This window comes from Acetobacteraceae bacterium (genome assembly GCA_004843345.1).
In the GTDB taxonomy this organism is placed as follows: Bacteria; Pseudomonadota; Alphaproteobacteria; order Acetobacterales; family Acetobacteraceae.
Genome location: CP039460.1, coordinates 1327672 through 1380000 on the forward strand (window position 1 = coordinate 1327672; position 52329 = coordinate 1380000).

A 52329-nucleotide genomic window follows, 5' to 3' on the forward strand; every position below is an offset into this window, starting at 1 on the left:
CAGGCGGATTTGTTGACGGGGCAACTCTCGCTGCAGGGGCTTCAGTTTATGCCACTGGCGGTGGGGTTATTGAGGCGACAGATAGCAATCACAATGTTTCTGGGGCACAGATTCAGGCGGGTGGTTCTGGCTTGGCTGAAAATGGCGGAACGCTTGCTGGTCTTACAATGTCTGGTTCGCCTGAGCAGGACGCTGGGGTTAATGGTCTTAAGCATGATGCAACGCCTGCAATGGCAACCGCTCAAAATGGCGGGATTATTGATGGCGTGACGATGGCAGGTGCTGGAACGCTTGTTGATGGCAGCGGTGGTCTTGTCAGTGGATTGGATGCTTCAGCCTATTTTAGTAATCCAGGTGCGTTGTATGGAAATATCCATGGTGTTCCTGTTGTAACGGTTTCTGGCGGTTCGCTTGTAGATGCGACAATTAACGGTGCTGCTGGGACAGGTGCTGGCGCAACGTTGAACGTGCTTGCTGGTGGGCAGGTGGAAAATGTTGCCATTGGAACGAGTGCTGTGGCGAATGTTGGGGGCGGTGGTTTTGCTAATCATGCGACGGCTTTGGGTGGCGGTACGGTTGAAGCCACCGGCAGTGGTGTCGTTGACGGGGGGACAGCAGAAAAAGGTGGTACGCTTGTTGCTGTCAGTGGGGGGACGCTGGTAGGCGGTATGGTTCAGGATGGCGGCCAGATGCTGGTTTCCAACGGCGGTGTGCTGGAGGCTTCTGGTGGCGGTGCCGTGATTGATAGTGCAGGTGTTGGCGGTGGCGGAACATTGCTTGCAACTGATGGCGGTGTTGTTAAAGATATTAATCTTTCTGGAATCGGATCAGAAGTTGCTGGCGCAGGGATTGGCGATCTTAAGGGCGGTGTTGTTCTTCCAGGAGAAGGTGGTAGCAATATTGTCGTTAGCGTTGAGAGTCAGGGTGTCCTGTCTAATGTCTCCGTAGGAATGGCGGCAACTGCGAATGTTGGGGCTGGCGGTACAATTCAAGGCGGTGTAGTGGAGGGGCAGTATTCCTCCAATGCTCTGGGTGCTTTCGGCGCAACTGTCGCCTTTATTTCCGGTGCAAGTGCCGTTGTAAATGTCAATGATGGCGGTGTCGCTAATCATGAGACGGTCTCTGTTTTTGGAACGATGAATGCCAATAATGGCGCAAATCTTTCAAACGATACAGCAGTCGGCGGAACTGTAAATGTCAATGCGGGTGCTGTGGTGAGCAATGTGCAAGTCTCTGCAATGATAGATACAGGTGGGATTTTGGGCTTTGGCGCAAAAACCTATGACGGTGTCGTTAATGTAAGTGGTGCTGGCGCTGTTGTAGATACAGGTCTTGCAGGAGCGAGTGGTACGCTTCAGGCAGTGAGTGGCGGTAAAATTACCGATGCAATAGCGGCGGCTAACGGAACAGTTTTTGCCAATGCTGGCGGTGATATTCAAAATGCGATTGCCCAAGCAGGTGGTTCGGTGCAGGCTTCTGGTGCTGCGGCTGTTGTCAATAATGCGACAGCAGAAAAAGGTGGTACGGTTATTGCAACGGGTCTTGGAATGGTTAACGGCGGAACACTGCTTGATGGTGGTACGTTGCTGGCTTCCTCTGGCGGTATTCTTGATGCGGGCGATTCAAACCATAATCTCATTGGCGGTACGGCTAGTAACGGCGGAACTATCCTTGCAAGCAATGGTGGTACGGTTCTCAATGGTGCGATCGTGGGTAGTGGTTCGGAATATGCTGGTGGAAGTGTAATTAGCATTCCTCTTGCTACAGGAGCCCCCGTCTATGCGACCGTAGGTAACGGCGGTGTTTTTTCGAATTTTTCTGCGGGTGCTGGCGGAACGGTTGACGTTGGAAACGGAGGGCGTATTGAAGGAATTCAGGCGCAAGGTCTTGCTAGTGATTTACAAATCTCCGGCGTGGCTGGGATTTACTCAGGTGGTTCAGTTATTATTAATGTTGATGGTGGCGGTACGATTGATGGCGGTGAGGTCGGCATTTACGGAACGGTAAATGAGACGGGTGATAAGGCTGCAGTTAATAATGTTACCCTTGGTGGAAGCTATTTAGCAGATGCTGATCTGCCGCTGGTCAGTCGTGCATGGGGTGGATATGTTGGCGCAACCATGAATGTCGCCGCAGCAGGTGCCACAGCGTCAAACATTACGGTCGATGGAGGCGCTTTGGCGCAGGCCTCGGCTGCGGGTGCAACCATTCTTGGTGGTACAGCTGTGGGTACAGCTGGTGGAAACGGTGGACATGCAGCTGGTGGTGTTATCGCCGCACAGGCAAATGGCGCAGTGGTTGAAGGGGCGACCGCATTAAGCGGCGGTATTATCGTTGCGGGAACATCTGGCGCAACTGCTGGCGGAACAGCCTATGCAGGTGGTACAATTACGTTGGGGGCAAACGGTGGTCTTGCAGCGCTAATCCATCCTTATAATGGTGAGGGTGCTGTTATTTCTAATGCAACCTTATTCTCAGGTGCGACTTTGTACAGTTCTGGTGCTGAGGGTCTTTTGGGAATTGGACAGCGGCTTGCTGGAAGCGGTCTGGTTGCTGGCGCAACTTATAGCAATATTACCTTTAATGACAGTCAGGCACTCGTTGCCCGTCAGGGGTCAATGTTTGGCGCAACAGCAAATGCAGGTGCGAATGCGGCCTTTGTTGGAAGCGGGATTTATGTCTCTGGTGCAACGGCGCTTGGAGGCATTACCAATGATGGTAATGGTTCCGCTGGCACTTATCAAGGGGCTTCGATTGACGCTATCAATGGCGGTACGGTTCTTGCTGGAACAGCCATGTCTGGTGGAGCGCTTGTTGCGGGTGGTGTTAAAAAACTTGGCGACAATCCAATTGCCGCTTTGATAAGTGATCCGGGTGACGGCATTTCGTTGGTTAAAGACGGCCATATTATGGGCGGCGGTTTCGGAATGGTTGGCGGTAACTCTAACCTTGTAGTGAAAAAGAATGGTTCCAGCTTAAATGTTGACGGTGCAGGGATTTTCTCTGATGCGGTTGTTGATGCCCACGGTATGATGGATGTGAACGGCAGTGGTACATTCAATGGCGGTACGGTGGCTGGTTTTGCCCTTGGTGAAAGTGGTGGTACGATTGAGAATGCCCTCTTTAGTGGTGCTGCTGATGGTGGTCAGGGTGGCGTGAATGCTTATTTGGATACAGGAGCTGTTGCAAATAACAATACGATAGAGAGTGGCGCTGTCATGTCCCTCGGCGGCGGTGTTGGGATGAATAATACGGTGCAGGCTGGTGGTGTTATGGCTGTTGGTGGGGGGAATTCCTACTATATTAGTCAAGGTGGGGATGATAAACCCGTTATTCAGTCAGGGGCAGATATTCATTACGGTACGGCTATCAGTACCCTTGTTGGAGATAACGGTACGAATGTTGTTCAACCTGGTGGTGTAGATTCTCATGCAACGGTGGCGGCAGGGGGAACTATGCAAGTTCAATCTGGTGCTGTAGCCTATGCGGCGACGGTGATGAATGGTATGGATACTTATGCTGGTGGCACAATGCTGACAGATTCTTTAGGTGATGATGGGGTACAAATTTCTGCAGGTGCGAATTTTTCAGATGGTACATTAGTGGATGGGGCTGGGGATGGTAAAACTCCCGTTGTTATGGGAGGGCTTATTAGGGTTGAGCCAGGAGCGACTGTTACTGATCTTTATATGGGGCATTACGGTCAGATTGAGGTTGTTGGTGTTCAATCCAATGCAGGAGAGAGTGTTACGTATGCACATAATACCATTACTTTAATGTCAGATGGTGTTGGTGTTTGGAGCGCTACCTTGGCAGGAGCCTATAATCCAAGTTCTTTTCAAGTTTGGGATGATAATGGTACGGCAACGATCGTTTATGATACCTGCTTCCTTCGTGGTACACTGATTTCTACCCCACGGGGCAAAATTGCAGTTCAGGATTTAAAAGAAGGTGAAACCATTTGGGCGATGGTTGATGGCAAGCAGATTGAGCGTGAAATCACCTCTGTCCGCCATGAAACCAATAAGCTTGATAAAACCTTGCCTGTTGATCTGGCTGGCTGGGCGGTTTGTGTCAAAGCAGGCGCTTTCGGCGATAATCTTCCAGAACGTGATTTGCGTGTGACTGCAGAGCATAGCTTCCTCTTTGAGGGGCGCTTTGTGCCAGTCCGCATGCTGGTCAATGGCAGAACCATTTTCTACGATACGTCCTTGCCGTCCTTTGAATATTTCCATCTGGAAACAGAGCCTCATTCCGTCATTATCGCTGAAGGCGTCTTGACGGAAAGCTGGCTCAATACCGAGGATCGCCGTCAGGTTTTCAATGTCGCAAGCGATGTGGCCCGTTTGGATCGCATTCCAAGCCGTTCTTGGGAAAAAGATGCCGCTGCGCCACAGGATGTCTCTGCAGGTTTTGTCGGCAGAATTTGGAAACAGATCGAGGAACGTGCTGTTTCTGAAAATGTCCCTGCGGTTGCTGGCGCAGAGCAGAAATTCACCAAAAATCCTGCGCTTTCCTTGCGTTTGGACGATGGCAAATTGCTCAAAGCCACCAAAAAACGCGGCAATCAGTATTTCTTCCAAATTCCAGCAGGCAGAAAGGCTGAGGCGTTGGTTTCCAAAGTCTTCCGTCCTTCTGAATCTGTCGGGCCTTGGATGGATGACCGCCGTCAACTTGGTGTGCTGGTCGGTAAAATGACTGTGGGTCTTGGGGAGGGCTTCCGTTCTGTTGAGGCGCATCATCAGGTCGCCAACGCTCAGGGATGGGACGTTGTTGAAAACAGCCCATGCCGTTGGACAAAAGGCAATGCTGTCCTGCCAATGCTTGGCAATGAAGAGGAACTCCGCTTTGGATATTCTCTCCTTGTTGAAGTTCTCGCAGGCGGGCCTTATCCAGAACAGGAATCCGCAGAAGATTTGTCTGTTTCTTTCCAGAAAGAGGCCTAATCGCTTAACAAAGGGCAGGTTTGATTTTTTAAGCCTGCCCTTTTGATATAAAGGACGGGATAAAAAGAAACGGAATGCCTGATCAATTTGTAGCCTGCAATGCCGCCTTGTACCCGGAGCGCACCGCTTTGGATTTCCAAGGCGGTTCGTTGACATTTTTGGCCTTGGAACGAGTCATTCAAAAAATTGCTTCGGTTCTGATACCGCTTAAAACGCAAGCGCCCCGCCTTGTTGCGATTGATTTTGAGAATTATCTTCACCATTGGATGATTTTTTTAGCGCTTTCCCGTCTTTCTCTAACCTGTTGCACGCTGCCGCCAGAGGCCGCAGGCGAAACGAAAGAGGCGCTTGAAGCCTTAGCCCCCGATGTGATTATCGGCGGAAAAGCCATTGAAAGCGCTTCTCAAAATTTTGAATATTTGACCCTTGGCCCTGAATGGTTTCAGCAAATTTTTGTTGCCGAACCGCCAGCAGCCATAAATACGCTTTCTCAGCCTGATTTCGAAATCTCCGAAACCAGCCCTTTTTATGTCGCTTTGGCAGGGGCTTCGGTGGGTGGATTTCAGCCTGTGATTTTGACACGCTCTAAGGTGCGTGAGGGGGGCTCACGCCTGCTTTGGATGGATGCAGTGATGTCCGAAACGCCTGTCCGTCCGATTTTTGTCTCTACCGTTCACCCTTCTATGCTGACAGGGTTTTTGTCGGTTTGTTCCGCTCTGTCGAGCGGGGCGCTGGTGCGCTTTCACAATCCAGCCAATCCTGCGGCTGCCTTTGCAGGGAAAGGGCCTTTCCTTGCGATTTTAACCCCTTCGCATTTAGCGATTGTGCTCGATTCCATAGGGCCTGTGCGTTATGCCCTTCCTGATATTTCTCTCGTTTTGGGAGGCGGGCGAGCCAGTAACCGGCTTTTAGAGCGTTGTTATAAATCTTTTACACAAAATGTACGTTTGGTTTATGCAACAGATGAAACGGGGCCTATTACGATGGTCTCTGGAAGCCAGCGTATTGCGCCCGAACATGCAGGGCCTGTGATGCCTTGGGCCGATGTTAAAATTCTTGATGAGGACGGCGAGCCTGTTCCAATGGGTGAGATGGGAGAGATTTGGGTTCGTGTGGACGATGGGATTTCGGGCTATCAAACCGTTAATTCTGTCAGGGGCGCTTATTTTGGCGCTAACGCCCGCTATTTCCAAAATGGCTGGTTTTTTACAGGGGATCGGGGAAAACTCTTTTTTAAAAACGGCATTCGGGAAATTTGGCTCGAAGGGCGTGCCGATGATTTGGTAACGCTCGGGGGTGGTAAATATGATTTAGCCAAAATCGATGCCGTGTTGGCGGAAGACCCCAATGTGCAAGATGCTGGCAGTTTCATTTATACGGACGGCGAGGGCAGAGAGCGCCTTTCCTGTGCTGTTGTGCCCAAAGAAGGCTGTGAATTGGATTTTAAATCTTTAAGCAAACGCTTTCATGATCTTTATCCGGGTTTGCCGCCCTTGCCGCTTTTTCGGACGACTCGCCTGCCACGGGATAATTTTGGCATGGTGGAACGCCATTTGCTTGCCGCTGGCATCAAAGGGAGAATTCCCGAAAAATTAGGCGGAGAGGCTTAAATCTCCCTCTTTTCAAGTGCCATTGAAAGGGGAGATTTTTCTCTCTGGACAAGGAAAATTAAATCAGAAAGAATGGTCTTCTTTAACCTTTTATTTTTAGAGGGGTTTTTCTCCTTCATGTTAGGTCGGAAGAAAACTGATTTATATGCCACATTCTCATCATGTAAAGCACCGGGCCGTCTCAGAAGATTCTTTGAATCAGTCGAGTGTTCAAAATGGTGGATTCGTTAAAAATTTAAATGAAATTTCCGACCATGAAGCTGTCGGGAATTTTGCGGCGGCAAAGAGTATTCAGATGTCTTTTGCCAATATCACCGTGACGGCGAATGGAAACGCCGTTCAAGTGGACGGCAAGGCTTTTGGCGGAAACGGCAAAACCGGTAGCGGCACAGCAAAAAATACGTTTGGCTCAAAATCGACTGTGTTTTATGGCACGTCAAATTACACAGGTTTTTATGGAAAAGAGCGTGGACAAAATTATTCCAATTTAATTGCTTTCAGCAATGCCGCCGTCATTGTTGGACGTTCTGGGTATTCTGATACGATTGTGAGCGGAGGCGTTGCCATTGGGGGAAAGGATGCCGCAGGCAATTCTGTTGAGGCCTCCATCGATGTGATTAACGGCGCAACAATACATGACGGAACGGCGGCTTCGGGCGGTGTTTTGTTAGCAGGTGGATTTTCCAATAGCAATCATGGTGTGACGACAGGGCGGTCTCTGCTTCAGGATGCGCATATTCTCAGCAGTGGGGTTGCAATTGCTGGCGGTAATAAAGACCTGGTTTTGAAAAAAAATGGCACTTCGGGGATCGCCATTGGAACAGGGGTGATTTCTGATGCGGTGGTTGATGCTGGCGGTGTTGTTGATGCCAATGGCAGTGGCACGGTCGCTGGGGGCACAATCGCTGGCTATGCCATCGCCGAAAGTGGCGGAACAATTTCAGGGGCGCTCTTTCAGGGGGCTGCTGATGGCGGTGTGAATGGGGCAAATGGCTATATTGATGCCAATGGCCTTGCGGTAGGAAATACAATTCAAGGGGGGGCTGTTCTCTCTGTTGCCGGTGGGGTTGCCTCGGAAAATATTGTTAATAATGGCGGTACGGTTGAGGTCGGCGCAAATTATGCTAATCAGGTAGCGCAGGCGAACGCCATGGGGTCAAATTCAAACGGCACATGGACCGTGCTTTCAGGGTCATCAAACTTTGGCAGTGGCACTTCGATTGATGGTGTGGTGAATAACGGCGGAACGCAAATTGTCGCCTCAGGCGGTGTGGATTCCGATACAACCGTGATGGCTGGCGGTGTCGTGAGTGTCAATGAATCTGGTGTGGATTATGGCGCTACTCTTTCCGAGGGGGGCACGATGGTTGTCAGCGATGGCGCAACCGCTTCGGAGACGAATATTTTGCAAGGTGCAACGATGCTTGTTCAGGCTGGCGGTTCTGTAGATGGGGCTGTGGTTGGGGCTGGTATGAATGACTGGGCTGGGGGCGTAACCCTCACGGACGCTTCGCCAAATGATGGCGTGATTGTTTCTCAAGGCGCAACTTTTGCAAATGGAACGTTGGCAGATGGCGTTGGTGAAGGGACGTCTCCGACACAAATGGGCGGTTTGCTAAGGGTTGAAAAAGGGGCAACCGTTACCGATCTTCAGATGGGCAATTATGGCGAGCTTGAAGTGATGGGGGTGGATTATGGTGCAGGTGAAAGCGTTACCTATCATAATAATACCGTTACCCTGATGTCTGATGGCAAAAGCGTTTGGAGTGCCACTTTGGCTGGAAGCTATAATTCAGGCTCTTTCCAAATCTGGGACGATAATGGCACGGCTGTCATTGTGTATGACACTTGTTTTCTTCGTGGCACACGGATTGCAACGCCACAAGGTGAGATTGAAGTGCAAGACCTTAAAGCAGGCGACGAGCTTTGGGCGTTTGTTGATGGCAAAGAGGTCGCACGCAAAATCACTTTCATTCAGCATAAAGAAAGCAACTTAAGGCAGAATCTTCCAGTGGATTTGGCAGGCTGGGCTGTTTGTGTGAAAGCAGGCGCTTTTGGCGCACATCTTCCAGAACAGGATTTATGGGTAACCGCAGAGCATAGTTTCTTGTTTGAAGGGCGTTTTGTGCCCGTTCGCATGTTGGTGAATGGCAGGACAATTTATTACGATACGTCTTTGGCAGCATTTGATTTCTTCCATGTAGAGACAGAACCGCATTCGATTATCAAAGCAGAAGGGGTTCTTACGGAAAGCTGGCTCAATACAGAGGAACGCCGTGAGGCGGTTAATCTGCCCAATGATGTCATCCGCCTTGAGCGTATTCCCAGTCACTCATGGGAAAAAGATGCAGCAGCCCCTTTGGACGTGTCCCTGTGTTTTGTGCGTAGTCTTTGGAATAAATTTGAGGCGGCAGCGCTGGCTCAGAAGGTTTCTCTTTTTGAGGAGCAGGTGCAGCAATTTAGCAAGGATCCGGCGCTCCGCATTCGTTTAGGCAATGGCAAGTTGATTAAACCTGCGAATAAGCGTCGCAATCAATATTTTTTTCAAATTCCAGCAGGGCAAACGGCACAAAGTCTTGTTTCAAAAATTTTCCGTCCTTCGGAATCTGTTGGGCCGTGGATAGATGACCGCCGTCAGCTTGGTGTGCTGGTTGGGAAAGTGCTGGTCGGCATTAACACAGAGTTTCATGCGATTGATGCCCATCATTACCATGTTGCAAATGCCCCAGGCTGGGACGTGGTTGAGAATACCCCCTGCCGTTGGACAAAGGGGGAGGCAACGCTGCCTTCGTTTGGAAAACAGGAAGTGCTTCAGTTCGGATATTCTCTGATTATCGAAATTCTTGCTGGAGGGCCTTATCCAGATCAGAAGCTGGCAGAAGAGATTCCAGAAAAGCTTTTAAAAAAAGAGGCTTGAGAAGGTTTCAAAAGGGCGTCAGTTTGGGTATTCAGATTGACGCCCTTTCTTTATGGTAGGGTATCAAAAATTATTGTTGATTTTAGCAAGGGTAAGATGCTTTTCTTCATAAGAAGCCATGCTTTGAGATGTGAGATAAAACTGGCCTGATTTTCAGACATTAGATTATCGAAAAGGGACGGAATGAGCGGTTCAAGTCAAACGGAAATTGCCATTATTGGGGCAGGGCTGCTTTTTCCTGCAAAAATTGAATCGTTAGAAGACCTTTGGAATTTTTTAATGAGATCAGGGGACGCTTCTGTCGAAGTGCCTGCGGATCGCTGGTCGTTTAAGCGTTTCTATTCTCCAGCACCCCAAGCCGCAGGTAAAACCTGTATGACACGGGGGCATTTTATCATTCGGGATGTGAATGCGTTTGACTGTGCAATTTTCGGTCTTTCTCCCCGTGAGGCCAGTTTGCTCGATCCGTTGCAGCGCAATGTTTTGTTTGCCGCTTGGCGTGCGGTTGAGGATGCAAAACTTGCCCCAAGTCAGATTAAGGGTACAAAAACAGGTGTCTATATTGGCGCTTTCTTAGATGATTTTCTTGTCTATGCCGGCAGGTCAGAGATGCGGGCGCAAATTCAAGACCATTTTGCGGCTGTTTCCAGTACAGCAGGCATGGTTTCCGCACGGTTAGGGCATGTTTTCAATCTGTATGGCCCTGCTATGAGTGTGGATACGGCATGTTCCTCCTCGATGACAGCGATTGTGCAGGCCTGTGAGGCCTTGGCGCAGGGCAGTTGCGAAATGGCATTTGCTGGCGGCTCAAGCTATATGATGATTCCAGAGCCCGCCATTACGATGGCGAAGGCAGGGTTTCTTGCAAAAGATGGGCGCTCTAAAAGTTTTTCGGACAAGGCAGACGGCTATGGAAGAGGCGAAGGGGCTGGTATTCTCCTTTTAAAGCCGTTGAAAAAAGCGCTTGAAGATGGTGATCCTGTGCGTGCTGTGATTTGCGCAGGCGCACTCAATCAAGACGGACGAACCGCTGCTGTGCCTGTTCCTTCTCAAAAGGCGCAGGCTCTTTTGATGGCCTCTCTTTTAGAAAAATCAGGGTTGCATCCGAACGAGATTTCAGCGGTTGAGGCGCATGGTGCAGGCACGCCTGTTGGCGACCCGATTGAAGCGGCCGCTGTCTCCAAAGCCATTGCGCAAAAACGCTCTCAAGAGCTTTCCCCATTGTTGATTGGATCAATTAAGGCAAATATTGGTCATTTAGAGGCGAGTGCCGGTGTGGCAGGGGTGATGCGTGCGATGCTTTCTTTGGAGCATAAGCGCCTTCCGCCTTGGCCCTGTGAAGGCAAGCCAGCGGATTTCTTAAAAGAATATCATTTGCATCTCCCTGAAAAGGGCGTGAAGCTGCCGAAAGTCAAAGCAGGTAAATCTCATTATATTTTAGCAAATTCTTTTGGATATGGCGGTGCAAATGCGGCGGTTGTTTTGCGTTCCTTTGCGCAGAAAGAGCGTCCTTCCAGTAAAAGAGCCACTTCTATTTTTCAGGAAAACATTCCCTTTGTTTTGAGTGCAGCCACATTGCCTGCTTTGAAAAAACAAGCAAAAGATTATGCTGATTTTATCGAAGGGCAGAAGGCGGAAGATGAGCCTGTTTTCTGGCGTGATGTCTGTCAAAATGTGTTGCGGCAGCGTGATTTGCTGACTTACCGTTTGGTTCTTTTGAAAGAAGATCGGACATTTTTAGAAATAGCGGCGCTTTTGCGCCGTTTTGCCGAAGCAGATGGGGAATTGCCTTCTTTAGAAGGGGGTTATTATGGCGAAGTTCCTGATAGCACTGTTTTAGAAACAAGTTGTTTGTATTTTGGCGCTTCCCCTGTGCCAGCCTTGAGGGAAGGTGCTGTTGTCTTATTGGATTTACCTTCTGGAATTGCGTGTAAAGCAACTTCTTTGCTGAAAGAAAAACAGAAGCGGGATAGGAACAGCGATGCTAAGGCAGAAATTTTCGAAGATTTGCGTCAGGCTGGAAATTTTAAAGCGCTCAAGCCTTTTTCAAGCGCTATTTTGCAAATAGCAGCGGCAGAATTTTTACACTCTTTACAGTTAAAACTGACAGGGATTGCAGCAGAGGCGCAAGGAGGCTCTAAAGTAGCTTCTCTTATTGCAGCTTATTTTAATGATAAGGTGACAGCTTCCGCACTTTTGGACGCTTTTGAGGGCACGGAAGTGCCAGCGTTGCCTGCTTTGCCGAAACGCAGTTCTGCTTCGTTGGTTGTCATGTTAGGAAGTGGTGGCGGTCAGCCCGATTTTCTGGCTTTAAAGCGAAAAATTCCACTTGATAAAGCTTTGCAGGAGGTTGGGGCACGCCTCCTTTCCGAAGGGGCTGGGATTATTCCACTTGAAAAAGGCGGGCGTAACTTAACCCTTCCTGTCTATCCTTTAGGACTTGAAATTATGGCACCGCCAGAGCGGATTGGTGCTAAAAAAGATCGTGTGGATTTAACCGTTCATCCCGTTCTTGGAACAAGCCGGGAAGGCACAGAACGAAGCTGGAAAGCTGATTTGACAACAGGTTTTCTGCCATGGCTTCCAGATCATGCTGTTCAGCGTCAAAATGGGCAGGCTGCCGATTGGCTTTTCCCTTGTGCCGCCTTTGTTGAGGCAGGATTGGCAGCGCATAAGGAAATGACAGGCGAGGCAGCATGTATTTTAGAAGATTTGCATCTTCAATCGCCCTTATTTCCTGCTCGGGATTTAACGAGCCAAGCTTTTTGGCAATTTAGAAAAGACACAAAAAAGCTTTCTTTTGCGAGCTGGTTGCCTGCAAGTATTGGGGACGAAAATCCATGGCTGCCGCATGGGGATGTTTCTATTTTGGAAGCGGCTCCTTGGGGGGAAGAAGAATTTTTTGCCTATCAGGAGGCAATGGCTTCTCCAGAGATGGAAGCGGTGGAGATTTCAGATTTTTATCAAAAATTCCGCCGTTTGGGCGTGTATTACGGGCCTTCTTTCAGATCGGTTGTGGCATTAAGTCGTTCTGGCCGAAAGATTGGCGAAAGTGCCTTTGGAAAGGTTGCGCTTCCCGCTGTTTTACAGGAAAAAGGGGATTCCCGTTATTTGCTTCATCCTGTTTTGCTTGATGGGGCTTTCCAGATGGGGCTGGCTTTGTTGCCAGAGGAATTAGAAGCGGCTTATGCGCCTTGTGCAATCGAACGTTTTGTTTGGTATGGCAGGGAAAATGCTAAAAGACTGACGCATCTTGTTGCTAAAGTAACTTTGACAGCTTTGACAGAAGAAACGCTTTCGCTAGACGGTACTTTTTATAATGAAGAAGGCCTTCTTTTAGGAGAAATGCGTGGCCTTGAATGCCGTGCCCTTAAAAAGAGAAAGCCTCTTTCTTTACTCGGAATAAAGTGGGAACTCGCACCGCCTTTAGCCTTGTTGGCAGAAGAACAGCCCCTTTATATTTTTGGAAATGCGGAGGGTGTTTCCCGAGCGGCCCTTAAGGCGCTTGAGACAAATGGGCGAAAGCTTACGCATTTTAAGACACTTTCGGAGATAGAGGCTTGTTTACAAGAGAAAAGTCCTTCTGCGTTCCGATTGCTTTATTTGCCTCAAAAACAGGCAGGTAAAAATCGAATTGAAGAAGCCGTAGCACTCTTACGAGCTTTTCAAGCGCTTTTAAAAACAGTGGCCTCTTTTCCGCATTTTTCTCTGACGCTGGTTGGGGAAGGGATCTTTCCAGAGATTGAAACAGATTTTATAGATGAAAAAAGTTTAGATCTGATCCCGTTATTGGGCTTTTTGCGTTCGGCACGCATAGAATATCCAACTTTTCAGTTTAAAACTGTTTTTTTTGAAGGAGATGTTGGGGAGATTTCCAAATCTTTAGCGGCAGAGATGTCTTTGGAGGATTTTTCAGAAACAGAAGTCTTCTTGAATGGAGAAGGGCGCTTTGTCCCTCGGATAGAAGAGATGAAATCTTCTTTTAAGACGATGCTAAGAGAAGAAATCTCTCTTCAAAAGCTTTTAGATCCCAAAGCCTCGAATGTTGCGCTTCGTCTTATTCGGGATGAAGACGGCAAGCAATTTACGCAAGGGCTTGGCTGGGAAAAAGTGCTTTTACCACCGCTGTCTGAAGGGGAAATACAGGTTAAAACCATTGCCGCAGGGTTGAATTTTAAAGACTTCCTGAATGTGATGAGGCTTGTGCCGGAATTTGTGCTGCGAAATACGCATACCGCAGGTATTTTAGGGATGGAGGCACTGGTTGAAGTCGAGGCATGTTCTGCGTCAGATTCTTTTTTTAAAAAAGGAGATCTTTGCCTTTCGTTTATGCCAGGGGCTTTTGAATCCCGGCGTGTTCTCCCAGCAGACACAAAGTTACTTTTCCCTCTTCCAGCTTCGTTTCGAGAATTATTTCCAATTTCAGAATTTAAAGCGTTGGCGGGCTTCTCGATTGCGGCTTTGACTGCATGGGGCTGCTTGGTGCGTCTTGCGCATTTAGAGGCAGGTGAAACGGTTCTTATTCATTCAGCCGCAGGTGGTGTCGGGCAGATGGCGCTTCAAATTGCACAGTTAAGAGGCGTTAAAATTTTTGCAACCGCTGGAAGTCCAGAGAGGCGCACTTGGCTGGCATCGCAAAAAAATGTGGAAGCTGTTTTCGATAGCCGAAGCTTGGCCTTTTACGATGAGATTTTAGCAAAAACAGGTGGAAGAGGCGTTGATGTCGTTTTAAATGCTTTAACAGGAGAGGCCTTGACCGCAAGTTTAAAGCTCCTTGCGCCGTTTGGGAGGTTTGTTGAAATCGGTAAACGGGATATTGTTGAAGGCAATGCGCTTAATTTGACGCCGTTTAATGAGAATTTAGCGTTTTTCTCTTATGATCTTGACCGCATGATGAAATCCCATCCTGAAATTGCAGGAGAGGATTTGAAAAAATTATACGGGCTGCTTTTGGAGAATAAATTAGTACCTCCAAAATCGGAATTTTTTCCCCTAGAAAAAGTACAGAGTGCTTTTCGGCATTTTTCTCATCCTGCCCATGCAGGACGGATCATTTTAGATTTCTCTAAAGAGGAAAACGTTTCAGAAAACCCTGCAAAAATACGGGAAAATTTCAAAAATACGTTTTTTGAGAATGCGGAGGCCGTTCATCTAGTGACAGGGGGAAGTGGCGGATTTGGGATTGAGACGCTTCATTGGCTCTTGGAAAATGGTGCAAGGCATTTACATGTTGTCTCTCGGAAAAGACCTGAAAACAGGCCAGAATGGAAGTCTCTCATTGTAAAATCAAAAAAATTAGGCGCTGAGATTGTCTGTCATGCGATGGATATTTCACAGCCTGAAAAACTTGTTCCAGTTTTAAAAAAAATAACGCAGAAACGTCCGCTGGGCGGTATTTTTCATGCGGCGGGTGTAACAGAGGATGCGCCACTAACTGATCTTTCAGCAGAGCAAATATCAGCCGTTTTGATTCCTAAAATGGGAGGGGCGATCGCACTGTGGCAGGCCTGTAAGAAACTCTCTCTAAGGCCGAAATATTTCATGCTTTACTCGTCCTTTGTCGGATGTTCTGGGAATTCAGGGCAGGCAGCTTATGCGGCATCCAATGTTTTTTTAGATCTTTTTGCCGCTTTTTTACGTCAGAAAGGGATAAACGCATTTTCTGTGGGATGGGGGGCGATTGCCGAAGGCGGAATGACACAAAATGGCAATGCATTAGCCCTTTTCCGTCAATCAGGTATTGGGGTAATCTCTGCAAAACAGGCACTTGATTTAATGGCGGTACTTGCGCATACGCAGAAAAAATGGGGGGCTGTGGTCTCCATTGATTGGCAGGCTTTTTTCAGAACGTTGCCTGCTATTGGTCGAGAGGCTCGTTTTTCGTTGTTGAACGAAAGGGAAAATATTGAAATAGGGCAGGCATTATTGTCCCTTCCAAAGTCAGAACGGAAATCTTTTGCTTTAAAAGTAATTTTAGAAGAGGTTTCAGCCATTTTGCAGCTTGAAGCAGGTGGAATTACGCCGAGAACGCCTTTGGATTCATTGGGATTAGATTCTTTGGCAGGAATGGAGCTTCAAGTGGCTGTGCAGAAACGTTTGGGGGTTGAGTTGCCTGTTTCTATTTTGGCGACGGCGAGAACACCGGATGCGCTTGCTGGGCGGATCGTGGAACGAACTTCCACGCTTTCACAAAATGATGCGTTTGGTGCGGAGGGGTAATGCAAGGTTCGGTTTCAAAGGGCGATTTAGAGATCTCTTCGATCCCTGTCATGACGCGTCCTTATGGTGAAAATGGTGAATTGCGCACAGCGTTGGATTGGCGAACGGGCTGGCTGGATCAGATTTTAGGAATGCGGGCGCATTTGTATCCGGAAAATGCTGGTTTTTATTTTTTAGATAAAAAAGGAGATGTGGAAGGCGAGCTTTCTGTTCAAGCGCTTGAGGCGCAGGCACGGAAAGTGGCGGGTATGATTGCCGCTTATATTCCACCTCGAAGTCCTGTTGTTCTTTTGGGTGGCAATTATTCTGAATTTCTTATTGGATTTTTTGGGATTATTTATGCCGGATGTATTCCTGTTTCAGGGGTTTCTCCCTCTCTGTCAGGGGCCGTTGAGCGGTTGCGGCATGTTTTATCAGACTCCAAGGCTGCAGCTGTTTTTGGGACAAAAGAGGATTTAGAAGCGTTCTCTTCTCTCTGTGCTGATTTTAATGTGCGTTGGCTTCCGGCAGAGCAGGCTGAAAAGGCTTTGCCTTATTTTCAGCCGATACGGGAAAGTCATGAAGATACGGCCTTTATTCAATATACTTCTGGGACAGAAGGAAAACCGAGAGGGGTTCCTGTCAGTCAAAGGGGGATTTTGACGAATTTGCACCGTCAGGCAGAGCAGGCAGCTTATATCCATCCAGGCCCCGGTTTGAGCTGGCTTCCTTTTACCCATGATATGGGGCTGATTACGACTTTATTTTTAAGTCTTGCTTCGGGGGAGCGTGTTTATATTCAAAGGTCAGAGGATTTTATTCAAAATCCTGCTAGCTGGCTGGAGGCTATTAGCCGATATCAGATTTGTTTTTCAATAGGCCCTGTTTTTGCTTATGATTTGGCGGTCGCTGCTTTGGCAGGAAAGTCAGATCATTTGGATTTATCTTCGTGGCGTGTCGCTTGCGTAGGGTCTGGCCCTCTTCATGCGGCTTCTTTGCAAAAATTCGCAAATACGTTTGAGGAAAATGGTTTTTCTGCGCTGAATTTTCGCCCAGGATATGGGATGGCAGAAACAACGTTGATTATTACTTCGGAAACAGGCTTGAAGATAAGAGGGTTTCTGCGCTCTGCAATGGCGGAAGGCCATGCTGTTCTCTCCACTTTAGAGAATAAAAAAGAAGATACACGTTTTCTCGTGAGTTGTGGTGCTGTTTTGCCAGACCATGAGATTCGGGTACGCAGTCCTGTAACCGATGAATGGCTGCAATCTGGTGAAGTTGGTGACATTTGGGTTACAGGGGCATGTGTTGCGAAATCCTATATTGGGTCTTTTGAGCGTGAGGGTACAGAATTAAGCCAGCGGCCTGTTCTTTTTTATGAGGATGAGGCTGGAAAAACATGGTTTCGTACAGGGGATGCTGGTTTTCTTTTCGGGGAGGAGCTTTTTGTCCTTGGTCGTGTTGTGGAAGCGGTGATACAAGAAGGCAAATTTTTTGATCCGTACGATTTGGCAGAAGAAGTGCGCTCAGCGATGCGTGATTTTCAGCCAGAAGAAAAAAAGAATAGCCGAATAGAAGCCATTGTGATTTATCCCGAAGGGGGGCATCTTTATGCCTTAGTGGAAGCTGATCCACAGTTAAAAAGGCCTAAAGAGGCGGCTTTGGCAGGGGCACGGCGCTTGTTTGAAATTTGTGGAACGCGTTCTGTTAAAGTTTTTTTTGTTGCGAAGGGTGGCCTTTCCCGAACACCAAATGGAAAATTGAGATTTAAGGCCAGTGCAGAAAATTTCAGGTCAAATCATTTGAGAACCTGGGGAGAGTACATGTTTGGCGCTAAAGATTTAAAAGTTGCAGAATATAAGGAGGTGGAATGGCTGATTCCGTGATGCTTTCAGGCAGTGAAGTAGAACCAAAAGTAGACACAGCGCCGTCTGTGGAAAAGGGGCAAGAAAGCAAAGAGGCCGTTTCTTCAGAAGCGTCTGCTGCAAAAAATCCCGTTATGGAGCTTCCAATGCCAGAGCCTCCATCTCCGATGGAGGAAAAGAAGCAGCCTTCCGCGCAACAGGCCGCACCAGCACAGTTAGTCATGGAGGGACCAAAAGGGATACGCTTTGATTTCAATGATGGCTGCCGTGTGGATGTGCCTTCTGGTAAAAAATGGCGTGTTCAGTTCCGTGATACGGGGACAGATACTGTTTTGTTCGATCAGTGGCTTGATCAAGGGGGACGGGTTCAGAGCGCAAAACACTATTATCTGCCTTTTCAAATTACCGTTTGGGAAGAAAGTGAGGCAGAGCCCGTTTTTCAACATAAATGTGATCTATATGGCAAAAAAGTTGTCGTTCATATGGAGCTGGGCGGTTTAGGGGATCATTTAGCTTGGGTCGGTCAGGCAATGGCTTTTGGACGGCAACATAAGGCAGAGCTGGTTTGCGTTGTTCGGGCTGATTTGGCCGAAATTTTAGCGCCTGCAAATCCGGATATTACTTTTGTGACTGCGGACAAAGTGCCCACAGATAGCTATGCTTCTTATAAAGTTCTCGTCTTTTTTGATGATGTGAGCCGGAATTGGCAGCCTTTGGATTATCGTCAGGCAGGTCTTGGACGGATGGGGGCTTATATGTTGGGCTTAACGCCTGAAAACCGTCGTCCAGATATTGATATTGAAGATAAACCTCCGATTGAAGACCCTTATGTTGTGATTGCCGTTCAGGGATCTGGTTTAGGGAAGATGTGGAATAATCCTTACGGATGGCGGCAGGTTGTCCAATTTTTAAAATCTTTGGGCTATCGTGTTATTTGTATTGATCAGGCTCGTGTAACGGGCGTTAACACGGTTTGGACACATATTCCTCATGGGGTAGAGGATGAGACTGGAAACCGTCCTTTGAAAGAGCGTGCAAGATGGCTTAAACATGCTGATTTTTTCATTGGTCTTTCCTCAGGGTTGTCTTGGCTCGCTTGGGCGGCTCAAACGAAAGTTGTGATGGTTGGCGGATTTACAGAAGATTACAACGAGTTTGAGACACCGTGGCGGATTATTAACCGAAATGTATGTCATGGCTGTGCAAATGATTTAGCGATTAGACTGGATTTGAAAGATTATTTTTTCTGCCCACGTCATAAAAATACAGACCGCGCTTTTGAATGCAGCCGTTTAATCTCTGGAAATCAGGTGATTCAAGCCTGTAGCGATCTGATTTTAGATTTACCTCAGGAAAAGAGAGACCGGTTAAAGCTTTTTTCTGAAATGCCAGAGCGGCCAAAGAAAGTCGTTAAGGCGCATAAAGCGAAAGAGAAGGGCGCTTCTACAAAGAAAGTACCTAAAAAGTCAGGAGAGAAAAAAAGCGTGGCAAAACCCACAGCTAAGGCTTCTAAAAAGGGCACTCCGAAATCTTCGAAAAAGAAAGGGCAGCCACAATGACTTCTTCTGTCGCCTCAGATCAAAAAATCTCCGTTGCGCCTTCACCTCAAGAAGACCGTTCAGCTTTAAAAAATGTGCTGCATAATATTCAGACATTGGCACCAGCAGCCCCTGCTGGATCGGAGGATAAAAAGCCAGCGCCTGTCGTTGAAAAAAAAGTTAATGAGGATGCTTTTCCGCCACCTTCAAAAGCGCTGACACAGGAAGGTGAGCAGGGAATTCGATACGATTTCAATATCGGCGCACGGATTTATGTGCCTGCGGGCAAATGGATTATTCGTGTTCGGGATTTGGATACAGCAAGTATTCTGCATGAATTTCGTGCGGGAGATGTTACGTTTGTTGCCCGTAAGAAATACTGGATGAATTTGCGTCTTGAAGCAGTTAACGAAGAGACTGGTTTTTCTTGGTCGCATAGTTGGAATGGTAAGGGAAAGAAAATTGCGATTGTTCTTCCAGGTGGAACGCTAGGGGATTCAATTGCCTGGTTTACCTATGCGGCACGTTTTGCTTTGGTGCATGACTGTAAATTAACGGTGATTGTGGCAGAGCATATTCGGGAATTGTTTGCAACGCGTTATAAGCACATTACTTTTATGGTGCGGGATGAATTTTCGGATGATATCCGTAAGGAGATGTATGCAACCTACTATATGGGGCTGTATTTCAGAGATGAGACGAATGAGTTTCAACCTGATGATTTCCGTATGTTGGGGCTTCATCGTACGGCAGGCGCACTTCTTGGCGTTGATCTAACAGAGGAAGCTCCTGTGCCTGTTGTCGCAGAGCCTGATGCGCCTCCGATTCCAGACCCGTATGTTGTGATTGCTGTACAAGGTTCGAGTGCATGTAAGTTATGGAATAATCCAACAGGCTGGCATGCGGTGGTCGATTATTTAAAACAGTTGGGATATCGGGTGATTTGCATTGATAAAGAACCCGTTACAGGGCACGGCATTCATTGGAATCACCTTCCAAATGGGGTGGAAGATGAAACAGGCAACAGACCCTTGGCAGAGCGTGCGCGTTGGATTAAATATGCCGACTTTTTTATCGGATTGTCTTCAGGTCTCTCTTGGCTGGCATGGACGGTGAATGCCAAAATCATTATGATTTCGGGTTTTACACATCCTCGCAATGAGTTCTATACGCCTTGGCGCATTTTTTCTGCAAATGGCTGTAACTCTTGCTGGCATGATGTTCGCGTCCCTTTTGAGCATTCGAATTATCTCTTCTGCCCAAGGCATAAAGAGACGCAACGTCAGTTTGAATGCACACGCATCATTACTTCTGAATATGTGATTCAGACAATAGACCGTTTGATGAAAGAAAGCCATTTGATTGCGCCAAAAGATCGAAAAGTGAAAAAAGTAAAAACAAAAAAATAAGTTTTGCTGATTTTATTTTAGAGCAGGGGCTTTTAGCCCCTGTTTGCATATAAAGGAGGGATTTTTTAAGGGGAAAAAGAGATTTTTTTTAAGAAAGATGACTTTTTATAAATTTAGGGCTGGACGTTTCTAAGCATTTTCTCTAAAGAGGTATTCGTGCTGGTGGATGTAGCTCAGTTGGTAGAGCGCCGGTTTGTGGTACCGGTGGTCGTGGGTTCAAGTCCCATCATTCACCCCAGCACATTTTTGGATTTTTATTGTCTGCTTTTTAGCAGATTTTTTTTTGCCAGTTTTCCAGTGTTAAGCTTTGTGGCGAAAATCCTAAAGTAGCTTCCATTTCAGAAATTGAAAAATGCTTATCTTCTGTCAGACGCCGAATAGCTTGAGGCGTAGGAAAAAGGCTCGCATATTTTGGGATAAGTGTCCCTAAGTGCTTAAGAAGCTTACTGCCAGGCAATAGAAGCCATAAAGGCAGAGGGACAATAAAACGTTGTGAGAGCTTCTGTGCATTAGACAGAAACAAAATGACCTCCTTATATGTGTAGCTTTCTTTTCCAGCAATAATAAGAGATTCTGGCTTTTGAATTCTTTGTTTTAACAGGCATTCTCCAGCTTTTGCGATGGATTTCCCGACATCTTGGTAATGAATAGGCTGAATTAGATTTTTCCCACCTTGAGGCAGGGGAAGGATTTTAAATTTTTGAACAATTTTAGCTAGTTTTGAGATGTTTTGGTTGTTGTTATCTCCAAAAATCATTGTTGGATGAAGGAAAAAAGAAGGACGGTTAGTTTTTAAAAGAAGTCGTTCTGCTTTTAAAACCTCCAATGCATAAGAATCAGGCCATTGAGTATATTTTCGTGTAGATCCAAGAGCCACGATAGGACAATGACTTCTTTCAAGAATTTTGGGTAAAAAGCGTGCTGGGGGAGTGAAAATAATCAGGTTATAGCCGTTAAAGAGATTCTTCTCTTGCAAGTGATTGAGATCTCCTACGTCTATTTTTTGGCAAAAGGAATGTAAAGACGGGGGGATATTCTCTGGATGATTTGTCCATCCGGAGAAGAGAGCCTTTGGAAAGATTATTTTTAAATATTCTAAAGCGCTTTGGGCGCAATCATTTCCCAGTCCAAAAATAAGAATGTGAGGAGGGTTTGGCATCATAGGATTGATTTAGCCGTCTAAGCTAAAAAGATTGTTTGATCACAGCTTCCTTTAGAGGAAGTTGCCCTAAAGCTTGTTCTGGCGGCAAGTTATTCCATCCCCAAAAATGAGAGAAATCAAAGGTGGTTTTGAGGCGTTTTTTTCTTGGATTTGCAATCCATTCGACGAGTGTTTCAAAATAAGGGTTGTGAAAGGCATTGTCGTGCAATATTTCCTGAATTTTAGCGCATGAAGTCGTTTGGACATCTTTTAGAACTTTCCAAGAATTGCAAAGGATAGGGGAGAGGTCTTGCCCTGAGAAGCTTAAGGAAAGATTACTCATTTTAAAATTATCCTCCCAGTTGAGTCTAAGAAGGCTACTTTCGAAAATGTTTTTTGTAAGTGGCGGATAAGAGAAGGCAAAAGAGCCTTTGATCTGAGCTTGTTTTGTCATTTCAAAATCAAGCGAAAATTTAGAGAGCCAACTTTCTGGTGTTAGCGTCGTGGTTTCTTTTGGGACAGAAAGCGCCGTAATTTTGAGAATTGGACCAAGCGTACTCAAGCTTTCATGAATTTCTTCAGAAAGGGGAATATGGTGAGAAAAGTTATTTTCAATTCCAATAATGTTAAAATAAGACTTAAACGCCCATTTGTCCTTTACAGCACTTAGGCGGCGTTCTCCTGTTATTTTTGGAATTTTAAATTCTTTTTCAGGTTCTGCTGGCGCCGTGATTTTTGTGGTGAGACCAATGAGTGTTAAGCCATATGGTGCTGTGTTGAAAAACTTCTCGGGATCATCCCAAAATTGGTGTGCAGCCATGATTTCTTCCCTGCCTGGGCGTTGGAGAAGATTGCCACCTTCGTGGATTTCGCCATTGTCTAAAGAGAGTTCGATGGCGTGAACCGCACCATCTTGATTACGAAGATTCTGATGGAGAAGATTATAGAGAACTTTAATTTTTAAATTTTTGACCGAAGCAACAGGATGTGCGCCTGTGCCATATCCTTCAAGATTAATATTTTCAAGAGAGAGGCTTGGAATGATGAATCCGTCTTTTTGGATAAGATTTTTTATTGTGTCTGCTTGAATATTCTCTTTAGAGTTGTTTTCTAGATTTGTTTTGGTAGGGGTAAGCTGGTTTTGAGAGCTTTTTTCCGCTGTGTTTAAATTCTTATCAATTTTAACTTTTTCAAACTGAAGGCGGCCAAAACGAATATTGCCTAGGGTAGGGTTTTGATTTGAAACACGTTTGAAGAAGGCTGCGACAACTTCTTTGTTCTCTGGAGCAGACGGGACAAAGGATTCATTTTCATTAAGGGTATTTTCATCAAAAATTAACTCATCCCATTTGCGTTGCTTTGAGGCTGATGGAATGATTTCTAAATGACGGAGAATACCTTTTTGAGAGGAAAAAGTATGTTCATCTGAGATGATTTGAGCTTGATCCACCGTAACGCTGGAAAATTTTAAAATATTTTCTTCGATATGTGGATGGCCGAGGCAAAGATTTTTGAAAAAGAATTGGGTTGTTCCTAAGTGAAAGGACGCATCCTCAATATTCATCCCTTGAATGGTTATAGCGGGTGTCACTTTGCTGTATTTAAAGCCAAATTCAGGCGGAATATTTTTTAAAAAATCGTTAATGTCATGTCGGCTGGCTTCATTCGTATGATGCAGAATCTCAGCGCCCGCAATTGTGCTGGCAATTGCCAGGGTAATAAGAGCGAGCCATCCCTGCCGCATATCAGGAGAATTCCTTACATAAAGTGAAGATATTGAATGATTCTTCGGTAATTATATAGGAAGAAATCCTTTTTTCCTAAGGAAGAATCTAAGAGATTTGTATCTTGCTTAAGATTTAAAATGCGGAAGAAGTGGTTTTTTGTAAAAAAAATGCTTTGCTAAGTGCTATATTTATAGCGGTACTATATTACCATACTTTAAAAAAGATTGGATTTCTGCGCTTTTTAGCGTTTTGATTTGTTAAAAAGAGTCTTGACGAATTTGTCCTAAATAGGGGATAAGAGAGGACTAAATATAGAGCAGGTGGGCTTTTTCGTAGAGAGCAAGCACTTGATTTTCTCTATTTGGGCGGTGGGGCACACCGTCAAAACCTTTGGAGGCAGGGGGAGATTGCTCCCTTAGCGACAGAGGAAGCTACTGCGGTGGCGTGTCCAAAAACAGAGTTATTATTTTAAAGCATTTTCCCAAGGATTTTTTAAGAAGCAATGGGGCTTGTTTAGAAAATATTTTGGGATGTAGCTCAACGCGGAAAGACAATATGTCACTTACGAAATCCACACCGGTTCTTAAGCCGGCTCAAGTAAAGCGCAAATGGGTTCTTATCGATGCGCGTGATTTGGTGCTTGGACGTTTGGCCAGCATCGTTGCAAATCGACTAAGAGGAAAGCATCTCGCACAGTATACACCACATGTTGATTGTGGCGATGCGGTTGTCGTGATCAATGCCAAACATGTTGGTTTGACAGGCAGAAAGCGTTCTCAGAAAGTTTTCCACTACCACACAGGTTATCCAGGCGGAATCAAAGAAAGAAGTGTTGCTCAACGTTTAGAAGGCCATAATCCAGATCATCTGGTGCGTAAGGCTGTTGAACGTATGATTACACGTGGTCCGCTTCAGCGTGCGCAAATGCGTCATCTCTTTATTTATCCAGAAGATGCGCATCCGCATGAAGCACAAAATCCAGAAAAATTGGATGTAGCGGCCTTCAATTCTAAAAATACCGTAAATCGTAAGGCGTAAGATAGAGCGTATGTCAGAAACAACAATTACAAAAGATGTTGCAGGGCTTGAGTCTCTTGCAGCTTTGAAAGATGGACAAGAAGCTGCCCCTGCTCAGCCAAAGCGTGATGCGCAGGGTCGTTCTTATGGTACAGGTCGCCGTAAAGGCGCTGTTGCCCGTGTTTGGATTAAACCAGGCAAAGGGGAGTATAGCATCAACGGGAAATCTGCTGAGAAATATTTCGCACGTCCTGTTCTTCGCATGATCATTGCACAGCCATTTTTGGTTGCTAACCGTCATAATGAATTTGACGTTTACTGCACTGTTTCTGGTGGGGGACTTTCTGGTCAGGCTGGTGCGTTGCGTCATGGTTTGTCCCGTGCATTGGTTAATTATGAACCAGAATTGCGTAAATCCTTGAAGGCGGCAGGCTTCCTTACACGTGATAGCCGTGTTGTTGAACGTAAGAAATACGGTCGCGCAAAAGCACGTCGTTCCTTCCAGTTCTCTAAACGCTGATTTTTCCAGTGCCAATTTTTTAATTGGTTTAGGATTGTCAGAACAAGTAAATGCCAGCAGAGCTTTGCTCCGCTGGCATTTTTTGTTTCTGCTTCTGGTTTTTGGGCAATAAAGATTTTAAAATGGCTAGAGCTAGGTTTTTATATTCGCCTTATGGCAACGGCTTACATGATTGGGGATATTCTTATGACACGACCATCTTCTAGCGCTCCTGTAAAATTTGGAAGCGTTTTTACCCCTCATATGGTTTGGGCACGCTATGAAGAGGGAAAGGGCTGGAGTCCATTAGAAGTTACACCGACAAAGTCGTTTTCATTGATGCCAGCCGCTGCTGTGTTGCATTATGGGCAAGCCATTTTTGAAGGGATGAAAGCCAGACGAAATCAAGAAGGCAAGGTCGTTGTGTTTCGAGGTGATCAAAATGCGGAGCGTTTTCGTCAGTCGGCACGGCGTTTGGTGATGCCAGAAGTTTCTGATGAAATGTTTTCGGAGGCACTATCGCTTTTTCTGCAAAAGGATGGGCATTTAACCCCTGAAGAAGAGGGAAGCGGTCTTTACTTGCGCCCCTATATGTTTGCCGAGGAATCTTTTTTGGGGGTTCGTCCAGCCAATTCTTATATCTTTGTGCTGATTGGTTCTCCAATGACGGCTTATTTTTCGGACAAAGATGCTTCTCTTAAATTATGGATTGCGGATTCTGCACGCGCAGCGCCAGGCGGGACAGGAGACGTGAAGGCTGCAGGGAATTACGCAGGGAGTTTCACGGCGCAGCTTGAGGCAAAAAAGCAAAATTGCCATCAATCTCTTTTCCTTGATGCAAAAGAGCAAAAATATATCGAGGAAGCGGGGGCAATGAATATTATGTTTGTTAAAAAGGATGGTTCTGTTGTGACGCCGCCTTTGAACGGATCTATTCTTCCAGGGATTACGAGAAAAAGTATTCTTGCCATTGGCCGTGATCTTGGAATGGAAATGAGAGAAGAGCAAATTTCCATTGATGCTGTTTTTGAAGGCGGAAAGTCAGGCGAGATTACGGAGGCTTTTTCTTCAGGAACGGCTGTTGGTATTGTTCCTATTCGAGAATTAGTGCGGAAAACAAAGACTGGGGAAATTGAAACAATTTCTTTTCAAGGGATTAAAACAGGGTTTCCTGTTGCGAACCGTTTAGCAAAGACATTGCTTGATATTCAGGAAGGCAGAGCAGAAGATAAGCATGGTTGGGTAAAAGTTTACGCTTAATTGTGTTAAGATGGACAATCTCGAAAGATTATTCGGAGGAATGTGAAGAATGTGCGCTGCTGTAACGGTGAAAGAAGCAACAGAAATTGTTTTGAGACATGCTGGGGATTTTGGCATTGAAAAATGTGCTCTCTTTAAAGCAGCGGGCAGAGTTTTAGCTGAAGACGTTTCAGCAGAACGTCCACAGCCTCCTTTTAATCGTGTGATGATGGACGGGATTGCGTGCCGTGCTGCAGATGAATTTCCATTGAAATGCCTTGGCCGTCATCAGGCAGGTGCGAAAATTCCAACTTTGACAGAAGGAAATGTTTGTTGGGAAGTTATGACAGGGGCAGCTCTTCCATATGGTGCTGATTGCGTTATTCCTGTTGAAGCCTTGGTGCGTAAAGAGATGGATGTTTTCCTAAAGCCAGGAGACGGTGGCACCCGTATTGCAGGGCGTTTTATTCATCCAAAAGGTTCGGATGCGCAAAAAGGCGATTTACTCCTTTCTGCAGGGGCGCGAATCGACGGGCCTGTGATGGCTTTGTTGGCTGCAAATGGCTACGCTGAAGTTTCAGTTTATCGTTTGCCAAAAATTGCGCTTTTGGCAACGGGTGATGAATTGGTTGATGTGGATGCTGAAGTCGGCGAAGGGCAGATTCGCCGCTCAAACGATTCTATGATGCGGGGTGTTCTGGCATCTGGCGGTTTTGAACCAAGTCATGTTGAACATATTCCAGATGATTTTGAGACCTTGGTTGCAGCGCTTCAAAGAGTTTTAAAAGAATCGGATGTGATTATTCTCAGTGGTGGCGTTTCTATGGGAGCATTTGATTATGTTCCATCCGCATTGCAGAAAGTGGGGGCAAAGAAACTTATACACCGTGTAACGCAGCGTCCTGGTGCGCCGATGTGGTTCGGGATTGGTCCTCAGGGACAGCGCATTTTTGGAATGCCAGGCAATCCTGTTTCAGCAATGGCTTGTTCTGCAAGATATGTTTTACCGCTGCTCAAAGCGGCAATGAAAGACCGTAGTGCTTTATTGCCTCGGAAAGCGATGATTAAAGAGACGGTTCAGTCCATGGATAAGCGAACCTTTTTCTTACCTGTGTGCTTAGTGTGGGAAGAGGAAAGGGCTGTTTTGATTCCGCATCATGTGCCAACCTCTGGAGACTTTATGCATTTGGGAGATACGGATGGGATTGCTGAAATCCCAGCAGGCAAGGGTGAAATTAATGCAGGCTCTTTGGTTTCGTTCTACCCTTGGTAAGCGCTTTTTTTAGATTTTAATGTAAACCTGTTTTAGAGATGAAAATATGCTTTTTTTTGGATTAGGGGCTAAAAATGCAGCCTAATGTGTCAGGCGGTGCGCTAAAAGATTTTTATAAGCGCCCTTTAAGAGATTTAAGAATTTCGGTTATGGACCGATGTAATTTGCGCTGCTCTTATTGCATGCCCGAAGAAACTTTTCATGATAATTACCAGTTTCTCTCTCCTCAGGAGCGTTTAAGCTTTGATGAGATTGAAGAAATTACAAAAGTTGCGGCCTCTCTGGGGGTCGTAAAATTGCGCTTGACTGGCGGAGAGCCCCTTTTGCGTAAAGGCATAGAGAATTTAATTGCCCGCTTGAAAAAAATTGAGGGAATTGAGGATATCGCTTTAACAACAAATGGAATTTTGTTGAAGAAGAATGCCCAGTCTCTCAAAGATGCTGGATTAAGCCGTGTTTCTGTTAGTTTAGATGCGATGAGCCAAAGTTCTTTTGAGGGCATGTCGGGAGGACGTGGAAAACTTTCTCAGGTGCTTGAAGGGATTCAGGCTGCGCAAGAAGTTAATTTTCCAGCAGGGATTAAGGTTAATGCGGTTATTCAAAAGAATGTGAATGACGATCAGATTATTCCTTTGGCCGCTTATTTTCGAGATACGGATATTATCCTGCGTTTTATTGAATATATGGATGTCGGCACGCGCAATAGTTGGAGTATGCGCAGGGTCGTTTCCTCTGCGGAAATCAGAGACCTTATTGGCGCTCGCTGGCCGTTAGAGCCTTTAGATCCTCACTATAAAGGTGAGGTTGCAGATCGCTACCGTTATAAAGATGGGAAAGGTGAGGTTGGATTTATTTCTTCTGTAAGTTCGCCTTTTTGCGCAGATTGCTCCCGCGTAAGGCTTTCTTCTGAAGGGCAAATTTATACATGTTTATTTGCAGATTCAGGCTTTGATTTGCGTCCTCTGATTAAGGCAAAAGATTCGGAGAAAATAAAAGAATTCCTGGAAAAAATTTGGCATGACCGTAAGGATCGTTACAGCTTAGATCGAAATTCTCTTTTAAATGAAGAAGGGAAAACCCATAGGCAGACAAATATTCCTGGCGGACGGCGTATTGAAATGAATTATATTGGTGGATGAAATGACAGAACATAAAGAATCAGGCCTTCTTACTGACAAGCTTAGTCATGTGAATGAACAAGATGGTGCGCCAAAAATGGTGAATGTCGGTGAAAAACAGATTACTTCGAGAGAGGCAACGGCACAGGCGCGTTTGCTTTTTCCCAAAGAAGTCGCCGCAAAATTGAGAGAGACAGATTATGTAACGCCTAAGGGTGCTGTTTTTACGGTTTCCCGTATCGCTGCCGTTATGGGGGTTAAACAAACTTCCAATCTTATTCCGTTATGTCACCCGCTTCCTTTAAACGGTTGTGATATTGAAATTTATATGGAAGGTGACGAGGCAGTGATAGAAGTGACGGCTTCTTGCTCTGGTCGGACAGGCGTTGAAATGGAAGCTCTGACAGGCGCTTCAATCGCAGCTTTGACAATTTATGATATGTGCAAGGCATTGAGCCATGACATGATTATTAAAGAAACAAAATTGATTGCAAAAAGCGGTGGTAAAAGAGATTTTAATCGCAATCAGCACTAAAGAAAAAAGGGTTAAAGAGGCTTATGCCGACTAATTTTTCAAATGAAAAGCTTTTTGGCTTGCTCTTGAGCGGTGGAAAAAGCAAGCGTATGGGCAAAGATAAAGCAGCGCTCTGCTATGAGGGAAAGCCTCAGCTTGTTCGGGCGATGGATTGGCTTAAAAAATTTACAGACCAGCAGTTTCTTTCCTTGAGGAAGGATCAAGCCTCTGATCCTTTGCGTCAAAATTATACGCCTCTTTTTGATATTGAAAATGTTGAAGGGCCAAATGCAGGACTGTTGGCAGCACATCGTGCTTATCCAGAAGCGGCGTGGCTCGTTTTGGCTTGTGATCTTCCCTTTGCAGATGAAAAAGCGCTTGATCCCTTGGTTGAGGCAAGAGCAAATTGGCATGGAGAAGAGGCGGAAAAACCTGTCGTTTTTTCATGGGAAAGCCCTTTCAATGGAAAAGCAGAGCCTCTTTGCGCAATTTGGGAACCGAAAGCGCTTGAATCTCTCGAAGTAAAAGTAAAAGAGGGAGCGCATTGTCCAAGACAGGCTTTTAAAGGGTTGGCAGAATATCTTCTCATCCCAGAAGGGGATATGCTCGATAATGTTAATACACCTGAAGAATGGCAGAAAATACAAAAGGGAGAAGCCTTATGAAAATTCGTGTTGAGTATTTCGCACATCTTAAAGAACTAGCAGGAAAGTCAGGAGAGAACTTAGAGATGCCAGATTCTGGTCTTAAAGGTCTCTATGAGAGTCTCAAAGACCGTTATCGTTTTCCGATGCCAATTTCAGATATTCGCGCAGCTGTGAATGATGAATTTGTGCCTTGGGATCATCCTGTCAAAGAGAATGATACTGTTGTGTTTATTCCTCCTGTTACAGGCGGTTAATTTCTGATTGTTTCGAAGATATAGGTTTGAAAGAGGAGATAGGTTTTGATGAAGGAAGAAGGGTTCTTTTTATCCAGCACGCCCGTTGACGTTACGAAATGGGCAAAAGTGCTTCATAAGCCAGAAGCTGGCGGATATTGCGCCTTTGAAGGTTGGGTTAGAAATCATAATGAAGGGCAAGATGTTGAAGGCCTTGAATATGAGATCTATGAGGTATTAGCGCAGAAAGAAGGCGAAAAAATCATTCAGGAAGCGCTTGAAAAATTTGATATTATCGGTGTTTCCGCATGCCATCGCTATGGAAATTTAAAAATTGGCGATATGGCTGTTTGGGTTGGGGCATCTGCGGCGCACCGTGATGATGCTTTTAAAGCCTGCCGTTATGTGATTGATGCGATTAAGTTCCGTGTACCTGTTTGGAAAAAAGAGCATTATAAATCAGGAGAGCATAAATGGGTGGCCTGCCATCATTGCGCTGCGGCTGGAAATGACGCAGATCATGCCCATCACCATGGGCATGGCGCTGGATGCAACCATAACCATTAAAAAAAAGAGAGTATTGCGAACCCATTTTTAAATGGGTTTTCGTAATTTTTTAGAAAGGTCGCTTTACACCACAGTTAATTTTCTCTGTGGAATTTTAGCGCTAAAATATTTGGGAAAGATGGTGCGAGCGGGGGGACTTGAACCCCCACGTTCCATCGGAACTCAGGATTTTAAGTCCTGTGCGTCTACCATTCCGCCACGCTCGCAATCTCAACTGAAAAGCATATCATCAGCTTCGATGAAACTCTTATACAGTTCTTTGTAATTTTATGCCATAATTTTTAAGCCATTTTTCACTTTCTTTTCGTCCAATTTTCCCATTTGGACAAAAATTTTCGACTAAAGCCCAGAAATCTGGGGAATGATTGAAATGTGTCAGATGGGAAAGTTCGTGGATAATGACATATTCTTGGACGGCTTTTGGTGCAAGAATCAGCCTCCAGTTTAGCATAATCGCTCTTTGAGTGTTACAGCTTCCCCAACGGCTTTTTGTATCTCTTAGGGTGATTCGGCTGAATTCTGCCTGCATTATTTCCGACCATTTTTTGGCTAAAACAGGTAAAAGAATTTTAGCCCGTGCTTTAAGAAAGGCCTCGATTCTAGCGAGTTCATTTGGATCATTCTCACGAACGATAAATTTATCTGAGCAAAGTTTTGGACGGAATGAAGGGCGTTCGGGGACACGAACAATAGGATAGGTTTTGCCTTCAATGAGAATTTCATTCGCTTGATCCGCCGGCGGCGGGAGCGCCTCTAATTGTTTTTGAATCCATTCTATATGGGCTCTGATAAAAAGAAGTGCTTTTTCTTTCGGAAAATTCAGAGGCAGAGAAAGAACAACGCCTGAACAGCGTGGATCAATACGGAGCGAAAGACGGCGGGATCGGCTGGAATATTTCCATTTAACAGGCCAAGGAAAAGGGGGTTCTTTGGCATTTTGCGTCATTATTTCGGCTTATGCTTTTTGCAGATTGTTGGCCATTCTTCGGGCCAGTCGACAATATAATCTTCAAGATCATGCGCTACACGTTCGCTGATACATCTGCCAGCAACGGAAGCGCCAGCTTGGTGTACCGTTTTAAGCGTTCCAGATTTTAAGGGATGCCATTCTGGAAGGTCTTTGCCTTCATTGACAAGGCGATAGGCGCAACTCACAGGTAACCAGTTAATCTGGCGGACAAGTTCTGGCGTCAAAGAGATACAATCTGGAATAAGCTGAAAACGGCTGTCATAGGTTTTACAGTTTCCTGTTTGGCAATCAAGACCACGGCATGCAACTTTTGTCCACGCAATTTCGCCACTTTCCTCATCTAAAAGCTTATTTAAGCAGCAACGTCCACATTGATCGCAAAGGCTTTCCCATTCTTCGTGTGTAAAATCTTCAAGTTGTTTATTTTTCCAGAAAGGGGGCAATGGAGTTCTTTCAGAGGTTGGAGTGGCTTTTAGAGATTAAAACTCTAAATCTAGAATTCTCTCTATCATGAAGCACATTCCCTTGGTAATAAAGGAAGAGATAAGAATTTTTTAATCTATAATGAGAGACAGTTTTTTAATAAAGCAGTGCTTAAAAACTGGAAAGCGCATCATCATAATACAGAAGAAAAGGGTTTAGGATGGAAGGTCCACTCGAGTTAGTGAAAGAGCTTTTTCGCCTACAAGGGGAAGTGATTGCGTTAGCGGTTAGGCGTTATGGCCATAGAATGCTCTGGATAGGGGCTGTTTTAATTTCCTTGCTTTTTATCGTTTTCTCAATGCATGCGGTCTTTTGGGCAGTTTTCCTTGCGTTTTTACCAGGACATTTTATTTTGGCGTCCTTGGCGATGCTCGCTATGGATTTCTTTTCTTTTCTCTTTTGTATCTATTTTGCAACAAAAGCGAGAAAACCAAGTTACGATCAGAAAGAGGTCTATCGGGAGCGTGAGGAAAAAGTGGAGCTTCTTCGGAGTGAACTTTCTGTTTCGACCTTGCTGACCTTTTTGAATTCACCCCTTGGAAAATCTGCTGTCATCTGGGTCTTAGGCTGGTTGACGCAACCCTTTTTTAGAAGCAAAAAAAGTACAAGAAGAGAGGATGAAAAAAGAGATCGAGAGGCCAAAAGGCGCAAAAGAATGGACTTTAGCCGTAAAGGACGTGGGTTGTTTTGGCGTCTTTTTTGAAAAAAGAGACTGTTGATTGATCCCATGAAGTGCTAGTTGTTTCCGAAGGATATTCTTGAAGGGATAACATCCTTATCATGATGGCGGAATTTAATCTTTTTGGTATTTATATCGCACCTATTACCGTTTATGGGTTGATCGCTGTTTTCTTAACAGTGCTTCTTCGGACGATTTTGTGGCGTATTGGTATTTTGCAGTGGTTTTGGCATGTGGCTCTTTTTGAGGTTGCCCTGTTCTGTTGCATCTTAAGTTTGCTGATTTTGTATTTATGACCGACTCTGTTTTAAGCCTTGATTTCTTCTTTCATCATTATCTTGGGATAACGTGTCTGTGAGTCGTTTTAGTACAATTATACGTCCTTTATTGACCAGTATGGTGATTATCCTTGCCTTGGGGCTTGGGTATATTGTCTGGGATGTTTATGTTCTTAATCCATGGACGCGTGATGGACGTGTCCGTGTGTATGTGGTGATTAGCGCCCCAGAGGTGGAGGGAACCGTGACCTCTATTCCTGTCGTGGATAACCAGTTTGTCCATCGGGGCGATCCGATCTATGTTCTGGATAAATTACGTTTTCAGCTCGACGTTCAGCATGCCAAGGCGCGCGTTTCTGGTGCGCAGGATGAGTACGAACTCGCTGTTCGAAACGCTCATCGCCGTTTAGGGCTGGGTGGAGCGGTTTCGCGAGAAGAAGAAGAAGATTACGATTCTGAAACTGTTGTGAAGCGTGCTTTTTTGAATGAAGCCAAAGCGGAGTTAAATACGGCGCTTGTTAATTTACAGCGTTCAACGGTTTATGCCTCCGTTGATGGTTATATTACAGATCTCAATTTGCGTGTCGGGGATTATGTCCATATTGGGCAACCTGTGATGTCGATTGTGGATTCCAGCACCTTCTGGATTTATGCCTATATGGAAGAGACAAAAATCCATGGGGTGCATATCGGCGATGTGGCCCGTATTAAATTGATGGGATATAGAGAGTTGTTAAAAGGCCATGTTGTGAGTATTGGCCGTGGGATTAACGATAAGAATGGGGAATGGGATCGTCTCGGCCTGCCAACCGTTGACCCTATCTTTACATGGGTGCGTCTAGCGCAACGTATTCCTGTTCGTATTGAGTTTGATGAAATTCCGCCAAATGTCATTCTCGTTTCAGGTATGACAGGCAGTGTTGCCATTGGTCCAAAGCCGCCTGGCGGACGTGGAAATCTGATTATGTGGTTACAAAATCACTTGTAATATGCGCATTTTTTCTTATGCCCTTGCTGGTGCCCTTTTACTTGCTTCTTGCACCGTTGGTCCTGAATATAAACCGGACCACGTGCGTTTGCCGTCGCATTTTTCGTCGCAAGAGCATGTTCCGACTGCAGAAGAAATTGCGGATATGGAACAGGGGTTACGAAATTGGTGGTGTCGCTTTAATGACCCTATTCTAGATCAGCTAATTGATCGTGCCATTAAGGGAAACTATAACCTGATGGCCGCAACGAACCATATTATGAGTGAGCGTGCGCTGAGACGGGAAGCACAGGCGCAATGGTATCCACAAGTCGATGCAGATGCCGGCGGTGGGGATACGAGATATTCCACAGCGATTGATAACTGGCCACTACGTCCAGGCCATCAAGGCAACACTTTTGGTGCGGGGGCTTGGCAATATGCAGGCGCTTCCATCATTACCTATGGTGTGAACGCCAACTGGGAAATTGATGTTTTCGGACGAATTTCCAGACAGGTTGAGGGGCAGACACGATCTGTTCAGGCCAGTATTGAAGACAGGCGTGGACTTCTTCTTTCTATTTTGAGTCAAATTGCAACGGACTATGTGATTCTGCGTGGAACGCAGGAGCGTATTGCTGTCGTTGAGGGGGCTATTAAAGTCGCTGCGAATGTCTGCGATATGGTGAATCGGCTTTATTCCCATGGGGTTGGAAATAACCTCGTTGTCGCACAGGCAGAATCAGAGCTTCATAGTGAACGTGCCAGACTGCCGGGACTGAGGGCGCAAGAGGCGACGATGCGTCATGCGATTGCTGTTTTGATGGGAGAAATGCCAGGTAAGGATTTACCGGAACTCGAAGCCGTTCAGTCGATGCCAAAGCCGCCTGCTTTGCCAGCAACTTTGCCATCTTTGGTGGTTGCGAACCGTCCTGATATTCGTGCCGCAGAGCGGCGCTATGCGGTTTCAATGGCCAATATTGGTGTCGCTGTGGCGCAGCTTTATCCTAATTTTAATGCGCCTTTGAACTATAACCCGAACGCTTCTGCGTTTTATCAAGCCTTTTCTTTATACGGGCAGGCTTGGAACTTCTTAATTATGGCTTCTATTCCCATTATGCATGGTGGCCAGTTGACGGCAAAAATTTCTCAATCCCGTGCAGATGCCGAAAAAGCGCGCTTTATGTATCACCAAACGGTTTTGGATGCGTTTCAAGAGGTTGAGGATCGCATGACGGATTGGGGACAGGATAATTATACAGTGATTGAGCGCTATTCTGCCGAAGTTCAGGCAGATTTAGCCCGAGACCGTGCCCGTTCGCTCTTTAGCCACGGTTTAACGAGTTTCTTGAATGTTCTTGTGACAGAGCAAACCGCTTTGAATACAAAAGATGAGTGGGTTGTGTCCCGTATTAAACGTTTACAGGATGCGATTGGTCTTTATGTTGCGATGGGTGCTGGTTGGCAAGGGGATGAGCTGGTCAATACAGAGCTGCCAATTGAAAAACATGATCAGGGAATTCTGGCAAGAATCTTCACACGCTAGGTTTTTAACCGATTTCTACCTATTCTTTCAGGAAATAACGTAATAAGCTTACGACATTTGAAAAAGAACATTGGATTAAGAGGAATTACCCGGATATGAGCGATCTTTATGCTACGCTTGGGCTCACTAAAACTGCAACGGACGATGAGATTCGTAAGGCCTATCGTCGTCTTGCCAAAAAATATCATCCGGACCTTAACCCTGATAACAAAGAGGCAGAGGAGAAGTTCAAACAAATTGGGAAGGCCTATGACATTCTTGGTGATGCAGAAAAGCGTAAAAGCTATGACCAAGGATCTATTGATGGGGAAGGTCAGCCAAGGGGCTTCGGTGGAGGTGCCGGCGGTTTCGGCGGAGGCGGCTTTGGCGCTGGAGCAAGCCCAGAAGATTTAGAAGATATTTTAAGAGGCTTTACAGGCGGTGGTTTCGGTGGGGGCTTTGGCGGCCGTGGAGGTTTCGGTTCTCGTGCTTCCAGAGCTGGGGGAGACGTCCGTTCTGAAATGACAATTCCCTTCCTTTTATCTGTTTTAGGCGGAGAAGAGGAAATTTTTGTCAATGGAAAATCTGTCACCTTTAAAGTGCCGCCTGGGATTACGGACGGGCAAACATTACGTCTGAAAGGGAAGGGGCAACCTGGACGTGGCGGTGCGCCTGCTGGGAATCTTCTTTTAACGATTCATGTCCAGCCTGATAGCCGGTATGAACGTGACGGCAGAGATTTAAGAGAGATCGTTGATATTGATTTCAAAACTGCTATTCTCGGGGGTAAGTTGGAAATACCAACGCCTTTGGGGCCTGTGAGATTGACAGTTCCTGCTGATTCAGATAGTGGAAAAGTTCTAAGAGTTCCCGGTCGAGGGATTGCAGCAGATAAAAATCATGTTGCAGGCAATTTGCTTGTGACATTGAGGGTTGTCCTAGGTCAGGTTGATCCTAAATTAAAGAAATTTTTACAAGACGAAGATAAAGACTGACGTAACTTCTAATGGATGAGGTTCTAATGGCAGAGTCGACCCCACCCCCCTCGGATGAGGTTTTAAAAGAAAGATCTTTTTTTACATCTGGATGGCTGTATCATTTGCTGCATGTTGAAATGATGCAGTGTTTTGGTGCGATGCTGTTTGTCCTTTTTTTAACAGCACTGACCTTTTACGGCGTGCTTAGAATGCAAGGTTTCAGTTACGGCCAAGCTTAACTTTCTGCTTTAGGGCTAAGTTTTACTCTCCGCTTTTAGGGATGGGTGTTAATGAAAAAAAAATCTCTGAGTGAACAATTAGCAGTATATTTTAACTATTTACTCTTTTTCCTGAAGCGAAGAAGGGTAAGCTTCATTCAGAGAAAATTCGTATTATTTTTGTTAGGGGTGTCTGCGATTGCAGCGCCCCTTAATTATGTTCATGCAGATCCTGCTGGGGTGATTTTAAGGAGTAAGCCTCCAGAGACAAGCGCATCTTTAGAAGACGAAGAGGAAATTAAGGTAAAGCCCCATAGGCGTACGACTAATTTATCTTCAGCGCTCAATGGGGGAACACATCTTAGACCCTATGCGCCAGCTTCAAATGGTATGATGGATAATCAGCGGACCAGTGATATACAGCCTTTTAGTAAAGATGATGCAACACAGGCGATGAAGGGCGAAACCCATGCTTTTGGCTCCATGCCTTTACCAATTGCAGGTGGGGACTTTGCGCCTTATCTTGGTCCGGGATCAACCTATGTGCCAGCACCTGCGACATGGCTTCCGAGAAGCTTCCCAGCTTGGATGGATCAGGAAACTGTTACGGGGGATTGGGGGGGATGGCGTTCATGGCTTAAAAATAGAGGTATCAATATCGGTGGCCGCTGGCTGATGGAGTGGAATGGAAATGTTGGCGGTGGGCGTGAGCATGCTGGCCGTTATGCAGATGAAGAGGCCATCTTTGTCGATTTAGATATGCAGAAATTATTTGGGGTTCATTTAGGAACAATCCATTATTTGATGACGATGCGGCAGGGATCAAATGCAGCTTTGAATGCTGATATTCCAACTTTAGATTCTACAATGGAAATTTCTGGAGGTGGCACAGGGACGCCAGGCTATGATTTTACACGATTGACCCGATTGTCGTGGGAGATGCTGTGGAATAAATATGTCCGTACAGAAATTGGCGAAATGAATGCGGAAACGGATTTTGAACAGTCTTCAACCTACTGGGGTGCAAACTTGTACTGTCAGTTTTCAAATAATGGTATTTGCGGTATGCCCCAGTCGATTGCGATGAACTCTGGCTATACCTGGTATCCTTCGGCTTCTCCTGGCGGATATATTAAAATTTATCCAACAGGGAATGATCATTGGCTGATTTCTACGGGTATTTATGCAGAAAACAGTAATGCGAGTGCGCCACACAATTATTGGAATTTAGGTTTAGACGATGCTGTGGGTGCTTTTGTTCCTGTTCAGTTGGGTTGGCACAAAGGTGGAGTCTCCGATTATGAAGGGCCTTTGCAGGCAAATATTAAAATCGGTGCTTATTGGGATTCCCGTTGGGTGAAAGATGTTTACTCGCAATTACCAACCTTTGCTGGTAATGCTTTTCCAACGTCAGCTTTGATGTTTGCTAATCCACAACAGAATAGAAGTCCTTATGGTGTGTGGGTTCAGGCAGATACGATGATTGAGCGTGATGGAAAAGATCCGAGAAGAGGTTTGAGCGCTTTTGGAAGCTTTACTTGGGGAGATCCCAAAAATTCTGTTGCGCCTTATTTTGTGACGCTTGGTGTTGTTCGCAAGGGAACGTTTCGCAATCGCCCAAATGATACAATCAGTCTTGGCGGTAAAATACTTTGGGTGAGTGATACGTTAACCAAGTGGGTGCAGGATTTACCGCAGAATGTCTGTAATACGCACCAATATGGGTATGGCGGAGGCTGTTATGCCCCTCATATGGAAAGTGCTCTAGAGTTAAACTATGGATGGAGACCTGCAAATTGGCTCTTAATCCGTCCAAATCTACAATTTATCTTTGGTCCCGGTGGAACCAACCGTTATGCAACGGCAACAGTCGTTGGGGTAGAATCAGGGATTACCTTTTGATTGCTTGAGGTGTGATCGAGCGATGATAAAAGAGGAAAATGGAATGCCTATTTAATGCAATATGAAGGCGAAAAGAGATTCGGATTTTAGTAGGGAATCTTTTTGACCCTTCACATTTAGCTAAATAATCGTTATGAACGTGAAGGTAGAGATTGCAGGAAGCTAGAAACTCCAATTGCTTTAGTGGCTTATTGGATTAATGATTTTAGTTGCTTTAGGCAGATTTCGAACACCTTAAGAGAGTGCTGTGTGTCCTGATACGGTATGAAAAGGTGTTTGTAACGATGTTGATTGTAGGTTTAAAGCCTTTTTGCAAGCAGAACTCTGATTCCTTTTAATGGACGAGGTTAAAGATGACGCTTTCAGCCACACCTCTGATTGAGCCAGCTGTGAAAGAGAGATTTTTTTTTAGCGGCTTCGCCTTTTTACGGCTTGCTGGAATGCAAGGGTTTAGTTACGGCCAAGCCTAACGCTCTGTTTAAGGACGGCTGTTAATGAAAAAGAAATCTCTGGATAAGCGATTAATCGTATATCTTAAGATCTGCTTTCTGTTTACACTTTATTTTTTGAAGGGGTGGAGAGTCCTTTGTATCCAGAGAAGATTCGTCTTGTTTTTTTGGGGGATTGTTGCGGTTAGCTTGCCGGTTCACCAACTTCATGCCGATCCTTCTGGTGCAAATTTAGAAAATCCGCCACCGAATACGACAATTTATTCGGATGGTGAGGAAGAAATTAAAGTTAAACCGCATAAGAAAAGTTCAGAACTTTCATCTGCTTTGAATGGTGGGAGCAGGCATCTTAGGTCTTATGCTCCGAGTTCATCAACGAATAGCCAACTTTTTAGCCAAGATGATGCAAGTGTTGCAATGAAAAGGGAAACGAGAGCTTTTGGCTCTATGCCTTTGCCAATTGCTGGGGGAGAATTTGCGCCTTATCTCGGTCCCGGTTCGACGTATGAGCCACCGCCAGCAACATGGCTTCCAAGAAGTTTTCCCGCTTGGATGGATCAAGACACGGTTACAGGCGATTGGGGAGGCTGGCGTTCATGGCTTAAAAATAGAGGGATTAGTATTGGCGGGCGTTGGCTCATGGAATGGAACGGCAATGTTGGTGGCGGCCGTAAGCATTCAGGAAAATTTGCGGACGAAGAGGCTATTTCTGTTGATTTAGATATGCAGAAATTATTGGGTGTCCATTTGGGGACAATTCATTATTTGATGACCATGCGACAGGGATCAACAGGGTTGATGTCTGCTATCCCATCTTTAGATTCTGTTCAAGAAATTGCGGGGGGTGGGACAACAACGCCAGGCTATGATTTTACCCGTTTGACCCGTCTTTCTTGGGAAATGCTCTGGAATAAATATGTGCGCACAGAAATTGGTGAAATGAATGCCGAGTCGGATTTTGAACAATCTTCCAGCTATTGGGGTGCGAACCTTTACTGCCAATTCGTTAATAACGGTATTTGCGGTATGCCACAATCTATTGCGATGAACTCTGGCTATACTTGGTATCCTGGCTCTTCCCCTGGGGGATACATTAAAATTTATCCAACAGGAGATGATAAATGGCTGGTTTCAGCAGGTATCTATGCTGAAAAAAGTAATTTTGGGGCAACAGACAACTATTGGAATTTAGGTCTAGGGAATGCAACAGGGGCGTTTGTTCCAGTTCAGTTGGGATGGCATAAAGGAGGCTCTTCGGATTATGAAGGACCTTTGCAGGCCAATATTAAAATTGGCGCTTATTGGGATTCACGTTGGGTAAAAGATGTTTATTCCCAGTTGCCGACTTTTGCAGGGAATGCTTTCCCGAGTTCAGCTTTGATCCTTGCGGATCCGAAACAGCTAAGAAGTCCTTATGGCGCATGGATTCAAGCAGATGGAATGATTGAGCGTGACGGCAAAGATCCCAGAAGAGGCTTAAGTATTTTCGGAAGCTTTACTTGGGGTGATCCACGGGATTCTGTTGCGCCGTATTTTGTGACGCTGGGGCTTGTTCGGAAAGGAACTTTCCGAAATAGGCCTAATGATACGATTAGTATTGGTAGTAAAATGCTATGGGTGAATGACCAGTTAACCCAATGGGTGAAGGATTTGCCACAAAGTGTTTGTGACACGCATCAATATGGATATGGTGGCGGCTGTTATGCCCCGCATATGGAAAATCTTCTCGAGATAAACTATGGCTGGAGGCCTGCACCGTGGCTTTTGATTCGTCCAAATATACAGTTTGAGTTTAGTCCAGGAGCAACAAATCGTTATGCCACAGCAACCATTGTTGGTTTGGAATCTGGGATTACCTTCTAATTTTTAAGGGTATGCTGTGATGATAAAAAACGGGGTTTTAAATAAGCCCCGTTTTTCTTTTGTAAGATTTTGATTCTATTCCGCAACAGGGTTGCCAAGTTGTAGGACAAAGGTAAATTTGTTTTCCGCAGCAACGGCCCAAGTATTACGGGCACATTTATAAATATCATCAGAACTGCCAAGGATAACTGGCTGTCCGTCCAGCTCAATGTTAATAAAATAAGGCGTTAGGGTTTGCATTTTAGGATTTTTTAGAATTTTCCAGCATTCATTGCGGGTAAAAGGTCCTAAGACAATATCGACAGTTGGCAAGCCATTGGCTTCGTTATTATCTGGATCCGCTTGCAAGAGCAGACGAGAGGGTTTCTTTTGCGGGCAGGAATTCGTCACCAGTCTTAAATGCTCGAGGGCATGGCTGTTGACACGGATTTGATTTTGTTGGGTTGTTGATGCTTTTTCAACCGCCTCTTTTAGAATTTGAATTGTTGTCTTGCGGATTTTCTGAAGCGTTGCAGGAAGATCACGAAATTCTTTATCATTCCAGTTTTTTGAGCGGCAAACATCAAGCTCTGGCGTCAAATCGACATCGTAAGCGGCTGTTAACGCATGCGCAGAATCAGTATGGAATACTGTAAAAAGAGAGGCGAAAAGAAAAAAGGAAAAAGAGATCTTTTGCATAGTTTAGAATTTTTCAAACATAAGAGATTGGCAGAGTATATCTTTTCTTCTTGAGCTATCAAGGATTTCTAAAAAAATTCTCCTTGAGTCTCTATAAAGCAAATTATACCTTTGAAAGAGGGGAAGATTTGTCTTTTTTCTATTTTAGGATAGAAAAGCCTTCTAGACTGGGAGTTGAGCTGTTTTTTTTTAAATTTTAGAAGCGGCAAATGCGTTTATTTGCTAAAATGGGAAAATGCGGTTGAATGTAGAATGAAGAGAAATTGTGACAGAGAAAAATATAAGCGTTAATGAAAGCAAATTGCTGACACGCTATCTCCTATCCGAAATTTTTCGGCCTTTTGCAGGTGTTTTAGGAATTGCCAGTGCGCTTTTTTGTAGTTATGGCGCCGCAGAGTTTTTACAAGATGCTGCAAATGGAATGTTGGCGGCCAATATGATCGGTATGATTATGTTGGTTAAATTGATCATTGCGCTCGAAGTGCTTGCGCCTGTCTCTCTTTATCTTGCGATTATTATGGCTTTTGGAAAGCTTTATGATGGAAGTGAGCTTTATGTTGTGCCAGCGCTCAGGATTGCCCCAGCTGCTGTTTTAAAAGCAGCGCTTTTAGCCGCTTTAATGATGGGGGTTATTGTTGCTTTTATTTCCAATGTTGCACGTCCATGGGCCTATATCAAATTAGAGCGGTTAAAATTGGAAGCAACCAGCGGTATGGATGTCGGCGCTTTAATTCCAGGCAACTTTTATACGCTTGACGATGGCGATAGGGTTATTTACCTCGAAAGAAAGACTGTCTTGGGAGAAGAAGCCAGAGGGGTTTATATTTTTGAAAAATTAGGGACAAGCCGTATTCGGGTTCTTGCGTCCCGTAAAAGTTTTTCGGTCTTTAATGAAGATAAAATTGATAAGCAAATGCATGGAGATTGGGTGCAGTTTCAGGATGCCCACATGTATGAAATTGGTATTTTTCCACATATCTCTGATCGTATTATGGAAATGCGGCGTGGTAATCGTGCTTCTGTTCAGGAAGAACCAGAAGAAGATCCTAGTGGTCTGCCAGACTTTTTAGAAGATTCTACTTGGAATCTCATGACCAATCCTGCTGGAGATCGGCATCGGATGGTGGAAGCGCAATGGCGTTGTACGACTTTCGTTTCAACTATTTTACTGGCTTTGTTGGCGGTGCCTTTGAGTCGAGGAAATGGGCCAAGGCAAAGTAAAGCCGGCAGGCTTGGAATTGCGATTGTCATCTATTTTATTTACTACATGTCTTACATGACGTTACGGGGATGGGCACGAAGTCAGACCATTCCAATGTTTCCAGGGATTTGGTGGGGGCCTATTGCGCTAGCTTTATTAACTTTAATATTGCTTTTGGGATATTTGGCAGATGGGTCTGGTATATCTGAATTGAAAATGGTCTTTGGCTTGAGTAGTTTTGAGAAGAAGTTTAGGAAAAAATCTTGAGAATTATTGCGCCTCCAATTTGGGTTCGATATATCTGGAAAGAGAGCTTTAAAGGTTTTTTAATTGCACTTTCTGGCTTAATTGCGCTGTTCAGCTTGTTACAGTTTGTGACATTTATGGGTATGTCAGGAGATGGCTCTTATACTTTAGCTGATGCTGGTATGGAGACGTTATTGTATGTCCCCCGTAAGCTCATTGAGACAACACCAATGGCCGCCTTGTTAGGAACATTGATTGGTTTAGGTGGGCTGGCCCGTTATCAGGAATTAACGGCTTTAACAGGGGCTGGGGTCTCTGATTGGCGTATTATTCAGATTGCCTCTTTGCTGGCTATTCCTCTTTCTATTTTCTTAATCTTCATTTCTCAGTTTGGCGTCCCACAAGCATATTATAAATCACAGGCGATTGAGGCAAAAGCGTCTTCGGATAAGGAGGCAACAGGGCATTCTTTTTGGGCGCTGGGAAGTGGTGGCGTTTTTTTAAAGGTTGGCAGTCTCGCAGATGATGGCCGTGCATGGCATATTCAGCGCTTTATTATTGATGATAAAGGACAACTTCAGGAGTTTTTAAAAGCGGAAAGAGCTGTTCCAAATCCTGATGGCAGTTGGCATATGTCTGATATTCTGAAAAAAACGATTGTTCGGAATAAAGTAACAGAAGAGACGTTTTCTGACATGGATTGGAAGCCATTTTTGAGCGAAGAGGAGATGCGCTATCTTTCGTTTCCCATTACCTTTGTTTCTCCAAGCGTTCTCATTGAGCATATTATTCAAGGCCGGGTAAGCGGTGAGCCTAAGACGCTGTGTGAAAGAGAAATTTGGAGCCGTTTGGCTTTGCCATTTTCAATTGTTGCGCTCTTTTTCTTTGCAGCTCCTTTTCTCTTTGGTTCTACACGTTCAAGAACGGTTGGTAGCCGAATTGGTATTGGGGTTATGATTGCCGTTGCCTATACGCTTTTTCAGGAAATTTTGGATAGAGCTGGATTGGTGACAGGGATTTCCCCTATTATTACAGCTTTTTTGCCACCTTTATTGCTTGTGGCAGCAGCGGTTCAGCTATATGCACGTGCGAATGTGAAATAATAAAGCCAATAATAGACGAGACGAAAGGGCTCAATCGTCTAAGTGGTTTTGCATATAGGTTAAGCGTATATTTTCCCGTCTTAAAGAGGCAATATTATGCAGCAAAACGCCGCATGTCGCTGTGATAAGAGAAAATAGAATGAGCGCTGTGGAAAGGATTGCGGTAGGGAAGCGAGGGACTAAGCCTGTTGTAAGGTATTCGGGAATAAGGGAGAGCCCGAGAATGAGGCCAATGAAGCCGATAAAGAGACTAATCCAGCAATAAGCAAAAAGAGGTCTTTCTCGCTGGATAAGAATAATGATTGCTTTAAGGATTCTTAAACCGTCAGGATAGGTGCGCAATTTACTTTCAGAACCGGAGGGACGTTCTTGATAGATGGTGTCCATTTCGCCTGTTGGCATTGCAAGAGTAAGTGCATGAAGAGTGAGATAGGTTTCAATTTCAAAACCTGAAATGATGCAAGGGAAAGATTTATAGAAGCGTTTACTAAACACGCGGTAGCCGGAGAGTAAGTCATGGGGTGTCAGGCCTGAGAAAAATTTTCTCACAAGCCCTGTTAAGACTTTGTTTCCGAATAAATGCCCAAAACGATAAGCTTTTTCATCAATAATGGCTCGGCGGATAGCCGTTACCATATCAAGGTTTTGTTCCATCGCCAGATTTAAAAGTCGGGGAGCAGCTGCTGTTTCGTACGTTGCATCACCATCAATGATAAACAGATAATCCGTAGAGAGATCGGCAAACGCTTGGAGAATGGCGTAACCTTTTCCTTTCAAAGGGACAGAGCGAACTTTTGCACCTAGAGATTTTGCGACTAAAATGGTGTTGTCTGTCGATCCATTGTCATAGACCCAAATTTGCGCTTGGGGTAAGGAAGTTTGCAGACCTTTAATAACGAGGGGCAATGCTAATTCTTCGTTCAAACAGGGAATAACAACAGCGCAACTATAAAGACGTGAAGACAAGCTCAATTCCTAAATATGTGTAAACTCAACGCAACGGTCAAAATCTTTGAAAGTTTAAAGGACAGCACTCCAGAAGAGTAGGCTAAGAGAGACAAAAAAGGCTATTTTTTTAGAGATTGATGAGCCAATAGGCTCTTTTTTAACATAAAAAGCAAGAAGTGCTGCAATGATTAAAACAGCGCTCGGCATAATGTAGCGCCACGCAGAAGCAACACCTATAAAAAAATAGCCAAAGAGATAACACAGAGATGCAAAACTTAGCAGGTTTAAAAAGCAGTTTATCGCTGTGCGGCATTGAAAGGTTGTTATAAATAATCCTAAAGAAATGGCGATCCAAAAAATAGCATAATTAGACCATAATCTGGGGTGTTTGTAGAAGAGCTTCCGAGATTGCGATCCTATGAACGTACGGTGATGATAAGCTGGGACGAGATTTTTATCGAAATCGCCTACAGGATTAAAGCCACCGTCTGTTTTGGTAAAAGGCAGATCAAGAACAGGGGCTTCATCTAGATGATTGAGAAAAACAGTGTCAAAATGCGCAAAGCGATGTTTTAAATAAGCTAGGGGGTGCTGTTTAATGGTTTCTACCCAGAGATATGAAAGTTTTTGAGGCGGTTCTTTGCGTAAGTTTCCCCCAAGTTGGTAACAGTCTTGTTCCGCTTGAGCCAGTTCTTTTACCCAGATGCCGTCTCTTTCCATTGCACTCCAGGTATCTTTCCATTTATTCCATCCTGGGAATTTGTAAGGATATTTTTCTAGTCCCCAACTGCCGAATGTATCCCATTGTTTAGGCGTATAACAGGCAATCAGTTTTTCGGAGAGAGGCTTTGTACCCCAATGCTGAAATATTTCCTGATGTGTTTCGATGTTATTTTCAAGATCAGGGTTAAAGTGCTTATTGTGTGTATAAAAATTTGTGCCTGCGAGATCAAAAATTTGTAAGGAGGCCTCTGCATGATCTTGTTTTGCTTGAAGGATTGTATGGTTTATCCAACTGAGTGTTGGCACAGAAAGAATAACAAGGAGAAGGCTGGCGGTCAGGTGTTTAAAGTCAAACCTCCAGTGCCACCATGTCGCAATTAACAGTGGTGTTGCAATGAAAGTAGCATTGACCCGTAAAAGCGCTGAAAGCAGCAGAAGGCATGTAATGAGGAGCTTGAAAGCATATTTCTGCTTTTGAGAAGACACATCTGGAAGAATAAATAAGAGTGCCGTTGTAATTAACAAAAGCCAAGAAAGAAGAATATCTTTCTGAACAGTACCGTCCATGCCAAAAAAAAGGGGAGAGGCAAAGAGACAGAAAAAGAGAATGAGGCTTAAAATACAGGGGCGTAATCTTACAAAAAGATACAATCCAAGTGAGCTCAAACAGATAGAGGTGAGGTTAAGAAGATTAGGCGTATGAAAAAGGGCAATTTCAAGACGCCAAAAAATCGCCATGAAAGGAGGATGCCAATCGCTTAGAGGCGCAGCGTGAATGGCTTGCAGATATTGCGTTTCGGCATCATCTCCAATGACACCGGGATACCAAGCATAAGAGCAGATTAAGGTGCAAAAAAGAGCGAGAAGGCGCAGAGACGAGCGCCATTTTAGAGGATTTTCCGGTGGTGCCGTTAGGAAAACGAAGAGAGCGTCAATTTGTTTTCCTAAATGTTGATATTTTCCAGAAGAAGAGCTTAAAAGAGGCATATAATCGTGACCTAATAACCAATTTTATGTGCTTGTCTTCTAACTTAGAGCATGGTTTGTAAAATTGTCTTGGCAACTTTCACTGAGTTTTTTGTAAAAGACTTCAGGTGGAACTTCTTTTTTATTCCATTTTTCGCAAAGGAGAAAATGTGTATCCGCATTTTGTGCGACCAAGCCATCCCGTTCTTCTCTATCGCCAATCATGAGGGTTTCTTGTGGTGAAACATGCGCTTTTTGAATCAGAGAAGTCAGGCCTTTTGGAAGGGGTTTTAACGCATCAATCTCAGGGGAAGAGGCATCAGAATAGTAATCAGCAGAAAGCCCCATACTGTTGAGTTTTTCAATCACAGGATAGTCTGAAAAAATACCTACTTTGATCTGATGTTCTTTGAGTGTTTCAAAAACGGAAGCGACATTTTCAAAAAGAGCATTCTTGAGGTACTCTTGGGGTCTTTGGATTAGCCATTCTTGAACAATCGCATTAACCTGCTCTTTGGGAAGACTTGTTTTTTCAGATGTTTTTGAAAGAAGCCAGTCATTGAAAGGGGTAATCTGTTTGTCTCCAGCAACTTCTCGCAACTTCCGGTAATGGTAAATACATTTCAGAGTTTTTAGAGAGTGCGTCTGGATAGCGTTCTTAATGAGTAAAACGAGCATCTGCTTACGTATGCTCCGATGGTTGTAGAGCGTCCCATCGACATCAAAAACAACAAGCTTAATTTTATTCCAATTTAGAGAGATGCCCAAAATATCACCTTCAGCGTCTAGTTTTTCGTGTAGCCACTATAAATTCGTTCTAAACTATTGCAACAAATAGTTTTGGAGGGGAGCTTTATGCTTTAACTTTTGAAAACTTCTATTTGGTTTAAATTTAAGAAATAGGATTTCTTATAAGCTTTAGAGTTCTTGATACTTCAAAAAATACTTGAAAGCAGGGAATACCTTGCCTTATTAGATGTCTATTCTGTACGGGCGACTAGGGTGTCACATTTCATGACAATTACTTTTGATAAAATAGAAATAAAAGACGGGCTTTTACTAAGAGCTTTCGTTATTTCTATGGCACTTTTTGCATTCACTCTTCCGATTATTCACGCAGATTTTCTTTTTAAAGACGATTTGATGCGTTCTGTTGAAAATTGGAATTTAAGCACTTGGTTGAATGATGGGCGCTATGGCGGTTTGCTAGTCATGGGAGCGTTAGGTTTTTGCCATCTTTCAGACATTGCGCCTTTGCCACAACTTTTATGGATACCGCCGCTTGCCTTTGTCTTGTCAGCTATTTCTTTACGTTTTCAGTTTTCGTTTTTTTTAAGCGTTTTTGCGTTCTCTTTTGTTGCGATTCATCCTTTCTTTCTCGAAAATCTCTCTTTTCGTTATGAGTCTTTGACCATGGGGCTTGCCGTCAGCTTGGCGCTGATGCCCTTTGCTGTTCCTGCTTTTTTTCAGAACGATAAAATTGATCAGAAATCGTTCATTTATTCTTATAATGTTCTTTTCCCCTTCTTAGCGCTAAATTTTTATCAGCCGGGAGTTAATCTTTACGGCGCATTTATTTGTTTTTTTGCCTTAGTTTCTCTTTTTCGCTTAGAAGAGCTTCAGGAAATTTTGAGAATTTTAAGCCTTAGAATTGCCAGCTTGCTATCAGCACTGATTTTATATTTTGTGGAGACAAAATTCGTAAATCTTTTGCCAATAGGGCGTCTAGACCCTGATAGTTATGGGGAAAGACATGCTTTATTAACCTTTGATCCGCATATTATCTTGTCTAATTTGGCGGATTTTTGGGAGCTTCTTTCCCTTGGAATAGCGCAAGGGACACAAGGAAGCTTTTTAGGATTTTGCCTCCTTTTAGGTTTTCTTTTTCTTTTGAAGAATATTTTCGTTGGCATGAAAAAAAAAGAAACACCACAGAGAAGCGAACAAATCTTTCGGTTTGGTTTAGCCATTGCCATGGTTTTAGGGATATTCTTTTTTCTTTTAGGGCCTCAGATTTTACTTGCGTCACCTGTTTACCAGCCGAGAACACTGATTGGCTTTGGTGGAATTGCCGCTATTCTTCTTTGTTTTTTATGCGGTATTACTTCTAAAGATGATCATTTGAAAAAGTTGAGATATGGGCTGTGCTGTACCGCTTTTTTGTCTGAAATTTTACTCTCTTTTAGCTATGCGAATGCGATGAAAGCACAATTTGAGCAAAATGATTATATTGTTTCTCAGATGGTCGAGGATGCGATTAAATTTAAGGCTTTAGGCGCAAGATATTGGACAACGCATGGTCCAGAACCTCTTGCTTTGAGGGCTGTCCGAACCTTTAGGAATTTTCCAGTGACAAGAAGGATGTTGCTTTCTGATGGTTTGGAAGGGAAGTGGGAAGAAGTCTATGTCGGGGACAATATTGATAAAGTTTGGCGCTATCTTCCTCAAAAGAATTATGATGTCGATTGGGATATTTCTGTGAATAGATATTGGGTTTATCCCGAATATTTGAGTGAGGTTATTCGGAGTAGAGGTAATTTCCCAGAAAATCTTTCTGTTGGCTGGAAAGATGCTAACCGTCCAGCGAATGAGCGTCCTATTCAGACTTATACAGAACGGGGGCTTGGGAAAAGTTTTTTTAATTGCACAATCGATACTTCTGTGGAACATGCCTTCTACGAGGCGGATCTTATTGGCGTTAATCTCGTTTTCGATTATACAAAATCATGTTCGTCGCAGAAAAAACAATAAAGACTTTTTCTTAATTTTTGCGCTTTAAGAAAGATTTTATGCAGAAGAAAGGGAGGAGCGATGCTTTTTGAAAAAATTTTTCCCCTAAAACTCTACAAATCCTCCTTGATCGTGACGGCCTTTGTTTCTTTTTGTTTCTTTCTCTGGGTTTGGTATCCAGGGGTTATTCATAATGATGCCACGGCTCAATATTTACAAGCGCTGGATCAAGCATCTGTAAGTGATTGGCATCCGCCTATCATGGTGCGAGCTTGGCAGGTTGAAATGGCGATTTTTCGAACGCCAGACCTTTTCTTTATTTTGCCAATTCTTGCTTTTACGGTTGGTCTTGTTTTGCTATTGTGGGATATTTCAGCCCTCTTTTCTCTGGTACTTTTCCTTTTTCTCTTCTTTTCCCCTTTTTATTTTTTGTCTCTACCAGAATTGCTTAAAGATAATATTCTTATCGGATTTATCTTTTTGTTCTCTGGGGTTTTTGTACATTTTTCTTCAGAAGAGCTTTATTCAAGCCGTTATTGGTTCTTATTTATCTTTGAGCTAATTCTTTTATTTTTGATGACAGCGTTGCGCTTTAATGCCGTTTTTTTTACAGCGCCTTTACTCTTTTTGCTCTTGGGAAAATGGCGTTTTTCAATTCAGGTTTTGCTTTCCTTGTTGGGAATTGTGCTTGCCGCTGTTCTTTTGACACCTGTCTTAAATCATAAATTGTTAAAGGCATCCTCTGATAATCCCGTTATGAGCTTAGAAATCTTTGATATTGCTGGGAGTAATCATTTCAAAAAAGATGCGCTTGATTCCAAGATCGTTTTGAAAAACTGGGAGCGTTACGAAATTCCAGATCAGCTCGCGGCCTGTTACTTGAGGCATAGCTGGGATAGTTTAGGGAATTGGACAACACCTGAGTTGCATAAGCCGATTGAAGTGATGGGTGAAAATCATGCTTGGGTTAATTTGAGCGATCCCAAAAATAAATTTCATCCTCGCAAACATTGTTCAGATTTGGGTGAGAGATTGCGCCTGTCGCCAGAAGAAACCTCTCCCCTTTGGCGAGAGACGTTAAAACAGTATCCCCTCGCTTACTTAGCGCATCGTATAGCCTTTTTTACCAACGGAACGCTTGGAATAGGAACTTTTGGAGAAGGAGAGCCTTGGCATCTTGAATTTCATCCAGAAATTGCGGGGTATCACTATTTTGATGGGCATACAGAAAAATTACGCTCTTCTTGGATTATAAATTCATATTTCTTTTTAGAGAAGATTCTTCGTTGGATGCCTTGGTGGAATGGATATTTCTGGTTTTTACTCTGCCCTTTTCTTTTTGTTTGGACACGGCAGAGCAAGGATGCCCAAAAAAAAGAACTTCTGTTTGCCAATTGTTTTCTTTTTGCTGCTTTTTGTTATTTGGCTGGATATTTTTTTATCGGAGTAGGGGCAGATTTTCGGTATATCGTTCCAACAGGAGCGCTAACAATATGCGCGCTGATTTTTCTATACCGTTTTTATTTTGTGCGCTTTGTTGAAAGGGCTATTCCTTTATCTGTTTCAGGCGAGCCATAAGGAGATTAGTTTCTTTCATATAGTCCTGTGCCGTCTTCGTTTTCTGTTTCAGTAAGCGCTAAATGATAGTGTTGTTGGAGTTCTGCTAGAACCATTTGATATTGAAGGCGCAAATTTTCAGGTATGTTTTTATTCAGTTTTAAAAGGGGATAACCAACAGAGATCCAAGTTGGTTTTTTGGCTAAAATGGCTGCAATTTCCGCATTTTCATCCTTAAGGCCAAGGGCACCTTGCTCTAAAGGCTGTCCAAGATGATTCGGATGGGGGTAACGGGTTAAATGGCAATTTGCCGTTTCTGGCGTAATATCTTGGATTTCAGCGCCGTTATAGATGAAAAGACAGCCAGGATGATTAAGTATAAGCCTTTTTTGCGTCTCATAAATCGCAATTTTTTCTGGAGAAGAGGCGCGCCACTGGATGACATGCTCTCCTCGATAGGCAACGTAAAGGAGCACAACACAGAGAGGAATGCGTCCAAGAAATTTAACTTGCCAGACAGCAGCGCACATAAGGGCTAAAATAGGAAGAAAGGCCAGAACAAAACGGCGTTCTGCTGCTTCAAATGTTACGAATAAAGCAGAAAAAAGTCCCCATAGCGCAATGAAAGATAGGAGTTTTTGTCGCTTTGTATCTTTTGTTAAATAGGCTTGTATCCATGCAAGGGCGAAGCTGATGAAAGCGGTGAGAAAAACAAATAGCCAGTTATAATAAGCATGAATGCAATATGCTTTTTGTTGCTTAAAACAGGAAATGACATTGGCAAAATACCATTCCTGCCAATATCCTTCCAAGGCGTAGATGAGGGCTATTAGAGTTGTTGGAAAAAGCGCAAGAGAAATCCATAAAACGCCATTTGAAAGAATGTCTGTTAAGGATTTTTGATGTTGCCAACAGAGATAGAGAAAAAAACAGCCTAGAAAAATACCATCCACGACAACGGTTGGTTTGATTTCGATGCAAATCCCGAAAAGGATCATGGCTTCAAAGGCAGTTTTCTTGAGTAGGGTATAATTTGTTTGCAAACGTTCAAAACGTAAAAGAACAAGTCCGAAAGCGATGAGAATAATTAAATTAAAAAAAATAGCTTCTCGGCCAGCATACCCATCATATTGGTTAAAAAGAGGGCAGTAGAAGAGAGCCCCCACGAAAGCGCCCAGCTTCGTTGTGAGTTCACGGCCTATTTTATAAATCAGACAAGAGCTTAACCACGCAATAAGAGTGATCGTAATATAAAACACCCAGTATCGGTACGCCCCAAAAAATGTAAACGGGGCATAAAGTAGAAAATGTCCGAAGGGCTTCCGGTCCCAAATATCAACATAGGGAAAATGCCCATGTAACATTTGACCGCCGACATACAGATACCAATTTGTATCATCGTGTAAGA

Annotated in this window: 37 protein-coding genes and 2 tRNA genes (2 of these 39 cut by a window edge); 29 read left to right on the forward strand and 10 right to left on the reverse strand. The window is 44.5% G+C overall.

What is annotated here, in order from left to right; genetic code table 11:
* The 8 genes from FAI40_06615 to FAI40_06650 all read left to right on the forward strand — a co-directional run.
* On the forward strand, nt 1-4946 hold the 3' portion of the coding sequence (locus FAI40_06615; protein ID QCE35033.1) for a hypothetical protein. It extends 982 nt beyond the left edge of the window; only the last 4946 of its 5928 coding nucleotides appear in the window; its start codon lies off the left edge, out of view; it ends in the stop codon at nt 4944-4946.
* Nucleotides 4947-5020: 74 nt separating this feature from the next.
* Nucleotides 5021-6556 (forward strand): acyl--CoA ligase, encoded by a 1536-nt coding sequence (locus FAI40_06620; GenBank protein QCE35034.1) that lies wholly within the window; start codon nt 5021-5023, stop codon nt 6554-6556.
* 145 nt (nt 6557-6701) lie between these two features.
* A complete protein-coding gene (locus tag FAI40_06625; GenBank protein QCE35035.1) occupies nt 6702-9473 on the forward strand; it encodes a hypothetical protein in 2772 nt (923 codons plus the stop codon).
* Nucleotides 9474-9656: 183 nt separating this feature from the next.
* Nucleotides 9657-15692 carry an SDR family NAD(P)-dependent oxidoreductase gene (locus FAI40_06630; protein ID QCE35036.1) on the forward strand — a complete coding sequence of 2012 codons (6036 nt, stop codon included), beginning with the start codon at nt 9657-9659 and terminating at the stop codon, nt 15690-15692.
* Nucleotides 15692-17557 (forward strand): fatty acyl-AMP ligase, encoded by a 1866-nt coding sequence (locus FAI40_06635; GenBank protein ID QCE35037.1) that lies wholly within the window; start codon nt 15692-15694, stop codon nt 17555-17557. Before FAI40_06630 ends, FAI40_06635 begins: the two co-directional genes overlap by 1 nt.
* Nucleotides 17558-17757: 200 nt before the next feature.
* Nucleotides 17758-19095, forward strand: coding sequence for an autotransporter strand-loop-strand O-heptosyltransferase (locus FAI40_06640; protein QCE35773.1), 1338 nt, complete (start codon nt 17758-17760; stop codon nt 19093-19095).
* On the forward strand, nt 19092-20483 hold the full coding sequence (locus tag FAI40_06645) for an autotransporter strand-loop-strand O-heptosyltransferase (GenBank protein ID QCE35038.1): 1392 nt from the start codon (nt 19092-19094) through the stop codon (nt 20481-20483). Before FAI40_06640 ends, FAI40_06645 begins: the two co-directional genes overlap by 4 nt.
* 162 nt (nt 20484-20645) lie before the next feature.
* Nucleotides 20646-20721, forward strand: a tRNA-His gene (locus tag FAI40_06650).
* Between the two features lie 30 nt (nt 20722-20751).
* On the opposite strand, the gene FAI40_06655 is transcribed toward FAI40_06650, so the two are convergent.
* Nucleotides 20752-21645: a hypothetical protein gene (locus FAI40_06655; GenBank protein ID QCE35039.1), complete on the reverse strand. Its 894-nt coding sequence runs from the start codon at nt 21643-21645 to the stop codon at nt 20752-20754.
* 22 nt (nt 21646-21667) lie between these two features.
* Nucleotides 21668-23368, reverse strand: coding sequence for a hypothetical protein (locus FAI40_06660; GenBank protein ID QCE35040.1), 1701 nt, complete (start codon nt 23366-23368; stop codon nt 21668-21670).
* A gap of 538 nt (nt 23369-23906) precedes the next feature.
* On the opposite strand from FAI40_06660, the gene rplM reads away from it, so the two are divergent.
* The 9 genes from rplM to FAI40_06705 all read left to right on the forward strand — a co-directional run bounded on the left by rplM (nt 23907) and on the right by FAI40_06705 (nt 30458).
* Complete coding sequence (gene rplM / locus FAI40_06665) at nt 23907-24389, forward strand: 50S ribosomal protein L13 (protein ID QCE35041.1); 483 nt, start codon at nt 23907-23909, stop codon at nt 24387-24389.
* A 10-nt stretch (nt 24390-24399) separates the two neighbouring features.
* Complete coding sequence (rpsI, locus tag FAI40_06670; GenBank protein QCE35042.1) at nt 24400-24888, forward strand: 30S ribosomal protein S9; 489 nt, start codon at nt 24400-24402, stop codon at nt 24886-24888.
* Between the two features lie 153 nt (nt 24889-25041).
* Nucleotides 25042-26127, forward strand: a complete 1086-nt coding sequence (locus FAI40_06675; protein ID QCE35043.1) for a branched-chain amino acid aminotransferase — start codon at nt 25042-25044, stop codon at nt 26125-26127.
* A gap of 49 nt (nt 26128-26176) precedes the next feature.
* Nucleotides 26177-27379, forward strand: coding sequence for a molybdopterin molybdotransferase MoeA (locus FAI40_06680; protein ID QCE35044.1), 1203 nt, complete (start codon nt 26177-26179; stop codon nt 27377-27379).
* A 74-nt stretch (nt 27380-27453) separates the two neighbouring features.
* Complete coding sequence (moaA, locus tag FAI40_06685) at nt 27454-28518, forward strand: GTP 3',8-cyclase MoaA (GenBank protein QCE35045.1); 1065 nt, start codon at nt 27454-27456, stop codon at nt 28516-28518.
* 1 nt (nt 28519) lies between these two features.
* Complete coding sequence (moaC, locus tag FAI40_06690; protein ID QCE35046.1) at nt 28520-29032, forward strand: cyclic pyranopterin monophosphate synthase MoaC; 513 nt, start codon at nt 28520-28522, stop codon at nt 29030-29032.
* A 23-nt stretch (nt 29033-29055) separates the two neighbouring features.
* A complete protein-coding gene (locus tag FAI40_06695) occupies nt 29056-29676 on the forward strand; it encodes a molybdenum cofactor guanylyltransferase (protein ID QCE35047.1) in 621 nt (206 codons plus the stop codon).
* Nucleotides 29643-29912 (forward strand): MoaD/ThiS family protein, encoded by a 270-nt coding sequence (locus tag FAI40_06700; GenBank protein QCE35048.1) that lies wholly within the window; start codon nt 29643-29645, stop codon nt 29910-29912. The genes FAI40_06695 and FAI40_06700 overlap by 34 nt, the downstream gene beginning before the upstream one ends.
* Nucleotides 29913-29960: 48 nt before the next feature.
* Nucleotides 29961-30458, forward strand: coding sequence for a molybdenum cofactor biosynthesis protein MoaE (locus FAI40_06705; GenBank protein ID QCE35774.1), 498 nt, complete (start codon nt 29961-29963; stop codon nt 30456-30458).
* 119 nt (nt 30459-30577) lie between these two features.
* Here the strand turns inward: FAI40_06705 and FAI40_06710 are convergent.
* The 3 genes from FAI40_06710 to FAI40_06720 all read right to left on the reverse strand — a co-directional run bounded on the left by FAI40_06710 (nt 30578) and on the right by FAI40_06720 (nt 31871).
* A tRNA-Leu gene (locus FAI40_06710) sits at nt 30578-30664 on the reverse strand.
* A 41-nt stretch (nt 30665-30705) separates the two neighbouring features.
* Nucleotides 30706-31404, reverse strand: a complete 699-nt coding sequence (locus tag FAI40_06715) for a M48 family metallopeptidase (protein ID QCE35049.1) — start codon at nt 31402-31404, stop codon at nt 30706-30708.
* Complete coding sequence (locus tag FAI40_06720; protein ID QCE35050.1) at nt 31404-31871, reverse strand: YcgN family cysteine cluster protein; 468 nt, start codon at nt 31869-31871, stop codon at nt 31404-31406. The genes FAI40_06715 and FAI40_06720 overlap by 1 nt, the downstream gene beginning before the upstream one ends.
* Nucleotides 31872-32071: 200 nt before the next feature.
* Here FAI40_06720 and FAI40_06725 point away from each other — a divergent pair, with 200 nt between their 5' ends.
* The 8 genes from FAI40_06725 to FAI40_06760 all read left to right on the forward strand — a co-directional run bounded on the left by FAI40_06725 (nt 32072) and on the right by FAI40_06760 (nt 40769).
* On the forward strand, nt 32072-32614 hold the full coding sequence (locus FAI40_06725) for a hypothetical protein (protein QCE35051.1): 543 nt from the start codon (nt 32072-32074) through the stop codon (nt 32612-32614).
* Between the two features lie 77 nt (nt 32615-32691).
* Entirely contained in the window at nt 32692-32886 is a 195-nt protein-coding gene (locus tag FAI40_06730; protein ID QCE35052.1) for a DUF1656 domain-containing protein, read from the forward strand.
* A 58-nt stretch (nt 32887-32944) separates the two neighbouring features.
* Nucleotides 32945-33856: an HlyD family secretion protein gene (locus FAI40_06735; GenBank protein ID QCE35053.1), complete on the forward strand. Its 912-nt coding sequence runs from the start codon at nt 32945-32947 to the stop codon at nt 33854-33856.
* A 1-nt stretch (nt 33857) separates the two neighbouring features.
* Nucleotides 33858-35381 carry an efflux transporter outer membrane subunit gene (locus tag FAI40_06740; GenBank protein ID QCE35054.1) on the forward strand — a complete coding sequence of 508 codons (1524 nt, stop codon included), beginning with the start codon at nt 33858-33860 and terminating at the stop codon, nt 35379-35381.
* A 95-nt stretch (nt 35382-35476) separates the two neighbouring features.
* Nucleotides 35477-36355, forward strand: a complete 879-nt coding sequence (locus FAI40_06745; GenBank protein QCE35055.1) for a J domain-containing protein — start codon at nt 35477-35479, stop codon at nt 36353-36355.
* A gap of 26 nt (nt 36356-36381) precedes the next feature.
* On the forward strand, nt 36382-36576 hold the full coding sequence (locus FAI40_06750) for a hypothetical protein (GenBank protein QCE35056.1): 195 nt from the start codon (nt 36382-36384) through the stop codon (nt 36574-36576).
* Between the two features lie 51 nt (nt 36577-36627).
* On the forward strand, nt 36628-38457 hold the full coding sequence (locus tag FAI40_06755) for a carbohydrate porin (GenBank protein QCE35057.1): 1830 nt from the start codon (nt 36628-36630) through the stop codon (nt 38455-38457).
* 494 nt (nt 38458-38951) lie between these two features.
* Nucleotides 38952-40769 carry a carbohydrate porin gene (locus FAI40_06760; protein ID QCE35058.1) on the forward strand — a complete coding sequence of 606 codons (1818 nt, stop codon included), beginning with the start codon at nt 38952-38954 and terminating at the stop codon, nt 40767-40769.
* Between the two features lie 75 nt (nt 40770-40844).
* On the opposite strand, the gene FAI40_06765 is transcribed toward FAI40_06760, so the two are convergent.
* Nucleotides 40845-41447, reverse strand: a complete 603-nt coding sequence (locus tag FAI40_06765) for a hypothetical protein (protein QCE35059.1) — start codon at nt 41445-41447, stop codon at nt 40845-40847.
* 262 nt (nt 41448-41709) lie between these two features.
* Here FAI40_06765 and FAI40_06770 point away from each other — a divergent pair, with 262 nt between their 5' ends.
* Nucleotides 41710-42915, forward strand: coding sequence for an LptF/LptG family permease (locus FAI40_06770; GenBank protein QCE35060.1), 1206 nt, complete (start codon nt 41710-41712; stop codon nt 42913-42915).
* Complete coding sequence (gene lptG / locus FAI40_06775; GenBank protein QCE35061.1) at nt 42909-43997, forward strand: LPS export ABC transporter permease LptG; 1089 nt, start codon at nt 42909-42911, stop codon at nt 43995-43997. Before FAI40_06770 ends, lptG begins: the two co-directional genes overlap by 7 nt.
* A gap of 30 nt (nt 43998-44027) precedes the next feature.
* Here lptG and FAI40_06780 read toward each other — a convergent pair whose 3' ends face one another.
* Genes FAI40_06780 through FAI40_06790 form a run of 3 tightly spaced genes read right to left on the reverse strand, consistent with a single transcriptional unit; the run spans nt 44028 to nt 47405 of the window.
* On the reverse strand, nt 44028-44969 hold the full coding sequence (locus FAI40_06780) for a glycosyltransferase (GenBank protein ID QCE35062.1): 942 nt from the start codon (nt 44967-44969) through the stop codon (nt 44028-44030).
* A gap of 48 nt (nt 44970-45017) precedes the next feature.
* Complete coding sequence (locus FAI40_06785; protein ID QCE35063.1) at nt 45018-46655, reverse strand: hypothetical protein; 1638 nt, start codon at nt 46653-46655, stop codon at nt 45018-45020.
* Between the two features lie 39 nt (nt 46656-46694).
* Complete coding sequence (locus FAI40_06790) at nt 46695-47405, reverse strand: HAD family hydrolase (GenBank protein ID QCE35064.1); 711 nt, start codon at nt 47403-47405, stop codon at nt 46695-46697.
* Nucleotides 47406-47648: 243 nt separating this feature from the next.
* On the opposite strand from FAI40_06790, the gene FAI40_06795 reads away from it, so the two are divergent.
* The gene (locus tag FAI40_06795) at nt 47649-49385 is read left to right on the forward strand and encodes a hypothetical protein (protein QCE35065.1); all 1737 of its coding nucleotides are present in this window, start codon (nt 47649-47651) and stop codon (nt 49383-49385) included.
* Nucleotides 49386-49445: 60 nt separating this feature from the next.
* Nucleotides 49446-50942, forward strand: coding sequence for a hypothetical protein (locus FAI40_06800; protein QCE35066.1), 1497 nt, complete (start codon nt 49446-49448; stop codon nt 50940-50942).
* Nucleotides 50943-50947: 5 nt separating this feature from the next.
* On the opposite strand, the gene FAI40_06805 is transcribed toward FAI40_06800, so the two are convergent.
* Nucleotides 50948-52329, reverse strand: partial view of a hypothetical protein gene (locus FAI40_06805; protein QCE35067.1) — the 3' portion only. Its footprint extends 133 nt past the window's final position; 1382 of the gene's 1515 nt are visible here — the last part of the coding sequence; its start codon lies off the right edge, out of view; its stop codon occupies nt 50948-50950.

Bases quoted from the DNA above. Each gene is read 5' to 3' on its own strand.
- FAI40_06645 (QCE35038.1), top strand. From the start codon at position 19,092: ATGACTTCTTCTGTCGCCTCAGATCAAAAAATCTCCGTTGCGCCTTCA.
- FAI40_06785 (QCE35063.1), bottom strand. From the start codon at position 46,655: ATGCCTCTTTTAAGCTCTTCTTCTGGAAAATATCAACATTTAGGAAAA.
- FAI40_06725 (QCE35051.1), top strand. From the start codon at position 32,072: ATGGAAGGTCCACTCGAGTTAGTGAAAGAGCTTTTTCGCCTACAAGGG.
- FAI40_06730 (QCE35052.1), top strand. From the start codon at position 32,692: ATGATGGCGGAATTTAATCTTTTTGGTATTTATATCGCACCTATTACC.
- rplM (QCE35041.1), top strand. From the start codon at position 23,907: ATGTCACTTACGAAATCCACACCGGTTCTTAAGCCGGCTCAAGTAAAG.
- moaC (QCE35046.1), top strand. From the start codon at position 28,520: ATGACAGAACATAAAGAATCAGGCCTTCTTACTGACAAGCTTAGTCAT.
- FAI40_06765 (QCE35059.1), bottom strand. From the start codon at position 41,447: ATGCAAAAGATCTCTTTTTCCTTTTTTCTTTTCGCCTCTCTTTTTACA.
- rpsI (QCE35042.1), top strand. From the start codon at position 24,400: ATGTCAGAAACAACAATTACAAAAGATGTTGCAGGGCTTGAGTCTCTT.
- FAI40_06695 (QCE35047.1), top strand. From the start codon at position 29,056: ATGCCGACTAATTTTTCAAATGAAAAGCTTTTTGGCTTGCTCTTGAGC.
- FAI40_06680 (QCE35044.1), top strand. From the start codon at position 26,177: ATGTGCGCTGCTGTAACGGTGAAAGAAGCAACAGAAATTGTTTTGAGA.
- FAI40_06755 (QCE35057.1), top strand. From the start codon at position 36,628: ATGAAAAAAAAATCTCTGAGTGAACAATTAGCAGTATATTTTAACTAT.
- FAI40_06660 (QCE35040.1), bottom strand. From the start codon at position 23,368: ATGCGGCAGGGATGGCTCGCTCTTATTACCCTGGCAATTGCCAGCACA.
- FAI40_06760 (QCE35058.1), top strand. From the start codon at position 38,952: ATGAAAAAGAAATCTCTGGATAAGCGATTAATCGTATATCTTAAGATC.
- FAI40_06630 (QCE35036.1), top strand. From the start codon at position 9,657: ATGAGCGGTTCAAGTCAAACGGAAATTGCCATTATTGGGGCAGGGCTG.
- FAI40_06620 (QCE35034.1), top strand. From the start codon at position 5,021: ATGCCTGATCAATTTGTAGCCTGCAATGCCGCCTTGTACCCGGAGCGC.
- FAI40_06675 (QCE35043.1), top strand. From the start codon at position 25,042: ATGGCAACGGCTTACATGATTGGGGATATTCTTATGACACGACCATCT.
- FAI40_06740 (QCE35054.1), top strand. From the start codon at position 33,858: ATGCGCATTTTTTCTTATGCCCTTGCTGGTGCCCTTTTACTTGCTTCT.
- FAI40_06625 (QCE35035.1), top strand. From the start codon at position 6,702: ATGCCACATTCTCATCATGTAAAGCACCGGGCCGTCTCAGAAGATTCT.
- FAI40_06635 (QCE35037.1), top strand. From the start codon at position 15,692: ATGCAAGGTTCGGTTTCAAAGGGCGATTTAGAGATCTCTTCGATCCCT.
- FAI40_06700 (QCE35048.1), top strand. From the start codon at position 29,643: ATGGCAGAAAATACAAAAGGGAGAAGCCTTATGAAAATTCGTGTTGAG.
- FAI40_06715 (QCE35049.1), bottom strand. From the start codon at position 31,404: ATGACGCAAAATGCCAAAGAACCCCCTTTTCCTTGGCCTGTTAAATGG.
- FAI40_06640 (QCE35773.1), top strand. From the start codon at position 17,758: ATGGAGGGACCAAAAGGGATACGCTTTGATTTCAATGATGGCTGCCGT.
- moaA (QCE35045.1), top strand. From the start codon at position 27,454: ATGCAGCCTAATGTGTCAGGCGGTGCGCTAAAAGATTTTTATAAGCGC.
- FAI40_06655 (QCE35039.1), bottom strand. From the start codon at position 21,645: ATGATGCCAAACCCTCCTCACATTCTTATTTTTGGACTGGGAAATGAT.
- FAI40_06750 (QCE35056.1), top strand. From the start codon at position 36,382: ATGGCAGAGTCGACCCCACCCCCCTCGGATGAGGTTTTAAAAGAAAGA.
- FAI40_06745 (QCE35055.1), top strand. From the start codon at position 35,477: ATGAGCGATCTTTATGCTACGCTTGGGCTCACTAAAACTGCAACGGAC.
- FAI40_06800 (QCE35066.1), top strand. From the start codon at position 49,446: ATGCTTTTTGAAAAAATTTTTCCCCTAAAACTCTACAAATCCTCCTTG.
- FAI40_06795 (QCE35065.1), top strand. From the start codon at position 47,649: ATGACAATTACTTTTGATAAAATAGAAATAAAAGACGGGCTTTTACTA.
- FAI40_06705 (QCE35774.1), top strand. From the start codon at position 29,961: ATGAAGGAAGAAGGGTTCTTTTTATCCAGCACGCCCGTTGACGTTACG.